Below are 57,671 nucleotides of genomic sequence, written 5' to 3'. Positions count from 1 at the left end.
CTGCTCTGGCCGGCCGCGCCGCTCATCGCATTCGTGGCGGCCAACAAGAACGATCCCTATCTGGTCCCACTGCGCGGCGCAGGAAACCTCGCGCTTGTCGTCGCAAGCATCGTGATCGTCATCGTCCTGCTGCGCAGAGAACGGTGGCGTACCATCGCGGGCAAGTTGCTCGTCGTGCTCTGGTGCCTGCCGCCGGTCCTGATGTCGGCGGCGCATCTGAAGTTCGAGCTGCGCAAGCACGATGTGCTTGCCGCGAGCGCCACCGAGGCCCGTCAGCTCGGACCTCACTTCATGGTGGGCTATTCCTCCTTTCCCGAGGTTGCGCGCCTTGCCGAGCAGGGCTTGATCGGTGGCGTCTATGTGACCCGGCGCAACATCCGCGGCCGGACCGTCGAGACGTTGCGCACCGAGATCGCGGCGCTCCAGGACAAGCGGCGGGTGGCGGCCTGCCGCCGCTGGTGGTTGCGGCAGACCAGGAGGGCGGCATCGTCGGACATCTCGCGCCGCCGCTGACGAAGGTACCGGCGCTGGCGACGCTCAGCGGGCTCGCTCCCGACGAACAGCAGGCCAAGGCCGAAGAGTTCGGCCGCATCCATGGCCGCGAGCTCGCCGGGCTCGGCGTCAACCTCAACCTCGCGCCGGTACTCGACCTCAAGCCGCCGGTTCGGCGCAATCGCCTCGATTTTCACACGCTGATCGGCCAGCGCGCGATTGCGACCGATCCTGCCGTCGTCAGCACGATCGCGAGCGCCTATGTGCGCGGGCTGGAAGAGTCAGGCGTCGGTGCTACGCTGAAGCATTTTCCCGGCATCGGCCGCGTCCGTACCGACACGCATCATTTCAGCGCGAAGCTCGACACGCCGGTTAGGGAATTGGAGGCAACCGACTGGCTGCCGTTCCGCGAGGTGTTGTCGCATTCGCGCAGCGCGCTCATGGTAGGGCACGTGACGCTCACGACCGTCGATCCCGATCGCGCGGCCTCGCATTCGAAACGCGTCATTGACGGCATCATCCGCGACAAGTGGGGTTACCAGGGCATGGTGATGACCGACGACCTCGTGATGGGTGCGATCTACCAGCACGACGTCTGTAAAGCCGTGGTCGAGGCGATCAACGCCGGCGTCGATCTGCTGCTGGTTGCCTATGACGGTGCGCAATTCTACCGGGTGTTCGCCTGCGCGCTGGATGGGGCGCGGCAGGGCAAGCTCGACGCGGCGATGCTGCGCACGAGCGAGGCACGGTTGGCGCGGGGCTTCCCGACGGAGCAGGTGCGGGCCGCCTCAGACGTCGTCCGCGTTGTCGACCGGCATCAGCCCTTCGCGAACTGGCGGTAGTCGGGTTCGCGGTGAAACCAGAACTCGTAGCCGGTGATGGCCTTTTGCATGGCGACGTCGTGGATCGGCTGGTTGAGCGGAACGACGGGAACGTCGCGCATGCAGAGCGCGATGAAATCCTTCACGCACCGGTCGTATTCCGCCGCATCCGCCGTGAAGCGCGCCTTGTCGATCAGCGCGTCCATCGCCTTGTTCTGGTATGACGAGATGTTGAAGATCGAATTGTTGCCGTGGAAATTCCAGTAGAAATAGTACTCGGGATAATCGAGCCAGCCGCTGAATCGATTGAGCGCGAGCGGCAGCTCCTTCTTGTTCAGCGTCGTGCGCCAGTTCGCGCCGGGGATTTTTTCGATTCCCGCCTTGATGCCGATCTTGGCGAGACTTTCCTGGATCAGGATCGCGGCCGGCTCGCCGACGGTCGCAGTGCCTGTGTCGAGCGACAAGGTCGTCTCCAGGCCGGACTCAAAGCCTGCTTCCTTCATCAGCGCCCTGGCCTTGTCGAGATCGGTGACGTAGGGAAACGGCTGCGGCCAGACCGGCTTCGAGACATCGGCGGCGCCGCCATACATGGGAACGGCGCGGCCGAAGAACGCGCTGCTCTGGATCTGCTCATAAGGCATCGCCCACGCGATGGCCTGCCGTAGCTTCACATTGTCGAACGGCGGCTTCGCGGTGTTGAGTGCGACGTACCAGAGCGCGTTCGGGATCGGCACGCCTGATACCTTGACCTTGCCCTCCCGAATGATCTGCTCGAAATCACGCGGCGCAAATCCGCTGGAAATATCCGCATCGCCCCGCTCCAGCATCGCGCGGCGCGTGCCGGCCGAGGGGACGTCGCGCGCGATCACGCGCTTGATCTTCGGCAGCGGTCCGCTCTTCCAGTCGTCGAAGCGGGCCAGCACGGTCTCGCTGCCGGGCTTCCAGCTTTCGATCCTGTAGGCACCGCCGCCGGCCTCGTTGGTCCTGAGCCAGGCCAGCGCCCAGGGGTCTTCCGCCGTCGCGTTCTTCTTGGCGAGTTCGGAATTGATGATGAAGGGCACGACAACGGCGACGTTGAACAGCAGCATCTTGTCCTTGCGGACATAGTCGATGCGGAAGGTGTGGTCGTCGACCAACAAGAACTGCTCGGGCTTCTCCAGCGATCCCGCGGACATCTGGAAGGTCGGGAAGCCGCCGACCTTCACGGCACGGTCGAACGACCATTTGACGTCCTTGGCGGTAACAGGCGTGCCGTCGTGGAATCTCGCGTCCTTGCGAAGCTTGAAGGTGCAGGACATGCCGTCGGCGGCGACCTCCCAGCTCTCGGCGAGTTCGGGCGCGAGCTTCTCGCGATCATAGGACACCGTCCCATCGGGCAGCGTCTTGGAGGCATAGGTCAGCAGGCGATCGTGGCAGTTCCAGGACAGGCCGTTCACGGTCTGGTTGGAGCCGACGCCCTGCATGTCGAGCGAGTTCGGCCCAAGCTCCTGCACCACCAGCAGCGTCTCGGCACGCCCCTGCGCCCTGGCGAAGGAGGGCGTGATCGCCGTCAGCCCGGCCGCGCCAAGGCCGCCGAGCACCAAATCGCGGCGGCTGATGTCGAAAGACGATGCGTTCATCGATGCCTCTTTTGCGGGAGATCTTCAATGTAAGGAGGCAAGGCGCGTGCCATCAGGCGCGCTTCATGGCGTCGCATCCGCGCCTATCTCAACTCCTCCGCCAGGAAGTCGACCAGCGCGCGCACCTTGATCGAGGGGCGCGGACCCGCCGGGAACACGGCATACACCTCCACCGGCGCGAGCTTGTAGCTCTTCAACACCGGCACCAGCGCGCCCGCCTCGATCTCGGGGCCGGCCATCACCGGCGACGTCATCGCGATGCCGAGGCCTGCCAGCACACTCGCGAACACGCCGGGACCGGAATCGGTGGTGATGCGGCCGCGGACATCGACCGAGGTCTCCGCGCCGTTGCGGGTGAACGACCAGGTGGTGCGACCGAACATGCCGGGGCCGAAGATGCAGTCGTGCGAGGCGAGATCGGCAGGCGTCTTCGGGATGCCGCGCTCGGCTAGATAGGATGGCGCCGCGACGAGAAAGCGCGACACGGTCGCAAGCTTGCGTGCGCCGAAGCCGGAATCGTCGAGGGGGCCGAGGCGAATGGCAACGTCGGTGCCCTCCACAACAAGGTTTTGCCGTTCGTCGGCGACGGACAGCTCGACGCGCAAGAGGGGATGAGCCCTGAGGAATTTCGGCAGGCGCGGAATGATGTTTCGCGTGCCGTAGACGATCGGCATCGTGATGCGCAGCGTTCCACGCAAGGAATCGACGCCGCGCGCGGCATCCTCGGCATCCTCGATATCAGCCAGCACTTCGCGCGCACGCGTCAGGAACAGCGCGCCGGCGTCTGTGACCGTGATGCTGCGCGTGGTCCGCAGCAGCAGCTTGACGCCGAGCCGCGTCTCCAAGTCACCGATGATGCGCGACACCGAGGGCTGCGACAGGCCGAGCTCGCGTGCGGCCTTTGAAAAGCTGCCGCTCTCCGCCGCGCGGACGAAGACGGCCAATTCCTGGAGCCGGTCACTCATTTGAAATCCGGATAAAACTTGTCCGTATCGACCGTATATCCCTTCATTCTCAAATGATCCAGATAGAGCGGGCCAACAGCAAAAGATGGAGCTACCACCATGGCCCTGCAAGACAAACTCGACGCCTTCAAAGCGGACTTCGAAGCCGGCCGCTTTCCGCTCAAGCCGAGCAAGGAGGCGCTCGACACCATGCACCGGGCTACCGCCGAGCTGATCGCGAGCGGCCAGGCGCAGCGCGCCAAGAAGGCCGGCGACGCCGCGCCGGAATTCATCCTCAGGGATCCCGACGGCAAGCCTGTGTCCTCGCGCGACCTGCTCGCGAAGGGACCGCTGGTCGTGTCGTTCTATCGCGGCGTCTGGTGCCCGTATTGCAACCTCGAGCTCCAGGCGCTCCAGGAGGCGCTGCCAGAGCTCGCCGCGCGTGGTGCGAGCCTCGTTGCGATCTCGCCGCAGACCGCGCCGAACAGCCGCAAGTCGGAGCGCGAGAACAAGCTGTCGTTCCCGATCCTGAGCGACGTCGCAAGCGGCGTCGCCGACGCCTTCGGCATCCGCTTCGCGCTGCCGGCCGATCTCGTCTCGCTCTACAAGTCCTTCAAGAACGACCTGCCGACGTTCAACGACAATCCGGCCTGGGTGCTGCCGATGCCCGCGCGCTACGTCATCGGCCGCGACGGCATCATCGCCTATGCGGAAGTGAACCCGGACTACACCCAACGCCCCGATCCATCCGAATTGCTGCCGGTGCTCGACCGGTTGCAGGCCGGCAAGGCGGCTTGATCGTTACGGCGTGACCGCTCCGCGTGCGACCGCGCGCGGGGCGGTCAGTTGCTTCCATGTCGAGTTGGCGACGTGCACCGGCGAGAACGCCGGACGCTCGACGTAGTGGCCGTCGCCGGCCTCGGCGCGGAGATCGCCATCCTTCCAGACGATGCGGCCACGCGACAGCGTCGCGGCCGGTCCGCCGGTGCAGGCAAAGCCTTCGAACACGTTGTAATCGATCCGGCTCATCTGCCGCTTCGCGCTGATGGTCTTGCTCGCCCTGGGGTCCCACACCACGACATCGGCATCCGAACCGACGGCGACGGCGCCCTTGCGCGGGTAGATGTTGAGGATGCGGGCGATGTTCGCCGAAGTCACCGCGACGAACTCCTCCTTCGTCAACCGTCCCGTGGCGACGCCCGCGGTCCACAGCAGTGCGAGCCGATCTTCGAGGCCGCCGGTGCCGTTCGGGATCTTCCTGAAATCGCCGAGCCCGAACCGCTTCTGTTCGGTGGTGAAGGCGCAATGGTCGGTGGCGACTACCTGGAGCGAGCCGGCTTGCAGGCCGGCCCAAAGGCTGTCCTGATGCGATCTGTCGCGGAACGGCGGCGACATCACGCGCTGCGCGGAATGGTCCCAGTCCCTGTTCTGGTACTCGCCGGCATCCAGCAGCAGATGCTGGATCAGCGGCTCGCCATAGACGCGTTTCCCAGCGGCCCGTGCGCGGGCAATCGCTTCATGCGCCTCGCGGCAGCTCGTGTGGACGATGTAGACCGGCGTGCCCGTCATATCAGCGATCATGATGGCGCGGTTGGTGGCTTCGCCCTCGACCTCCGGCGGCCGTGAATAGGCGTGACCCTCGGGGCCGGTGACGCCGCGCGCGATCAGCGCTTCCTGCATCAGGGCGACGACGTCGCCGTTTTCCGCATGGACGACAGGCATGGCGCCGAGATGGGCGCAGCGCGCGAACGAGTTGTAGAGCTCGTCATCGTTCACCATCAGCGCGCCCTTGTAGGACATGAAATGCTTGAAGGTGTTGATGCCGTAGGTTTTGACCACGGTCTCCATCTCGTCATGGATCTGCTTCGACCACGACGTCACCGCCATGTGGAAGCCGTAGTCGGTCGCCGCCTTCTCGGATTTGTGCCGCCATTCCTGATAGGCCGCGAGCATCGACTGGCCGGGATCGGGCAGGCAGAAATCCACCACCATGGTGGTGCCACCGGTCAGCGCCGCCTTCGTCCCGGATTCGAAATCGTCGGCGGTCACCGTGCCCATGAACGGCATTTCGAGATGGGTATGCGGATCGATCCCGCCCGGGATGACATAGGCGCCGCCGGCATCGACGATCTCCGCGCCCGTCGGTGCATCGAGCGATGTTCCGATCGCGACGATGGTCTCGCCGTCGATCAGCACGTCCGCACGGCGCGAATGATCATGATTGACGACGGTGCCGCCGCGGATGAGGAGGGGCATGGGAGACTCCGGAGAGAGGACGAGACGCGGCGAAAGCTAAGCGTGCTGCCAGCGATGCGACAGGCGAAATTTTAGTCAGGTGCCGCCGCCAGTTTCGCTGCGCTCTCTCGGCTTCTACGCCGCCCGCGCGATCAAGCCGTCGATCATCGCCCGCACCAGGCCCGCGATTTCCTTCCGCAGCGCCGGCAGCGGCACGGCGACCAGCCTCTGCTCGAGCCCCAGCGCCACCATGCCATGCACGGCCGAGAACAGGCTGCGTGCGGTGATGCCGAGCTCCTCTGCCCCTCTGTCTGGAAACAACGCTGCCAGTGGCGTGTAGATGTGGCGGAACAGCTGCAACTGGTCGTGGACGGACCAGTCGGGGACTTCCTTGCCGGCCTCCATGCGATGCTCGAACATTGCGCGCCAGAGCTCGAGATTTTCTGCGGCGAAATCGCAATAGGCGATCGCGATGCGGACCAGCGTCTCCTGCGGCGATGGATTGTCCGCGCTCACCGCCGCGCTGAGCACCTTGTCGAGTCGGAGTAGCGTGCGTGAGCCGACGCGCAGGACCAACTCGTCCACGTCGGCGACGAGATTGTAGACCGCGCCATTGGCGCAGCCGATCTCGCGGGCGAGATCGCGGGTTTTTAGACCCGCCAACCCTCGCTCAGCAATCATCCGCTCGGCCGCCTGAATCAGGTCGGCCCGCAGTTTCTCTCGACGTTCCAAGGCTTTAGTCATTTGTTAATCAAATTCTTGAGCGACGCTCAAAAATATATTGAACGATGTTCAAGATCTCTGCTACAAACCATCCGTGAGCAACGCTCATAACAGGGAGCAGCAAATGTTCAAGACCGTAGTGACACTTTTCCGCGGCAGCGTGGCCGCCGCGGGCGAGGAACTGGAAGACCGGACGGCCCTTCTGATCCTCGACCAGCAGATGCGCGATGCGGCCGCCGCCGTCGAGCGCAGCAAGCGGACGCTGGCGCTGGCGATCGCCCAGGACCAGCAGGAAGGCCGCAAGCTCGAAGCGACCGTCGCCCGCATCGCCGATCTCGAGACCCGTGCGGTTGCGGCGCTCGACGGTGGCCGCGAGGATCTCGCCAAGGACGCGGCCGAAGCCATCGCGGGCCTGGAGGCCGATCGCGATGCGGCGATGACCGCACGCGCATTGTTCGCGACCGAGATCATCAGGCTGAAGCGCCATGTCGCGAGCGCGCAGGCCCGCATCACCGAGCTCGATCGCGGCCGTCGTGTCGCCCGTGCCTCGGAAGCGGTGCGCTCGCTTCGCCGCAGCGGCATCGAGGCGGCACGTCCTTACGAATCCACGCTGCCGGAGGCGGAGAGCACCTTGAGGCGCCTGCGCGACCGACAGATGGAAGCCCAGGCCGCTGACGACGCGCTGGTCGAGCTCGATGCGGCCTCCGGTCCGCTCGCCACTGCGGAACGGCTCGCCGAGCAGGGCTTTGGCCCCCGGCTCAAGACGACCGCGGACGACGTGCTGGTGCGGTTGAAGTCCAAGCGCATGCCGACTGCCTGATCCCAAACCCCATCATCATTCGAACCGACAGGAGACCATCATGAACCAGAACGGCCAGCCCCACAGCAGCGCCTGGGTGACCTTCACTTACGCGTCCTTCGCAGCCTCCGCGTTCCTCGTCGCCATCGGCATCTTCTTCCTGCCGATCGATCTCTGGATGAAGGGCTATCTCACCATGGGCATCGTGATGCTGATCCAGACCTGCATCACCTTGACCAAGACGGTGCGCGACAATCACGAGAGCAGCCGGCTGGTGAACCGGATCGAGGATGCCAGGGCCGAGCGCCTGCTGATGGAAGTCTCCAAGGCGGCTTGAGGCGAGAGCGCAAAGAGCGGAGGATGCCCCGGCATCCACCGCTCGCGCCGAGAGACCATCCATCATCGAGTAGCGCGGAGCTTTGTATCGCGCCTGCGAAATGCAACCGAGCCATGACGGATCGCGCGGGCGGGCGACCTTGCGCACCAGCGCGGTCAGGGGCACTCTGCGCAAGCGGCGCACAGGAACGCCGCCAATAAGATTGCGCGAGGAAGCTTCATGGCGGTGACGCGGATCGACTGCGATATCCACCCGGCGGTTGGTGGCACGCGCACGACACTGCTTCCCTATCTCAGCGATCACTGGAAAGAGCAGGTCGTGAGCCGCGCTATCGACGGGCTCGATCTCACCTCCTATCCGCCGAGCATGCCGCTCACGGGCCGCGCCGACTGGCGGCCGGCCAATGGCGCCAAGCCCGGCTCCGATCTCGCGATGGTGCAGAAGGGCGCGTTCGAGCAGCTGGGTGCGAGCCACGCGATCCTCAACGTGCTCTATGGCGCACAGGCCGTGTTCGACGCCTACATGGCGGCGGACTTCTGCAGGGCCATCAACGACTGGATCGCGGCCGAATGGCTGTCGTGCGATCCCCGCCTGCGCGCCTCCATCGTGGTGCCGATGCAGGACCCGGATCTCGCGATCGAGGAGATCGAGCGCCGCGCCGGCGACAATCGTTTTGTCTCCATCCTGGTGTTGGCGCAGGGCGAGACGCTGCTGGGACGGCGGCATTTCTGGCCGGTCTACCGGCTCGCCGAGAAGTACAGGCTGCCGCTCGCGATCCATGCCGGCACGCAATATCGGCAAGCGCCTAGCTCGGCCGGCTGGCCGTCGCACCGCTACGAATATTACTTCGTCGAGGCCCAGGCGTTTCAGGCGCAGATCCTGAGCCTCATTTATGAAGGCGTTTTCGGCAAGTTTCCGAACCTGAAGGTCGTGCTGATGGAATCAGGCGTGAGCTGGCTGCCGGCCTTCATGTGGCGCGCCAACAAGACCTGGCGCGGCGTCCGCGTCGAGGTTCCCTGGGTCGAACGCGAGCCGGCCGCGATCATCCGCGACAATTTCCGCGTCACCATGCAGCCCTTCGATGCGCCGACTGATGCAAAAAGCGTCGAGGAGATCATCGACCAGATCGGCTCCGAAAAGATGTTTTTGTTCGCGTCCGACTATCCGCACTGGCAGTTCGATGGCGACGATCCGATCCCGCCGCACCTGCCGAAGAGCATCATCGCGAAGATGTGCGTCGACAATCCGCTGGAGACGTTTCCGCGGTTATCGCTGAATTGACGCATGATCCGGAAAAGTGGGTACCGGTTTTCCGATAAGATCATGCGCAAACAAAAAGTTTGGAGGATCGCATGAGTGACGTCATCGACCGCCCGCTGCTCGACGAAGAAAAGCCCGCCACCTCGCGGTTGCGCATCGTCGATTGCGACGTGCATCCGAGCCTGCGCTCGACCGACGATCTCAACGAGTTCCTGCCGAAACGCTGGCAGCAGCATCTGAAGGAATATGGCAGCCATCTGCGCACGCCGTATCTCTTCACCACGCCCTATCCGCGATCCTCGCCACTGATCGCGCGGCGCGATGCGTGGCCGCCGACCGGCGGGCCGCCCGGCTCCGATCTGGCCTTCATGCAGAAGCAGCATCTCGATCCGCTCGATGTCGAGTTCGGGATTCTGCAGGTGCTTGATCTCTTCATCTTCTCGCAACAGAACCTGGAATTCGGCGCCGCGATCCAGCGCGCCATCAATGACTGGCAGCTGGCGTTCTGGTCGCATCGTGATCCGCGCCTGAAGGCTTCGATCCTGGTCGGGCAGGATGGCGTGGATCTCGCCATCGCCGAGATCGAGCGCTGCGCCAAAATCGGCGAATACATCCAGATCAATGTTTCTCCGCGCGCCAACGAGCCGCTCGGCCGCCGCCGTTACTGGCCGATCTACGAGCGTGCGCAAGAGTTGGACCTGCCGCTCGGCATCCATGTCGGCGGCTATGGCGGGCATCCGCCGACCGGCGGCGGCTGGCCGTCCTATTATGTCGAGGAGCACCAGTCCAACGCGCACACCATCGCGGCGCAGCTTGCGAGCCTCGTCATCGAGGGCGTGCCTGAGCGGTTTCCCAAGCTGAAGATCGTCTTCATCGAGGGCGGGTTCGGCTGGATCCCGTCGGCGGTGTGGCGGATGGACCAGCATTTCGAGCGCTTCCGCAGCGAGGTGCCGCATCTCAGGCGCAAGCCGTCCGAATATGTCCGCGAGCATTTCTGGTTCACGACGCAGCCGATCGACGAGCCCGACGAGGCGCGGCATCTGCGTTCGCTGATCGAATGGGTCGGCATCGACAGGCTGCTGTTCTCGTCGGACTATCCGCACTGGGATTTCGACGATCCGCGCTTCGCCTTCAAGACGCCGCTGACGGAGGCCGAGCGGAAGAAGATCTTCAGCACCAATGCCCGCGCGGTCTACAAGTTCTGAGCAAAGAGGTTCTGAAAGGATATGGCCCGTCACATCGTCGCGCGCACCTCGGAGATCCCGCCCGGCGGTAACAAGGTCGTCGATATCGCGGGCCGCGACATCGTCGTGTTCCACGTCAATGGCGAGTTCTTCGCACTGCTGAACCGATGCCCGCATGAGGGCGCGCCGCTGGAGAAGGCGGCATGCGTGGCGCGGCTGACCTCGCCCGAGCCCGGCGTCTATGAGCGTTCGCGCGTCGGCGAGATGCTGCGCTGTCCCTGGCACGGCTGGGAATTCGACATGCGCAACGGCCAATCCTGGTTCGATCCGAAACGGGTCAAGATCCGGTCCTATCCGGTCGCGGTGGAGCGTGGCGAAGAGTTGCAGAAGGGCCCGTACGTCGCCGAGACGTTTCCGGTGCATGTCGAAGACAGCTATGTGATTGTCGAGGTCTGAGCCGGCATTGCCGATTGAGATTCCAACGCAGGTGCGTTATGGCTCTCGCGCTTTCCAGAGGCGGAGATGAGCTTTGTCGAAACAATCCCTGCGTGAGGAGGCCGAGCGCCTGATCCGCGAATCGATGGAAAAGAAGACCATCGTCGTCAAGCAGGGCTCGACCCGCATCGAGGCCGTCTGCGGCAAGTGCGGCGCGCCGAACCGGGTGCAGGCGGAAAAGGGCCAGAGCCGGGTCAAATTCGCGTGCAAGAATTGCGGGCACCAGCAAGAAACGCTGTAGGGCGTTTGCGCGGTATTGCCGCGCCGCGAGTGCTCTTGCTCCTCATCCCGAGGAGCCCGCTGAAAGCGGGCGTCTCGAAGGATCGAGGCCCGAGCCGCCTCAGCCGGGCCTGCATGGTTCAAGACGCGCGCAAGGGCGCGCTCCTCACCATGAGGGTCTGATAGTTACTCCCCGTCCACAAATCTCTTGAACGCATCCGCATAGTCCGCATGCCAACGTGACAGCGGCGGGCGGTTCTCGACGATGTCTCCCGCCGCCCACAGCATCCGCTTCTCGTCGAGCGCGCGCGGCACGTCGTTGTCCGGGCAGAGGATATAGAAGTCGTCGGCCTCCAGCCGCGCCAGCATGAAATCCACGGTCTGCTCAGCCGTCCAGGCTCCGGCCGGCTTCTCGGTGCGGCCCCTTGCGGTGAGGCCGGTGAAGACGAAGCCGGGAATCAGCAGATGCGCGGTGATGCGGCAGTCCTTCGTGTTGCGCAGCTCGTGCTGCAGCGCTTCCGTAAAAGCCTTCACGCCGGCCTTGGAGACGTTGTAGGCGGGATCGCCGGGCGGCGTGGTGATGCCCTGCTTCGACCCGGTGTTGATGATGAGGCCGCGCCTGCCGCGCGCGATCATGTTGGCTGCGAAGATGCGCGAGCCGTTGATGATGCCCCACATGTTGACGCCGATGATGCGCTGCCAGTTGTCGGGCTCGCCGAACAGCGTGCTGCCCGGCTGGATGCCGGCATTGTTCATGAGGATGTCGGTACCGCCGAAGCGCTCGCGCACGCCCCGTTCGAGTTCCGTCACGCTCTCGGCCTTGCTGACATCGGCGGCGAACGTCATCACATGTGTGGCAGGCGTGACGGATGACAGCTTTGTTGCGGCTTCCGCGAGCCGCGCCTGGTCCACATCTGCGATGCACACCTTCATGCCGGCGCGCGCGAAGGCCAGCGCGGCAGCCAATCCGATACCGGATGCGCCGCCCGTGATCACGGCGACATTGTCTTTGACGATGGCGGAATGTGGCATGGCTGGTCTCCGGGGGAAGGGCACGGTCGAGCTATAACATGGCGCTCGCGCGACCCTGCACAAGTCGGCATGGGAGGTCTTCGTTCTACGCCGCCTTTACGCCTCTCCGCCACCGCTGTATCCTCGTCGACTTAACGATCCCGCCCAGATCGAACCAATCAATCATTTGACAGGGAGTGCAGCCATGGCTGTGTCGCAGGCTATTCCGATCACGCGCCATCCGTTCGCCAACGGGTCCTACAAGCAGATGCTGATCGACGGGAAGTGGGTCGATGCTGCCTCAGGCAAGCGCTTCGAGACCCACAACCCCGCCACCGGCGAATTGCTGGCGACGGTCGCCGAGGGCGACAAGGAAGACATCGACCGTGCCGTCGCCGCCGCTCGCCGTGCCTTCGAAGGCCCCTGGAGCAAAGTAAAACCGTTCGAGCGGCAGAACCTGCTGCTCAAGCTCGCCGACCTCGTCGAGAAGAATTTCGACGAATTATCGCAGCTCGACACGCTCGACATGGGCGCGCCGCTCAGCCGCACCCGCGCCTATCGCCTGCGCGCCGTCGGCATGCTGCGCTATTACGCCGGCCAGACCACCGCAATCCACGGCGAGACCATCGAGAACTCGCTGCCCGGCGAAATCTTCTCCTACACGCTGAAGGAGCCAATCGGCGTCGTCGGCGCCATCATTCCCTGGAACGGCCCGCTCACCGCAACGATCTGGAAGATCGGCCCGGCGATCGCGACCGGCTGCACCGTGGTGCTGAAGCCTGCAGAAGAGGCGCCGCTCACCTCGCTGCGCATCGCCGAGCTGGCGATGGAAGCCGGCATTCCGCCCGGCGTCATCAACGTCGTGCCCGGCTATGGCGAGACCGCGGGCGCTGCTCTCGCCTCGCACCATGACGTCGACAAGGTCGCCTTCACCGGCTCGCACGTCACGGGCCAGTCGATCATCCGCGCCTCCGCCAGCAATCTCAAGCGCGTCTCGCTCGAGCTCGGCGGCAAGTCGCCGGACATCGTGTTCGCCGATGCCGATCTCGATGCCGCAGTCCCCGGCGCCGCGATGGCGGTGTTCGCCAACTCAGGCCAAATCTGCAGCGCCGGCACGCGCCTGTTCGTCGAACAGTCGGTCTACGAAGAGTTCGTCGGCCGCGTCGCCGAGTTCGGCAAGAAGCTGCAGGTCGGCAACGGCCTCGATCCCAATGTGCAGATCGGCCCGCTCGTTTCCGAGGAGCAACTCAAGCGCGTCACCGGCTATCTCGACATCGGTCAGAAGGAAGGCGCGCGTGCGCTTGCCGGCGGTGGCCGCGTCACCGAAGGCGCACTATCAAAGGGCTTCTTCGTCTCGCCGACGGTGTTTGCGGGTGTCCAGGACAACATGCGCATCGCGCAGGAGGAGATTTTTGGTCCCGTCATCTCCGCGATCGCGTTCAAGGACATGGACGAACTGGTCAAGCGCGCCAACAACACCACGTTCGGCCTCGGCTCGGGTCTGTGGACGCGCGACGTCAGCAAGGCCCATGCGGTCGCGAAGAGCCTGCGCGCCGGCTCGGTGTGGGTGAACTGCTACCAGGCGATGGACCCGGCCGTGCCCTTCGGCGGCTACAAGATGAGCGGCTACGGCCGCGAGTCCGGCAAGCAGCACGTCGAGGAATATCTCAACGTGAAGGCCGTCTGGATCAAGACGGCGTAACGTTTATTCCCCTTCCGCTCGTTGCGGGAGATGAATATTTCCTTTTGCAGGGGCGGCTCCTTTTCCGGCGGCCGCCCCTCTTTATATGACCGCCATCCTTCCATAGCCAATTGGGTCCAGCATGAAATTCCCGGCGTTGTTTCAACCCTTGCAGGTCGGTCCGTACAAGCTCGCGCACCGCGTTGCGTTGGCGCCGCTGACGCGCATGCGAGCCGAGCGTGAGAGCTTTTCGCAGCGTCAGCTCAATGCCGACTATTACGGTCAGCGCGCCACACAAGGCGGCTTGATCATCGCTGAAGCGTCCCCCGTGCTCTCCCATGGCCGCGGTAACCCCGCGACGCCCGGCATCTATTCGGAGGCGCAGATCGCCGGCTGGCGCAAGGTGACGGATGCCGTGCACGCCAAGGGCGGCATCATCTTCCTCCAGCTCTGGCATGTCGGCCGCGTCTCGCATTCCTCCTTCCACGGCGGTGAGCTGCCGGTCTCGGCTTCGGCGATTGCGATCAAGGCCGAAGGCATGAAGGCGATGACCGCCGACGGCAAGATTTCTGACTACGAGACCCCGCGCGCGCTGGAGACCGACGAGGTCAAGGGCATCGTCGAGGCCTTCCGGCAGGGTGCCAAGAACGCGCTCGCCGCCGGCTTCGACGGTGTCGAGATCCACGGCGCCAACGGCTATCTGCTCGAGCAGTTCCTGCAGTCGCGCAGCAACCAGCACCGATCAATATGGCGGCGGAATCGAGAACCGCGCGCGGCTTCTGCTCGAAGTCACGCAGGCGGCCATCGACGTCTGGGGCGCGAACCGCGTCGGCGTGCGGCTGTCGCCCCACGGCATCGCCAATGATTCCGGCGAGCCCGATCCGATGCCGCTTTACTCGCACGTCGTGAAGGCGATCGACAAGCTCGACCTTGCCTATCTTCACTTCATCGAGCCGCGCTCCAGCGGCGCCGGCCGTGCCGACGTCCACTGGGAGAACGTGCCCTCCGCAATGGTGCTGTTCCGCCCGCTCTACAGCGGCGTGCTGATGACCGCCGGCGGGTTCACCGGCGAGACCGCGAATGCGGCAATTGCCGACGGCCACGCCGACATCATCGCCTTCGGCAGCATCTTCATCTCCAACCCCGATTTGCCGCGCCGCCTTCGGCACGACTATCCGATCACGCCGTATAACCGCGCGACGTTCTACGGCGGCGAGGAGAAGGGGTATACGGATTACCCGGTGTATGACGAGCTCGCGACGGCGTAGAGACCTTCGTAGCCCGGATGGAGCGCAGCGAAACCCGGGTTTCTCGCCTCGCCGATAGACTTCCCCGGATTGCGCTTCGCTCCATCCGGGCTACAGGTCTATATTCGTAGCTCCGACGAGCCCACAAACTCCGTCATCGCGAGCGCAGCGAAGCAATCCAGAGTCTTTCTGCAGAGGCAGTCTGGATTGCTTCGCTGCGCTCGCAAGGACGACGGAAGGACCTACCATGGCCAAAGCCGCAGTCGCCGCAGGAACCGCCACCGGCCAATGCCTCTGCGGCAAGGTCACCTTCGAGATCGACGTCCCCGCGCGTTGGGCCTGGCATGATCATTCGGCCAGTAGCCGCCGCGCCCACGGCGCGGCCTATGCCACCTATGTCGGAAGCTGGAAGAAGCGCTTTCGCATCGTCTCGGGGAAAGCCGCGCTGGCCCGCTACGAGGACAAGGCGACCAAGACCGCGCGCAGCTTCTGCTCACATTGCGGGACGCCGGTCGCCTATGAGCGTCCGCGTGGGCCGCACATGGTCAACATCCCCCGCGCGCTGTTCAACGAGCGCACCGGCCGCCAGCCGCTCTATCATATCGCGATCGAGGAGCTTCAGGAATGGGCCTATACCGGCGAGCCGCTGGTGCCGCTGAAGGGCTTTCCCGGTGTGGTCTGGCAGCGCTCGAAAAAGAAGAAGCGCACTAGCGGCGAAGACCCTTTCGAACTCGGCCGCGAGGAGGTGCTTTAGCCTTGGCGGCGACCTTGGTCTTCGCCGCAACGGCCTTCCGCGGCGCCGCTTTGCGTCCCGCGGCATTCGCCGCCACGAAGTCGAGCCCGCGCTCGACCCATTTTTTCAGATCGGCATCGCTCTGATAGCCGTCCGGCGCGACGCGCACGAAGCCGGTCATGATGCGCCCGCGCATTTCCATCGGGCTGGCGTGCGGCTCCTGCAGCATGCGTGCATGCGCTTCCGGGCCGACGCGGATCAGCATGCCGCCGCGCCCGCTGACGGTGCAGCACATGGTGTTGTTCACCATGAAGCAGAGGCCGCCCATCATCTTCTTTTCCGCGACGTCTCGCTGACCCGCCAGTAATTTGCGCACCCGCGCCGCGGTGTTCTCGTCATAGGCCATCGCGTCTCCCCATGCAGGCTTACGCCCAAGCATGTTCCCAGCTTGCCCGCGCCGACGCAAGTCTGCCATGACGGCGCTTCCTTGCGTGCCTCGGCCAAGTTCGGCCATCATGTCTCACCTTGCGGCAATACCCGCGGGGCCTGGAGGAAACATGAAGAACAAGATCACCGGCCGCTCCGCTTTTCTCGCGCTGCTCAAGGACGAGGGCGTTACCCATCTGTTCGGCAATCCCGGCACCACCGAGCTGCCGATCATGCATGCGCTGAAGGACCATCCTGATCTCACCTATGTGATGGCAATGCAGGAGAGCCTGGTGGTCGCGATCGCGGATGGCTACAGCCGCGCCTCCGGCAAGCTCGTCGCTTGCAACGTCCATGTCGCGCCGGGGCTCGGCAACGCGATGGGCTCGCTCTACAACGCCCAGTTCACGGGCACGCCGATGATCCTGACCGCCGGCCAGCAGGAGCAGGGCCACGGCCTGATGGAGCCGGTGCTTTATGGCCCGCTGGTGCGGATGGCCGAGCCGCTGGTGAAATGGGCGGTCGAGGTGACGCGGCTGGAAGATCTGCCGCGCATCGTCCGCCGCGCCGCCAAGGTCGCGATGACGCCGCCGACCGGGCCGGTGTTCATCTCGCTGCCGGGCGACATCCTCAACAGCGAGGTCGGCATCGATCTCGGCCGCTCCACCCGGATCGACGCCCGCGTCAAGCCGTCGGACGAGGCGCTGAGGGCGTTTGCAGCGCGGCTGCTCAAGGCCGAACGTCCCGTCATCGTCACCATGGACGAGGTGGTCAAGAGCGATGCACTGAAGGAGGCCGCCGAACTCGCCGAGCTGCTTGGTGCGGCCGCCTATCAGTCCTCGACGCCCTATGGCTCTCATTTCCTCTCGGAAAGCCCGAGCTTCGTCGGCACGCTGGCGCGCGTGCAGAAGGTCGCGCGCGACACGCTTGCGCCGTATGACCTCCTGATCGCACTCGGCGGCGATCCGCTGCGGATGTCGGTCTATAGCGAGGTCGACGCGCTGCCTGACGGACTCGGCATCGTCCAGATCGGCCTCGTCGATTGGGAGATCGCCAAGAACTACGGGGCTGAAATTGCGCTGAAGGCGGATCTGAAGGAAACGCTGCGGGCGCTGATCCCGGTGCTGAAGGAGATGGGCGGCGCTACGCTGGCAAGCCGTGCAAAGCAGCGCCTCGCCGAGCTCGCGCCGAAGAACTGGACCGCGCGGCGTGCTGCGCTGGTCGAGCAGATCGGCAAGACTGCCGGCCGCAGCCCGATCGATCCGGACTTCCTGGTGCTGCAAATGGTCGAGGCCATGCCCGATCATGCGATCCTCGTCGACGAAGGGCTCACCTCGAGCCGCCAGATCACGGCGCTGCGTCCGCACCGCGACCGCTTCGGCTATCATGGGCTTGCGTCCGGCGGCATCGGCTGGGGCCTGCCGGCCTCCGTGGGCGCCAGCCTCGCCAATCCGGATCGCCCGGTGGTTTGCTTCTCCGGCGACGGCAGCGCGATGTATTCGATCCAATCGCTGTGGACGGCGGCGCATCACAAGCTGCCGCTCAACGTCGTCATTGCCAACAATGGCGGCTACCGCATCATCAAGCAGCGCCTGCTCGCCTTCCATGGCGACGACAATTACGTCGGCATGGATTTTGTCGATCCGCCGGTGGATTTTGCAGGGATCGCGAAGGCGCTCGGCTGCGAGGCGATCAAGGTGAGTGATCCCCGCGAGCTGAAGGCGACACTGGCGTCGGCGTTCAACCGCCCCGGAACGAAGCTGATCGAGGTGATGGTGGATGGGAAGGTGTAGGGGGCGCCATCGCACTGGCACTCGCCGCGTTCTCAGCTGTCATCGCCCGACTTGATCGGGCGATCCAGTATTCCAGAGACGGCTGTGATTCCTCGATAGGCCGCGGCGTACTGGATGCCCCGGTCAAGCCGGGGCATGACAGCGTACCTAGCGGCTTCTACCCCTTCTTCCCCACCCGATATCCTGCCGCCGGATGCGGCGCACCGAGCCTTGCGCGGCCGTCGCCGAACAGCTTCTCCCGCAGGGTCCCTTTCGCATATTCCGGCTTGTAGCGTCCGCGCTTGGTCAGCTCCGGCACCAGCATGTCGGCGATATCATCGAAATCGCCGGGCGAGATCGCAAACGCGACGTTGAGGCCGTCGACGTCAGTCTTCTCGAACCAATCCTCGATCTTATCTGCGATGCTCTCCGGCGTGCCGACCACGACCGGGCCGGCGCCACCGATGCCGACATGCTCGATGACGTCGCGGACGGTCCAGACGCGGTCGGGGTCGCCGCGGGTGACGTTGTCGAGTGCACTGCGGCCGGCATCGTTCTGGACGTGACGCACCTGCTGGTCGAGCTCGTAGCCGGAGAAGTCGATGCCGGTCCATCCCGACATCAGGGCCAGCGCGCCTTCCGCACTGATATGCGACCGGTAGTCGGCATATTTCGCCGCCGCTTCGGCTTCCGTATTGCCGAGGATGATCGTCATCATGTTGAACATCAGGATCTCCGCCGGGTTGCGGCCGAGCGCGGCGGCTTCCTGGCGGATCGCGGAGACGCGCGGCCCGATGATCTTGGCCGACGGTCCCGACATGAACACGCATTCGGCGTGCTTCGCCGCGAACTGCCGACCGCGCGGCGAGGTGCCGGCCTGGTACAGCACGGGCGTCCGCTGCGGCGACGGCTCGCTGAGATGGATGGTGTTGTTGATGCGGTAATTCGCGCCCTCATGATTGACGCGATGAACCTTTGTGGGATCGGTGAAGATGCCGCGCGCCCGGTCGCGCAGCACGGCGTCGTCCTCCCAGCTGCCTTCCCAGAGCTTGTAGACCACCTCCATATATTCGTCGGCGATATCGTAGCGGTCGTCGTGCCCGGTCTGCTTGTCCTTGCCGGCGCCGCGTGCGGCGCTGTCGAGATAGCCGGTGACGACGTTCCAGCCGATCCGTCCCTCGGTGAGATGGTCGAGCGTCGACATCCGCCGCGCGAACGGGTAGGGCGGCTCAAAGGACAGATTGCTGGTGACGCCGAAGCCGAGATTTTTCGTCACCGCCGCCATCGCCGAGAGCAGCAGCAGCGGCTCGTTCGACGGCGTCTGCGCTGCATTGCGCAAGGCCGCGTCAGGGCTGCTGCCATAGACGTCATAGACCCCGAGCACGTCGGCCAGGAACAACCCGTCGAAACGCCCGCGTTCCAGCGTCCTGGCGAGATCGATCCAGTAGGGCAGGCGGTTATATTCGGCGGTGCGATCGCGCGGATGGGTCCACAGCCCGGGTGATTGATGCGCGACGCAATTCATCGCAAAGGCGTTGAGCCTGATCTGCTTGGCCATGATGATCCCCCGGCGCCCTGTACCGAGCGCTCTTCGAATGATAAACGTGCGCCCCAACTTGGCGAAGTTCTTGCATATAATTGGCCCTTGGCAAGGGCCAAGAATAGAAAGGCTTGCGCTTGGCAAGGCCAAAATCAGCGGCGCTCCCGCTCTTGGCAAGCCAATCTCAAGAGAGCAAGAACGAAATCGCAAGAGAACTACAAGAGAACTCCAAGAACTGTCCAAGTCCCCGCCACTTTCGAAGGGCTACCTGTCTCGGGTATGGTCCTTCGTCCCAACGCCCCGAAAAACCAGCCATGACCAGAGCCGACGCCATCGCCCGCGCCCGTGACGATTTCAAATCCGGTGCGTTCCTCACCGAGCTCGACCGCCGCGTGGCCTTCAAGACCGAAAGCCAGAACCCGTCGCGCGGCGCCGAGCTGCGCGGCTACCTGGAACAGGAGATGATGCCCTCCTTTGCCGCGCTCGACTTTACCAGCCGCATCGTCGAATCCCCGAGCGGCAAGGCGCCGTTCCTGTTCGCCGAGCATCACGAGAGCGCGTCAGCGCCGACGGTGCTGATCTACGGCCATGGTGACGTCGTCGACGGCATGGAGGGGGAGTGGCGCGACGGCCGCGATCCATGGCGCACGACGGTTGCGGGCACGCGGCTCTACGGCCGTGGCACCGCCGACAACAAGGGCCAGCACAGCATCAACATGGCGGCACTCCGCGCGGTGCGCGAGGCCCGCGGCGGCAAGCTCGGCTTCAACGCAAAATTCATCGTCGAAATGGGCGAGGAAATCGGCTCGCCCGATCTCGGCAAGGTCTGCGACCTCAATCGCGATGCGCTCAAGGCCGATTTGTTCATGGCCTCCGACGGACCGCGCCTGTCGGCCGACCGGCCGACCTTGTTCCTGGGCTGCCGTGGCGGCATCCGCATTCATCTCGACGTCAATCTGCGCGATGGCGGCCATCATTCCGGCAATTGGGGCGGCGTGCTCGCCAACCCCGCGACCATTCTCGTCAACGCGATCTCGACGCTGGTCGACGGCCATGGCCGGCTTCAGCTCGACGCGCTGGAGCCGCCGCGGCTTACCAACCAGATCCGCAGCTATCTTGCCGACGTGCAGGTGGTGCCGACCGAGGACGAGCCGGCGCTCGCGGAGAACTGGGGCGAGGAAGGGCTGTCGGCCGCCGAGCGGCTCTATGCCTGGAACACGCTCGAAGTGCTGGCGATGTCGTCCGGCAATATCGAGAAGCCCGCGAATGCCATCCCCGGCCACGCCAATGCCGTGCTGCAACTGCGTTTCGTGGTCGGCACCAAGGTCGACGGCCTGATCGATGCCGTCCGCGCGCATCTGGTGCAAAAGGGCTTTCCGATGGTCGAGGTGCGGGCCGCCCAGAGCTTTGCGGCGTCGCGCACCGATTTCGACAGCCCCTGGATCACATGGGCGGCGGATTCGGTGAAGGAGACCACCGGGAAAGCGCCGGCCGTTTTGCCGAATTTCGGCGGCTCGCTGCCCAACGACGTGTTTTCCGAGATCCTGGGCCTGCCGACGATCTGGGTCCCGCACTCCTATCCCGGCTGCTCCCAGCATGCGCCCAATGAGCACATCCTGCTGCCATTGACCGAAGAGGCCTTGACGGTGATGGCCGGGCTGTTCTGGGATCTCGGGGAATTGCCCAAGCCATTAAGCTGAGCCATTAACCTGAGCCGCAATCCAGCCGAAAGTCACATTCTAATCCGGCCTGATTTGTGCTTGCATCCGGCCGCATCATCCTGAAAGGGGAACAAAAAAGTGAGACATTTCCGTAGCATCGGCCTCGCGCTCGCCGCGACCTTCGCCGTCAGCCAGGCCGGGGCCCAGGAGCTGACCGGCACGCTGAAGAACATCAAGGACACCGGCGCCATTACGCTCGGCTTCCGCGACTCCTCGATCCCGTTCTCCTATCTCGACGACAACCAGAAGCCGGTCGGGTTCGCGATGGATATCTGCTACAAGATCGTCGACGCCGTGAAGAAGGAGCTCAAGCTCGACAAGCTCGAGGTCAAGCTCAATCCGGTGACTTCGGCGACCCGTATTCCGCTGATGGCCAACGGCACGATCGACCTCGAATGCGGCTCGACCACCAACAATGTCGAGCGCCAGAAGCAGGTCGCCTTTACCAACACCCACTTCCTGACGGCGAGCCGTTACGTCTTCAAGAAGTCGAGCGGCCTGAAGTCGATTGACGACCTCAAGGGCAAGACGGTGGTCTCGACCGCCGGCACCACCAACATCAAGCAGCTCACCGAGGCCAACGTCGAGAAGAAGCTCGGCGCCAACATCATCCCGGCCAAGGACCACGCCGAAGCCTTCCTGATGGTCGAGACCGATCGCGCGGTCGCCTTCGTCATGGACGACATCCTGCTCGCGAGCCTGGTTGCCGGCTCGAAGGCGCCGGACGACTACGTCATCTCCAAGGACGCGTTCTCGAAGCCCGAGCCCTACGGCATCATGCTGCGCAAGGATGACGCCGCCTTCAAGAAGGTGGTCGATGCCGCGACCGCTGCGGTCTACACCTCCGGTGAGGGCCAGAAGATCTACGAAAAGTGGTTCACGCAGAAGATCCCGCCGAAGGGTCTGAACCTCAACACCCCGATCTCGGCCGAGCTGAAGAACGAGTTCGCAAAACCGTCGGACTCGCCGAACCCGGACGATTACAAGTAAGATGCTGTCTACCTCTCCCCGCGTGCGGGGAGAGGTCGGAATTCGCGCAAAGCGCGGATTCCGGGTGAGGGGGACTCTCCACGAGTCGAACTATCACCTCCCTTGCGGAGAGCCCCCCTCACCCCAACCCTCTCCCCGCAAGCGGGGCGAGGGAGCATATTCGGGCCATTCTGGAGGGAGAGTGGCCGGTCATTTGCATAGGCGCCTGCGACTTCCATGATTGGCGCGTTCGCGCGGGGGACACGTGAACTACCACTGGAACTGGGGAATTTTCTTCGAGCCGAACCCGATGGGGACCGGCACCTATCTCGACATGCTGTTGTCGGGTCTGGTGCTGACCCTGAAGACGGGCGTACTCGCCTGGATCATCGCGCTGATCTTCGGCTCGCTCGTCGGCGTCATGCGCACGCTGCCGTCCAAGGGCGCCTACTGGTTCGGCTTCTGCTGGGTCGAGTTCTTCCGCAACATGCCGCTGCTGGTGCAGCTGTTCCTGTGGTTCTTCGTGCTGCCGGAATTGCTGCCGAAGGCCGCCGGCCTCTGGCTGAAGCAACTGCCGAACGCGCCGTTCTGGACGGCTGCGATCGGCATCGGCTTCTTCATGTCGGCGCGCGTCGCCGTGCAATTGCAGGCCGGTATCGGCTCGCTGCCGCGCGGGCAGAAGATGGCGGCGACTGCGCTCGGGCTGACCACCGTGCAGGGCTATCGCTACGTGCTGCTGCCGATGGCGTTCCGCATCATCCTGCCGCCGCTGACCTCCGAGTTCCTGAACACCATCAAGAACACGGCCGTGGCCATCACCATCGGTTTGCTCGAACTCACCGGGCAGGCGCGCTCGATGCAGGAATTCTCGTTCCAGGTGTTCGAGGCCTTCACCGCCGCAACCCTCCTCTATCTCCTCGTCAACGCCGTCGTGGTGACCGCGATGCGCTTCCTCGAGCGCTGGGTCGCGATTCCCGGCTACATCACGGGGAAATAGCGCCATGTTCAGCAATTTCGATTTCGGCGTCATTATCCGCGCGTTGCCCTATCTGTTCTACGAGGGCATGACGTTTACGTTGACGCTGACGGCACTCGCCGCGCTTGGCGGCCTGATCTTCGGCACTGCACTCGCGCTGATGCGGCTCTCGGGCTTCAAGATCCTGGGCCGCATCGCCGGCATCTATGTCGACTTCATGCGCTCGCTGCCGCTGGTGCTGGTCATCTTCTGGTTCTATTTCCTGGTACCCTATATCGGGCAGTGGCTGACCGGCGCGTCGCGCCCGATCAGCGTCGGCGCGTTCGCATCCTCGCTCATCACGTTCATCATGTTCGAGGCCGCGTACTTCTCCGAGATCATGCGTGCCGGCATCCAGTCGATCTCGCGCGGACAGCCGGCCGCGGCCAGCGCGCTTGGGCTCAACTATGCGCAGACGATGCGCTACGTCGTGCTGCCGCAGGCGTTCCGCAACATGCTGCCGGTCCTGATCACGCAGACCATCGTGCTGTTCCAGGACACCTCGCTGGTCTACGTGCTGTCGATCACGGACTTCCTCGGCGCGGCCAGCAAGGTCGCGCAGCGCGACGGACGGCTGGTCGAAATGTATCTGTTTGCGGCCGTCGTCTACTTCACCATTTCCTGCATCGCGTCCTTCGGCGTTCGTCGCCTCCAGGCGCGCATCGCCATCCTTCGATAGAGCGCATCGGTCATGATCGAAATCAGCCACGTCAACAAATGGTACACCCCGACCTTCCAGGTGCTGACCGACTGCACCACCAGCGTGACCAAGGGCGAGGTCGTCGTGGTCTGCGGCCCCTCGGGCTCGGGCAAGTCGACGCTGATCAAATGCGTCAATGCGCTGGAGCCGTTCCAGGAGGGCGACATCAGCGTCGACGGCACTAAGATCAATGACCCCAAGACCAATCTGCCGAAACTGCGTTCGCGCGTCGGCATGGTGTTCCAGCATTTCGAGCTATTCCCGCACCTGAAGATCATCGACAATCTCTGCCTCGCGCAGCAGAAGGTGCTGGGACGGTCGTCCGACGCGGCTGTGGCGAAGGGCATGCAGCTCCTGGACCGCGTCGGCTTGAAGGAGCAGGCGCAGAAATTTCCGGCGCAGCTCTCCGGCGGCCAGCAGCAGCGCGTCGCGATCGCCCGCGCGCTTGCCATGGACCCGATCGTGATGCTGTTCGACGAGCCGACCTCGGCGCTCGACCCTGAGATGGTGAGCGAGGTGCTCGACGTCATGGTCGATCTCGCCCGCGAAGGCATGACCATGATGGTCGTCACCCACGAGATGGGCTTTGCCCGCAAGGTCGCCAACCGCGTCATCTTCATGGACCGCGGCGAGATCGTCGAGGACGCGGCGAAGGAGGACTTCTTCGGCAAGCCGCGCAGCGACCGCGCGCAGAAGTTCCTGTCGAAGATTCTCTCCCACTAACCTCCGCCGTCATTCCGGGACGCGCCTCTTGGCGCGGGCCCGGAATGACGGGTTGAGGGTTTCGTGACCCAAACAAATCCCGTATACGAACTGGCAAAATTCCACTCCCGCCAGGAGACCTGCCTTGGATCCGATCGCCTACGTCAACGGCTCATTCGTCCCGCTCTCGGACGCCAAAATCTCGGTGCTCGATCGCGGCTTCCTGTTCGCCGACGGCATCTACGAGGTCTCGGCCGTGCTCGACGGCAAGCTGATCGACAACGCTTCGCATCTGACGCGCTTGGAGCGCTCGGTCGGCGAGATCAAGCTGAAGCTGCCGGAGACGGTCGAGCGCATCACCGAGCTCCAGAAGGAGCTGATCGCGCGCAACAAGGTCGAGAACGGCCTCGTCTATCTCCAGGTCACGCGCGGCGCCGACAAGGGCCGCGACTTCGCCTTTCCCAAGGGCGACGTCAAGTCGAGCCTAGTGATGTTCACCTCCGAGAAGGACATCATCAACGCGGCCTCGGCCAAGACCGGCATCAACGTGATCACGGTGCCCGACATCCGCTGGGAGCGGCGCGACATCAAGAGCGTGGCGCTGCTCGCGCAGGTTCTGGCGAAGCAGGCCGCGGCCGAAGCCGGCGCCGGCGAGGCCTGGATGCTGGAAGACGGCTACGTCACCGAGGGCGGTTCGTCCTCGGCGTTCATCCTGACCAAGGACGACGTCATCGTGACCCGCAAGAACTCCAACGCGATCCTGCCGGGCTGCACCCGCAAGGCCGTGGTGGCGCTCGCCGAAGAGCGTCAGCTCCGCGTCGAGGAACGTTCCTTCACGGTCGCCGAGGCGCTCGCCGCCAAGGAAGCCTTCGCCACCTCGGCGTCGCTGTTCGTCCAGCCGGTGGTTGCGATCGACGGCAAGAAGGTCGCCGATGGCAAGCCCGGCCCGATGGCCACGCGGCTGCGGGAGATTTATATCGAGTTCGCGAAGGCGACGGCGGTTTAAGCCGACCACGCTGCGAGGGGCGCGGCACTGCATCACCAAGCTTAGGTGTCATCGCCCGGCTTGACCGGGCGATCCAGTACTCCGAGGCGGTCGTGGTTCAATCGATGGGCCCCGGCGTACTGGATGCCGCGCCCCCGTGCGCAATTGCGCACTAGGCGGGGCATGACAGTTGGATGTGTGGAGGCGGCATTGCGTCCATCACGCCGTCACGAACATCGCCCCTACGCCACGGACGCCTTCACCTTCACCGGATGCACCGCGCGGAACGCGATCGCGATTCGGTTCCAGGCATTGATGGCCCCGATCAACATCGTCAGGTTTACCGTCTCCGCGTCGGAGAATTGCGCGCGGACCTGCTCGTAGACGTCGTCCGGCGCGTGGGTCTCGGAGATCAGCGTCACTGATTCCGTCCAGGCCAGCGCGGCACGCTCGCGATCGGTATAGAGCGGGGATTCGCGCCAGGCGTTGAGCAGATAGATGCGCTGTTCGGTCTCGCCGCGCTTGCGGGCGTCCTCGGTGTGCATGTTGATGCAGAAGGCGCAGCCGTTGATCTGCGACGCCCGGATCTTGACGAGCTCGATCAGCGATTTCTCGAGTCCCGTGGACTGGATCTGCTCCTCCAGCGCCATCAGCGCCTTCATCGTGTCGGGGGCGGCCTGGTAGAAGTTCATGCGGGGTTTCATGGTCGTTCTCCTTTGCTTGAGTTAGTCTCTTGGGTTGATCTCAGTGCGCTCCACCGGCCGAGGTCTGGCCGGGTTTCTTCAGGAAGAATACGGCGACGAGCGCCACGATCAGTGCCATGCCGAGCAGATAGAAGGTGTCGCTGAAGGCGAAGATGTAAGCCTGCTTCTGCACGGTATGGCCAATCGCGACATAGGCGCGATGCGCGGCGTCGGCGCGGTCGAGCACGCCGTGATTGATGAAATACTGGGTGAGCTGCTCCAGCCGGGTCCGCGTCGCCTGCTCGAACACCGAGACCGACTGCATCAGCACGTTGGAGTGATATTGCTCGCGCTTGGTCAGCACGGTCTGAAGCAGCGCGATGCCGACGGCGCCGCCGAGATTGCGCATCATGTTGAACAGGCCTGAGGCCGAGCCTGCATTCTCCGCTTCGATGCCGGCAGTCGCCACAGCCGACAACGGGGCCATCACGAGCGCTTGGCCGATCGCACGGACGACATTGGGCCACAACAGCTGGTCCGCAGCGTAATCGTTGGTCATATAGATGTTCATGAAGTTGGAGCCTGCGAACAACACGAAGCCGACGCCGATGATGATCCGCGCGTCGAACTTCCGCATCAGGCGCGGCACCAGCGGGATCAGCAGGAGTTGCGGCAGTCCGGTCCAGGCCAGCACCATGCCGATCTGCTCGGCATTGTAGCCCTGGATGCGCGCCAGATATTGCGGCAGGATGAACACCGAGCCGTAGAGCGCGACACCGAGCAGGAAGTTCGCGAGCATGCCGAAGCCGAAATTACGGCGCACCAGCAGGCGCAAATTGAGCAGCGGCTTCTTCGCCGTCAGTTCGATGATCAGGAAGGCGGTCAGCGCGGTGGCCGCGATGACCGACAGCTTGACGATGAAGGGCGAGCCGAACCAGTCGTCCTTGTTGCCCTCTTCCAGCACGGTCTGAAGCGCCGACAGGCCGATCGCCATGGTGAAGATGCCGGCCCAGTCGCCCTCGCGCAGCAGCGCAAGCTTCATGGGCTTGGCGTCGAGCGCGTACCAGAGCATGCCGACCATGATCGCGCCGGGCACGAGGTTGACGTAGAAGATGTACTGCCAGCCGAAATTCTCGGTGAGATAGCCGCCGATGGTCGGGCCGATCGCCGGTGCGAACGTTGCCGACAGCGCGAACAGCGCAAGGCCGACCGGCTGCTTGGCGCGCGGCAACAGCGTGATGATGAGCGTGAAGGCCATCGGGATCAGCACGCCGCCGGTGAAACCCTGCACCGCGCGCAGCACGATCATTTGCGGCAGGTCCTGCGCCAGCGCGCAGGCCGCGGACAGAACCAGGAACAGGACCGCGTTGGTGAGCAGATAGATCCGGATCGAGAACACCTGCGCGAGCCAGCCGGACAGCGGGATCACCACGATCTCGGCGATCAGATAGGAGGTCGAGATCCAGCCGCCGTCGTCGATGCCGGCGCCGATCGCGCCCTGGATGTCGGCGAGCGAAGCGTTGACGATCTGGATGTTCAGCACCGCCATGAAGGCGCCGAGGGTCGCGCCGATCACCGCGATCCAGGTTTTTGCGGAAACCGCCGGCGTGGCGGGCGCGGCAGGGGCGGGAATGCCGGCAGCGGAGGCGGCGTCGGCGGTCGGTTGGAGCGTGCTCATGGAAGCCTCGTCTCGGTCACGGAGACAGGATGCATTAGGCGGTTGGTTTCGATAATCGAGGAAGCGTGGGAAGGATCGTCCGGCGGGACTTGATAATCCTGCTAGCCTTCCCGGCTTCAGCCGCCGTCCGGGCGGGAGGCGTTGTCGGCGAGCCGCTTGGCCGTCTCGCGCTCGGCCAGCACAGTCGCCTTGGTGTCGATGGTCGGCACCGCCGACATGCCGGGCCTGAGCAGGCCGGTCAGGCTGTGGTCGTCGAGCACGATCTTCACCGGCACGCGTTGCACGATCTTGGTGAAATTTCCGGTGGCGTTATCGGGCGGCAGCAGCGCGAATTCAAGTCCGCTGGCCGGCGACAGGCTGTCGACGTGACCGCGTAGCGTGCGATTGCGAAAACTGTCGACGTGCAGCTCGACCGGCTGGCCCGCACGCACATGCGTGAGCTGCGTCTCCTTGAAGTTCGCGACGACATAGACCGCATCGAGCGGCACCACCGCCATCAATTGCGTGCCAGCCTGCACATACTGGCCGACGCGTAATGAGCGTGCGCCGACCGTGCCGTCCACCGGCGCGGTGATCTCGGTATAGGACAGGTTCAGCTCTGCCTGCTGTGCGACCGCGCGCGCCCGTTCGAGCTGCGCTGTGGCCTGGGCGCGCTGGGTGGTGAGCACATCGACCTTCCGTTGCGCGGCCACCAGGCCTGACTTGGCGTGCTGCAATTGCGCGTTGCTGGCGCGTAGCGCGGCATCGGTCTGCTGCGCGCGCTGGATCGTGCCGGAGCCCGACTTCATCAGATCGTCGTAGCGGGCGCGCTCTTCTTGGGCGAATTTCAGATTGGCGTCGGCCGCGGCCACGTCGGCCGTGCTCTGCTCGATGATGGGCTGCTGCAGCTCGAGCTGGGCGTCGATGTTGCGCACCGAGGCTTCGCCGGCGGCGACATCGGCGCGGGCCTGGTCGAGTGCCGCCTTGAAGTCGCGGTCGTCGATCTTCGCCAGCGTCTGGCCCGCCTTGACCTTCTCGTTGTCGCCAACCAGCACCTTCGCGATGTAGCCGGAAACCTTGGGCGCGACGATGGTGGAATCCGCCTTCACATAGGCGTCGTCGGTGGATTCGAGGTAGCGGCCGGTGCTCAGGTAGTCGTAGCCGAAGTCGCCGGCCGCGGCGATTCCGAGGACCAGTGCCAGGCCGATGGCCGCCCGCTTGATCGCCTGCCGGGACGGGCGAAAGCTGATTTTCTGATTGATTTCAGTAACATAAGAAGTATTCGACATGGCATCCTCGGAATTCCCAACCGCCCCGGTCCGAACGGTGCGGTATTGATGCCAGCAAGATGCGCTGTCTTCCCGCTTGTGATAATCCCGGAAGAAATGGAAGCATTATCCAGCCATAGCGGATAATCCGGAGCCAGACCGATGGACCGCTTCACCAGTCTCACCGCCTTCGTCCGGGTGGTTGAAAATGGCGGCTTCTCCGCCGCCGCCCGCCGGCTCAACATGTCCACGACCATGGTGAGCAACCACGTCCAGGCGCTGGAGGACCGGCTCGGGGTTCGGCTCCTGAACCGCACCACGCGAAAAGTCAGTCTCACCGAAATCGGCAAGGCCTATTACGACCGCTCGACGCAGATCCTCGCCGATCTCGAACAGGCCGATGACATCGCCGGCGCGCTGCAATCGACGCCGCGCGGCACGCTGCGGGTCCATGCCGCCACCCACATGGTGCCCATGGTCGCGTCGGTCGTGGCCAAGCTCCTCTCCACCTATCCCGAGGTTAAGGTCGATCTGCGCATGGGCGAGGTTGATGTCGATCTGATCGAGGAGGGATACGACATAGCCTTGCGCATGATTGCATCGCCGGATTCGAGCCTGATCGTCCGCCGCCTCGCCACGTGGCGGCATGTGTTGTGCTGCTCGCACGACTATCTCGAAAGACATGGCCGGGTGCAGCAGCTCGCCGAGCTCACCGAGCACAATTGCGGCCGTCACCTGAACTATCCTTTTGGCGACGAGTGGCGCTTCCTCGATCGCAAGGGGACACCGGCATCAGTGCGTATTTCCGGCAGGCTCGTCACCAACAGTGGAGAAGCGTTGCGGAACATGGCGCTGGAGGGGGCCGGCATCTGCCTGATGGCCGGATTCCTGGTCAGCGACGATCTCGACGCCGGCCGGCTGGTGCGTCTCCTGCCCGAATATCGGCCGGTCGAGATGTCGATGAACGCGGTCTATCCGCACCGGCATCATCTGTCGGCGAAGGTCAGGACCTTCATCGACATGCTCGTGCATCACAGCGCCGAGCAGCAGAAGCTGATCAATCCGTATTCGTGAATTGGCGGCGGCAGAGCCGTAGGGTGGGCAAAGGCGCGTTAGCGCCGTGCCCACCATCTCTCCATGATTCGAAAAGAGGTGGGCACGCTTCGCTTTGCCCACCCTACGATTTCGTCAACGCGGCGGCGGCAATCGTCCAAACACGGCGTCAAGCGCCATGCCGATTGCAAGCAGGCGGCGATCGCTTCCGGCAGGGCCGTCCAGTTCGAGGCCGACAGGCATTTTGCTTGTCGCGCCAAGCGCGATCGGGATCTGGACGCCGGGAATGCCGGCATTGCTGCCGGAATCGGTGTTCTGGATGATCAGGCCGAAATTCTCGAGACTGCTGGACTCCGGGTTGGAGGCAATTGCAACCCGCGGCGTGGTCGGGAAGGCGACGGCGTCGAGCTTGTTGCTGGCAAACGTATTGCCGTAGAGCGCCTGAAGCGCGGGGCGCGCGGTCCTGATCGCGGCGTCATAGATCGGCCTCGCGTCGAACAGCGCGTTGTCGGGGCCGGGCAGTTTTCGCGGGATCACCATGCCATCATAGATGCCTTTCACGTCGGCGCTGGAGATCTTCTCTGCCAGCGCCTCGATGCTGAGGCCGGTCCCGGTGTGCTTGAGATAGACGACCATGTCGTCATAGGCCTCATACAGCGCGACGGGAAAGCTGGCCTGGCCGTTGAGCTCGGTGAGCTCAGGCATCTCGATCTCGACGACCGTGACACCCTGCGCCTTCATTTTTGCGATCGCCGCGTGGAACGCAGCTTCCGTATCGGCGTCGAGATTGGTCAGCATCGATCTCGCGATGCCGATCCGCACCTGCTTCAGATCAGCCGGCGCAATCGCGTCGCCGCCTGCGATCACGCGGTCGAGCAGCGCGACATCAGCCATCGTCGCGGCCATGGGCCCCGCGGTGTCGCGGGTGTGCGAGATCGGCGCAATACCCTCTTGCGGATAGCGCCCGACCGTCGGGCGCAACGCGGCGCATCCGTTCAGCGCGGCGGGAACCCGGACCGATCCGCCGGTGTCGGTGCCGAGCCCGCCCGCGACGATCCGCGCGCCGAGCGCGGCGCCTGTGCCGGACGAGGAGCCGCCGGCAATCAGCGTGCGGTCATAAGCGTTGCGCACGCCGAACTCCGCGCCGGTCTTGAACGCGGTGTTGTAGCCGGAGACGCCGAAGGCGAGCTCGTGCATGCTGGTCTTGCCGATGATGACGGCGCCTGCAGCTCGCAGCTTCGCGACTACGGGCGCGTCGGCCTTCGGAACGTAGTCCTTCAGTGCCGGTGTGCCGGCGCTACAGGGCAGTCCCACGACTTCGATGTTGTCCTTGATCACGATGGGCACGCCGCCGAGCGGTTTTGTCTTGTCGCCCGATGTGTCGAACGCAGCCGCGGCCTTCAGGGCGCCGACCACGTCCAGCGTGACGAAGGCATTGAGCTCGGCGTGGGCTTTGGCGCGGCTCAGTACTTCTGACGTGAGTGCGGTGCTCGTGACTTTTCCGGCGCGCAGGTCGGCGACGGCCTGACTCAGGGTCAACTGGTCGAAATCCATGATGCGTCATCCGATTGCAGGGGCGCCAACAGGGCGCCACCTAAAGTCCGGAGGCTGAGGCCTCACTGGTGCCGCGTCAACCGCGGGCGTGCATCTTTTGCGTTACCGATGTCGTCAAATTCGTGAGCAGTCGCTCGACCTCGGGCTTCACCTTGGCGATCGCGGTGTCCTTTACTGGTCCGTAGCCGCGGATCTCCATCGGCGCTTTTGCGACGGCAACGAGGTCGGGCAGATGTGCAGCCTCGAGCTGGCCGAGCATGCGTTCGATCAGGCCTTCATACCAGGCGATCAATTCGCGTTCAGTGCGCCGCTCATTCGTGTAGCCGAACGGATCGAACGGTGTTCCGCGCAATCCCTTCAACCGCGCCAGCATCGCGAGCGGCATCTGGATCCACTGGCCGAAAGCGCGCTTGCGCGGACGGCCGCGTGCGTCAGGTTTCGACGGCAGGAACGGCGGCGCGAGGTGATATTGGACGCGAAAACCGTCCTCGAACTCGCGCTTCAGCTCGCCGAGGAAACCGCTCTGCATCTGCAGACGCGCCACCTCGTATTCGTCCTTGTAGGCCATCAACTTGAACAGGGCGCGCGCGACCGCCTCGGTCAGCACCTCACTGCTTAGAGCGGCTTCGGCGCTGCGGACCTTTGCGATGGTCGCCCGATAGCGCATCGCATAGGCGGCGTCCTGATAGGTGGTGAGGAAATCGGCGCGGCGATCGATGATCTGATCGAGAGTCTCGGCTTCGGGCGCCTCGTCCGTCTTCGGCAAAAACTCGGGATCGGCCGCGGCGATCCGGCCCCAGGCAAGGGCCTGCTTGTTGCGTTCGACCGCGACCCCGTTGAGCTCGATCGCGCGCAGCAGCGCCGGCAGCGCGACCGGAATCAGGCCGCGCTGCCAGGCAAAGCCGAGCATGATGATGTTGGCATAGACTGCATCGCCGAGCAGCCGTTCGGCGAGCGCGTTGGCATTGATGGTGTCGAGATTGTCGTTGCCAATGACTTGTCGGATCGCGCGCAGGCGGGCGGGCGAGGCGAGATCGGCGTCGCGGAAGCGGACGACGTCGCCGGTCGGCATCTCCGCGGTGTTGACCGCGGCGCGCATGCCCCGGCGATAGGTGCCGGACGCCTTAGGCGAGGAACTGACGACGAGGTCGCAGCCGATCAGCGCGTCGGCCGCGCCCTGGTCGATGCGGACCTGATGCAGCTCGTCCGGACTTGGTGCAAGGCGGATGAAGCTCAGCACGGGACCAAATTTCTGTGCAAAGCCGGTGAAATCCAGCACGGAGACGCCACGCCACTCCAGATGCGCGGCCATGCCGATCAGGGCGCCGACCGTGATCACGCCGGTGCCGCCGACGCCTGTTACCAGCAGGTCGTAGGGACGGTCGAGCGTGGCGGGAGCAGGCAGGGGAAGCGTAGCCGCGCGGCCGAGCGCATCGATTTGGCTTGCGCTCTTCTTCCGGCGGATCGCGCCTTCGACGGTCACGAAACTGGGACAGAAGCCGTTGAGGCAGGAAAAATCCTTGTTGCAGGTCGAGAGATTGATCTGGCGCTTGCGGCCGAACGGCGTCTCCTTCGGCTCGACGCTGAGGCAGTTGGACTCGACCGAGCAGTCGCCGCAGCCTTCGCAGACGAGATCGTTGATATAGGCGAAGCGCCTGGGATCGGCGGTCTGCCCGCGCTTGCGCCGGCGCCGTTTCTCGGTGGCGCAGGTCTGCTGATAGATCAGCACCGAGACGCCTGATACCTCGCGCAGCTCGCGCTGCACGGCGTCCATCTCCTCGCGCGGATGGATCGTCACGCCGATCGGCAGGTCTGCCGGCAAGAACTGCGCGGGATCATCCGACACCAGCGCGATGCGCCCGACGCCTTCGGCGCGAACGCTATGGGCGATGGCATGCACGCTGATGGGACCGTCGACCGGCTGGCCGCCGGTCATCGCCACCGCATCGTTGAACAGGATCTTGTAGGTGATGTTGGCCCTAGCGGCGATCGCCTGCCGGATCGCCATCGAGCCGGAGTGGTAGTAGGTGCCTTCGCCGAGATTCTGGAACACGTGCTTGTGGCCGGTGAAGCGTGACGACGCCGCCCAGTTGACTCCTTCGCCGCCCATCTGGATCAGCGAGGAGGTCTCGCGGTCCATCCAGCTCGCCATGAAATGGCAGCCGATGCCGGCCAGCGCCTTGGAGCCTTCCGGCACCTTCGTCGACGTGTTGTGCGGACATCCGGAGCAGAAATACGGCGTGCGCGTCGCACCACTGACGTTGATCGTGCGTGCGGCTTCAGGCATCAGCGCGACTGCGCGTGCGGCGAGATTGAGGCCTGGTAACATCGGATCGAGCCGGCGTGCGAGCACTCCAGCGAGCGCACGCGGCGACAATTCGCCGATCCAGGAGATTAGCCGCGCCCCTCGCTCGTCGTGCTTGCCGACCATGCGCTCGGGCTTTGAGCCTGGATAGTCGTAAAAATATTCCTTGAACTGGCTCTCGATGATGCCGCGCTTTTCCTCGACTACGAGGATCTCGCGCTTGCCCTTCACGAAGTCCATCGCGTCATGCAGCGCCAGCGGCCAGACCATGCCGACCTTGTAGACGTCGATCCCGATCTTGCGGCAAGCCGCTTCATCGAGGCCCATCAGCCGCAGGGCCTCCATCAAGTCGAGATGCGCCTTGCCCGTCGTGACGATGCCGTAAGTGGCGTTGGGAATATCGTAGATGTGGCGGTCGATCGGATTGGCTTTTGCAAAGGCGTAAACCGCGTGCTTCTTCGCCTCCAGCCGCTCCTCGATCTGGGGGCCCGGCAGGTCGGGCCAGCGATAGTGCAGGCCACCCGGTGGCGGCGCGAAATCGGGCGTGTTGAAGATGCGTGGCGGGCGCAGCGCGACGGATGCGCCTGACTCCACGATTTCCGAGATCGCCTTGAAGCCGACCCACATGCCGGAGAAGCGGCTCAGCGCGTAGCCATATTCGCCGAACTCCAGATATTCGCTGACGCTTGCCGGGTGCAGCGTCGGCATGAACCAGCTCATGAAGGCGACATCGGACTGGTGCGGCATCGAGGAGGAGACGCAGCCATGGTCGTCGCCGGCAACGACCAGCACGCCGCCACGCGGCGAGGAACCGTATGCATTGCCGTGCTTGAGGGCGTCGCCGGAGCGATCGACGCCTGGGCCCTTGCCGTACCAGAGCCCGAATACGCCATCGACTTCGCGATCTGCCTGCGTTTCGACCTGCTGCGAGCCGAGCACCGCGGTTGCCGCGAGGTCCTCGTTCACCGCGGGGAGAAATTCGATGCGATCCCGCTTCAGCCGCTCCTGGATGCGCCAGAGCTCGAGATCGACGCCGCCGAGCGGCGAGCCGCGATAGCCGGAGATGAAGCCGGCGGTGTTCAGCCCGGCGGCGCGGTCGCGCCGCGCCTGGTCGAGCGCGATGCGGACGATGGCCTGCGTGCCCGTGAGGAAGACGCGGCCCTCTTCGCGGTCGTAGCGGTCTGAGAGCTCGTAGCTGTCGAGTGATGGAACGGCGTCCATGGCGGACCTCGTGCGGCATCCTGCCGAATGAAGAAAGGGTATGCCGGGGAGGCTGGTAGGTCTTGCCTATTCACCCTGTCTTGATCGATAATCCGGTAAAATTTTGCGGAAGATGGCAAAATTCGGTAGAATTTACCGGATTGGGGACTCCATGATCGAAGAGCAGGACGCGCGGATTCTCGCCCATCTCCAGAAGGACGGCCGCGCCACCAACCAGCAGCTCGCCGACGAGGTCGGCATGTCCACCTCGGCGTGCTGGCGCCGGGTGCGTGCGCTGGAGGAGGCCGGCGTCATCCAGGGCTATGCCGCGCTGGTCGCGCGCGAGCAGGCGGGCTTTGCGATGTCGGCCATCCTGCATGTCTCGCTGGAGCGGCACGATGCCAAATTCGTCGACGAGTTCGTCGCGCGGGTGACCACGCGGCGCGAAGTGCTGGAGTGTTTCGCGACCACGGGCGACGCCGACTATCATTTGCGCGTCGTCGTGCAGGACATGGCGGCCTACAACAGGTTCCTCGACGAGTTCATGTTCCGCATTCCCGGCATCCGCTACGTCCGCAGCAACGTGGTGCTGAAGGAGATCAAGACGAGCGTGGCGCTGCCGTTTTGAGACGCGGGAAGTGCCGTGGTGCCGTAGGGTGGGCAGAAGCGCGCTTGCGCCGTGCCCACCATCTCGCCTCCATTACGAATGCGGTGGGCACGCTTCGCTTTGCCCACCCTACGGCACCTCTACTACCGCTGCTCCCGCACAAACCTGTTCCGCAACGTCCCCACGCCGGTGATGTCGATCTCCACCACGTCGCCGTGCCCGATGTCAGGCGAGGCGCCGTCCGTGCCCATCCAGATCACATCGCCGGGCCACAGCGTGAAGTACTTCGTCAGCTCGACCAGGAACGGCACCACACCGAAGATCATGTCGTTGGTGTAGAAGCGGTTGGTCTCCTTGCCGTTGACCCGGACGACGGTTTCCATTTTCGCCAGATTGGCCTCGGTTTCGATCCACGGGCCCATCGGCTTGAACGTGTCGGAGTTCTTCGAGCGCCACAGGCTGCGGTCGGCCTTCTGCCAGCTACGTTCGCTGACGTCGTTGCCGATGGTGTAGCCGAACACGCAATCCATCGCATTTTGCCTGGTGAGATGCTTCACCTTCTTGCCGATCACGACGACGAGCTCGCCTTCATAGTGGATCTTGTCCGTCGCAAAGGACGGGATCACGACGTCCTCGTCATGCGCGATCAGCGCGTTCTGGGCGCGGTAGCCGATCTCGGGTCTATCAGGGACGGCCGGCACCTCACCGCGCTTGTCGGCGGCTTCCTTCAGGTGCTTCAGATAGTTCAAGCCGACGCAATAGAACGTGCGCGGGATCAGCGGCAGCTCGATCCGAACCTGCGCCAGCGGATGCGTGCGCGAGGTGCGCTGCCATTCGCCAAAGGGATCGCCGTCGACCGCGATCACCTGGTCGCCCTCGACAATTCCCCAGGAGGTCTTGTCCGAGGCAGTGAATTTCAGCCAGCGCATGCTCTGTCCTCGTTGTTATTCCGCGGCATCGCGCGGCTGCACCTTCCAGGCGCCGGCCGCGGGCCGCTGCAGCCCGAGATTTTCGCGGAGTGTCTTGCCCCGATACTCCTTCTGGAACAAGCCGCGCCGTTGTAGCTCCGGCACGACGTGTTGCACGAAGTCCGCATAGGAGCCGGGCACATAGGTCGCGGCGATGACGAACCCGTCGCAGCCACGCTCGACGAACATCTCTTCCAGCCTGTCCGCGATCTCCTTGGGACCGCCGACCATGGCGTCGTGCACCTGGCCGCGGCCGGAGAAGGTGACGAAGTCGCGCGCGCTTGGATTGCTCTTGCCGGAATTCTTCAGCACGCCGTCGCGGATGCCCAGAATGCCCTGCATGCTCTTCAGCTCGTCCGTCGTCAACGGCTCGTCGAGGTCCTTGGAGGCGAAATCGTAGTTGAGCGCTTCAGCCAGCAGCGACAGCGCGTCGATCTCGAGCGGCAGCTTGTTGATCAGCGCCATCCTGTCCTCGGCCTCGGCCTTGGTCGCGGCGCAGACCGGCGTCGTCAAATTGCAAAGGCGCATCTGATCGGGATCGCGGCCAGCCTTGGCTGCCTCGTTTCGAACGGCGGCATAACCTTCCTTGGCACCGGCGAGATTGCGCGCGGCCGTGAAGATCACCTCGCCCCAATGGCCGGCAAAGCGCTGGCCGCGGCCGGATGCGCCGGCCTGGATGATGACGGGATGGCCCTGATCCGAGCGCGGCACGGTGAAGGGACCACGGGACTTGAAGGCCGCTCCCTTGTGATCGAGCCGCTTCACCTTGGCCGGATCGGCAAAGCGGCCGCTTGTCTTGTCCATGATGAGCGCGCTGTCTTCCCAGGTGTCCCAATGCCCGAGCACGACCTCCATGAATTCGTCGGCGCGGTCGTAGCGCGAATCATGTTCGGGATGGGAATCGCGGCCCATGTTGAGCGCCTCGCCGTCATTGAGCGAGGTCACAACGTTCCAGCCCGCGCGCCCCCCGGACATCAAATCGAGGGTTGCGAAGCGGCGCGCAACGTCGAACGGCTCGTAATAGGTGGTCGAGCAAGTGGCGCCGAGGCCGAGCTTGTCGGTGACCAGCCCCATCGTGGTCAGCACGATCAGCGGATCCATCTTCACGCAGCGGATGCCGTATTCGACGGTATGGGCATGATCGTTGCCGTAACGATCGGGCATCGCCAGCCGATCGTCGAAGAACGCCATGTGGAACTTGCCGGCTTCGAGGATCTTGGCGATCTCTTGATAATAGTCCGCCGACATCGAATCGTCGCGCGAGTCCGGATGCCGCCACGAGCTCGGCAAATTCGTGCAGTTCTGCGCCTGGAGGAAGCCGACCAGTACCATCTGCCGCGTCATGCTATTCTCCCAAATTCCATCACGCCAGATCGAGGACCGTGTCGAGCCGGTACTCCCCCGCCAGCGCGCGCAGTTTTTCCCAGGTCGCATCCTCGATCTCGATGCCGTCGCGCAGGCGTTGCTGCGCGCGCAATCCCTCGATCTCGCCGGGATAGTACACGCCCTTGCTGCCTTCGGAGGGGGGCGTCGATTTCAGATAGCGCGCGAATTCGGCGACCTCGCGCTTGAAATCCTTCAGCGGACGGAACGCGGCGACGTTGAACACCGCCATGAAGCATCCGTCATTGTGACGTCCGGTCGGTTCGACGCCGAAGCCGAGGCCGGTCAGCAGGCCGCAAAGCACCTCGACCATCGCGGCGAGACCGCTGCCCTTGTAGCCCTCGGTGCCGCCGAGCGGCAGCAGCGCGCCGCCCTTGCGATATTGCGTGGGGTCGGTGGTGTGCCGTCCCTCGGCATCGATGATCCACCCGGTCGGAATCTCCTCGCCGCGGGCGACCGCGAGCTGGATCTTGCCGGCCGCAACCGCCGAGGTCGCCATGTCGAGATAGAACGGCGCATCCAGATCGGACGGCACCGCGATCGAGATCGGGTTGGTGCCAAGCCGCGCCTCCTTGCCGCCGAACGGCGCCACGTGCTTTGGCGAGCGGCCGGAATCCGCCGTCGCAATCCCGATCATGCCTTCGCGCATCGCCATCAACGGATAGGCGGCGAGGCGGCCGACATGGCTTTGCCGGAACACGGTGCAGGCGGCGACGTTCGCCGTCTTCGCCTTCTCGATCGTCAGCGCCATCGCCTTGGCGTTGACATGGAAGCCGAACCCCCATTGGCCGTCGATCACGGTCGTGGTCGGGGATTCCTGGACGATGGTCCATTTGGCGCCGGGCACGATATGGCCGGCCTTGATGCGGTCGATGTAGGTCGGAACCGCGATCACGCCATGAGAGTCGTGGCCGGCGAGGTTGGCGTTGACGCAGCCTGTGGCCACCGCATCGGCCTCCTCCTCGGAAGCTCCGGCTGCCCGGAGCAGCGCGGCGCTGATGAGCGTGAGGCGGTCTGCCTTGACGATGGGCATGGTGTTCCCTCGGCATTGTGCCCTTAACGGGCTGCTTGTTGGGAGCCATCGTCTCAAAGCGTGGGAGCGATATCAATCTCCCGTAAACCAATACAGGGCTGCAAATTCGTAAAGAGAGCGCGCTTTTGGTCGAAGAGTCCTCCCGTGTGGCGGCATTCCCGACAGTTTGGCGCCGGCCGTTCGCAGCTCGTTCACTTTGATCGAGGGTTTGCAGCGCGCAATAACGACCACTTAGGCGGTCGCCGTTCATAACTCACCCGGGAGAAATAGGCAGAAATGCCCGGGAGCTGAGATCGTGCCGACGACCCTCGCGCGCACCTTTGCGGCGTTGAGCGCCATCAACGAGGCGATCCTCTACGCGAAATCGCCGGACGAGCTGTACCAGAAGGTCTGCGACGCCGGGTTTTCGAGCGGGGACTTCTTGGCCGTTGCCGTGTTTCTGGTGCGGCCGGACGGCCAGCGGCTGTGCTTTGCGGCCGGTTGCGGCGATGACGTTGCGCGGCTGCGTTCGCTTGAGATCACCACTGTCTCCGGCACACCCGAGGGAGCGGGTGTCGGCGGCGAGGCCTTTCGCAATCAGAAGCTGAGCATCAGCAACGATTACCTGAATGATCCTCGCTCGCTGGCGTGGCGCGAGGGCGCAGCCAAGGCCCACATCGGCGCGGCTGCGGCGCTGCCGCTGCTCTGCAACGGCAAGAGCGTCGGCGTGCTGTATGTGACCCGCAGCGAGGCCGGCTCGCTGAACGAGCAGATGGTCTCGCTGTTCGAGCGCATGTCGGCCAACATCTCCTATGCGCTGGACAATTTCGCGCGCGAGACCGCGCGGCAGACCAGCGAGCTCGCGACGCGGCGGCTCAACCGCATGTTCGGCGCGCTCAGCGCGACCAACGAAGCCATCCTGCGTGCGAAGACCGAGCGGGAATTGTATCAGCTCGTGTGCGACGCCTCGGTGCACGGCGGCAAGTCGCTGGCGACCTTCGTTCTGCTGAAGGAGCAGGACTCGCATTGGTTGAAGCCTGTCGCCGGCACCGGCGAGAATCTGGAGATCGTGGCGCGGACCCAATACTCCGTCGATCCCGAGAATCCCTATGGCCGCGGCATCTCCGGCGAGGTGTTTCGAACGCAGAAGCCCCATGTCGAACGCGATCTCGCGCGTCGCACCAGGGGAACGCCGTGGGAGCAGGCCTATCTCAGCACGGGTGTTGCCGCCTGCATCGCGGCTCCCCTGATCCGGAACGGCGAGAGCATCGGCGTCATCCTGTCCTTCCTCAGCCAGTCCTGGGCGAAGGACGAGGGCGTCGTCGCACTCATGCTGCGCATCGCCGAGAATGTCTGCTTCGCGATCGACAATTTCGACCGTGAGGCCGAGAAGGCGCGGATCGCCGAGGAGGAAGACCGCCTGGCGCGCATGTACGCGGCGCTGAGCGCGACCAATGAGGCGATCCTGCGCGCACGCTCGCGGGCCGAGCTCTTCGACCTCGTTTGCGAAGCGACGGCGAAAGGCGCCAAGTTCACCTCGGCCAACATCGCGCTCGTCGATCACGATGCCGAGCTGCTCCGCGTCGTCGCCTGCTACGGGCCGAACGCGGAGATGGTCCGCACCTTCAAGTTCTCCACCTCCGACCAGATGCCCGAGGGGCGCGGGCTGACTGGGACTGCCTTCCGGACGCGCCAGCCCTGCCTCAGCAACGACGTGCTGTCCGACGACCGGATCGCGCCCTGGGCGGCCAACGCTCGTCGGAACGGCATCGGATCCTCCGCGGCGCTGCCGCTGTTCAATGGCGACAGAGTCGAAGGCGTCTTCCTCTTCAACTCGCCGGAACGCGGCACGTTCACGCCCGAATTCGTCGAGCTGCTGCAACGGCTCCAGGCCAATGTCGCCTTCGCGCTCGAGAACTTCGATCGCGCGGACGAGAAGGCAAAGGCCGAGATGCAGCGCAACCGTCTTCGAGGCATGTTGGAGGCGCTGAGCGCGACCAACGAAGCGATCATGCGCGTGAAGTCCCGCGCCGAGTTGTTCGAGGCTGTGTGCGAGGCCGCCGTCCTCGGCGGCACGTTCACGTCTGCCACCATCGCCATGGTCGATCCGACGGGACGCCATCTCGATATCGCCGTCACCAAGGGCGAGTGCCGCAGTCACGTCGAGAACTGGCGTTTCGCCACGTCCGCCGATGAGCCCGAAGGACGGGGGCTCGCCGGCACTGCATTTCGCAGCAAGACACCTTGCGTCGCGAACGAACTCCTCACGGACGTTCGTGCGACGTATTGGCGTCGAATCGCACGGGATCAAGGCACGAAATCCGGTGGCTGCTTCCCGCTGCTCAAGAACGGCACCGATGCCGTCGGCATCCTCCTGTTCCTTTCGCCGGACGAAGGCACCTTCACGCCCGACCTCGTCCAGCTGCTCGGGCGCCTTGCGGAGAACGTCTCTTTTGCGCTCGACAATTTCGACCGGGCCGAGGAGCGGTCACGGGCCGAGGCGCAGAAGGAGCGCCTGACGCGCATGTTCGCCGCGCTGAGCGCCACCAATGAAGCGATCGTGCGGGCCAAGTCGCGCACCGAGCTGTTCGAGCTGGTGTGTCAGGCCGCGTCCACCGGCGGCAAGTTCACCTCGACGACCATTGCGCTCGCCAAGGCCGACAGCGACCAGCTCGCGATCGTCGCGGCCGCCGGGCCGTCCGCCGAGACCACGAGGAACGTTCGTCTCTCCATCGACGCCGACCGACCCGAAGGGCGCGGTATGAGCGGCACCGCGTTCCGCACCCGGCAGCCCTGTGTCAGCAACGACTATGTCAACGACAGCCGTGTGAGCGCTTTCCATGCCGTCCTGCAAGGCGACGGCGCGCGCTCCGGCGCGGCGTTCCCGCTGATCACGCACGACAAGGCCGTCGGCGTCATGATCTACATGTCGACCGAGCAGGACACTTTCACCGCCGAGTTCGTCGAGCTGCTGCAGCGTCTCGCCGACAACGTCTCCTTCGCGATGGAGAATTTCGATCGCGCGGACGAGAAGAACGAGGCTGACGAGCGGATCGAATACCTCGCCTCGCATGACAGCCTGACCGACCTGCCGAACCGCGAGACCTTCAACGGGCTGTTGCGGGAGGCGATCGACGAAGCTCAACGCCACGATCACCGTTTCGCGGTGTTGTTCATCGATCTCGACCGCTTCAAGGTCATCAACGATTCGCTCGGCCATGAGGCCGGCGACTTGCTGCTGCTCGAAGTGGGGAGCCGGCTGCGCGGTGCGCTGCGGGAAACCGACGTGGTCGCACGCCTCGGCGGCGACGAGTTCGTGGTGATCCTCGACCAGTGCGGTGAGATCGACGACGTCCAGCGCATCGCGACCGGGCTGCTCGTGGCGCTCGCCGAGCCCATGGAGCTGGCCGGTCACGAATGCCACACCACGGCCTCGATCGGCATCGCGATGTATCCGGCCAACGGCTCCGACGTCCAGACGCTGACCAAGAACGCCGACATGGCGATGTATCTCGCCAAGGAAGACGGCAAGAACGGCTATCGCTTTTTCTCCAATGAGGTGAAGACGCAGTCGATCGAGCGGCTGTCGCTCGAGAGCGCGCTGCGCCGTGGGCTGGAACGCGAGCAGTTCTCGCTGAACTACCAGCCCAAGGTGGACATGGAGACCGGCCAGATCACCGGCGTGGAAGCGCTGCTGCGCTGGACGCACCCGGATCTCGGCAGCATCTCGCCGGCGCAGTTCATTCCGCTTGCGGAAGAGACCGGGCTGATCGTGCCGATCGGCCGCTGGGTGGTCAAAGAGGCCTGCGCGCAGGCCATGGCCTGGCAGCGCCGTGGCCTGTTGCCGGTGTCGATGGCGGTCAACCTGTCGCCGCGGCAGTTTGTCGACGAACATTTGTTGCAGGACGTCGACGAGGCGCTGGCGGCCTCCGGCATGTCGCCGGTGCTGCTCCAGCTCGAGGTCACCGAGAGCATGATGATGCGCAATGTCGGTCGCGCGCTGAAGGTGCTCGACGCCATCCAGAGCCGCGGCATCCGCCTCGCCATCGACGATTTCGGCACCGGCTATTCGTCGATGTCGCTGATGAAGCATTTTCCGATCGACACCATCAAGATCGATCGCTCCTTCGTGCGCGACCTGCCGCAGGATTCGGAGGACCAGGCGATCGCGCAGGCGATCATCAGCATGGGCAAGGCGCTCGGCATGACCGTGGTCGCCGAAGGCGTCGAGAACGCCGAGCAGGAGGCGTTCCTGCGCACCCATGGCTGCGACGAGATGCAGGGCTTCCTCATCTCCAGGCCGGTGCCGGCGCGGCAGATGGCCGAGCTGCTGCGGCCGATGGAGCTGCCTGTCGCACCGCCGCTTCAGCCGGAGCCGGACCTCGCTGCGACCGAGGCCGCGGCGTTACGGTTGAAACGCGCTGTCATCTGACGGCCGCGGGTGCAGCTCGCGGACCTCGTCTTGCTTGATTTCTGGTTTGCGCGGAAAATCATCGGGCCAGGGCTGCGAGGTTTGCTCTGCGAACAGCTCCAGGAGGGCATGCGCACCTTCGGCAAAGCTTGAGCCGTCGCCGAGGCCCAGCTCACGACACCACACCTGTCGCATCGGCTCGTGCGCGTCGACCACCGCCATCGCCGGTCCCCACCACCAGGCGGGTGCGGGCGAGCGTTCGTCCTCCGGCACGGCGTGCCATAGGACGAGTTCGTCCATCACGCGCTCGAATTGCAGGCTTGCGGCCTGATGCATTCGCTCCGTGCTCCCTGGGCCGTGCCTGAAAGCAGGCCGATGCCCGGACTCGATCGTGGCCTTCGCTGTGAAGAACAGGCTCGCGCTATTGGCGGAGCCTCACATGCCGCTTCCATTGGCGGCCATAAGAGCAACATGCGGCGGTCGGGACATGCGCCGCCGCCGGCTGTGATCTCTCTTTAGCCGCTCAGGGGCCCGACCGGCAAGTCGCAATACGGGCGTCTAGCGCGTCCTGAGCGGGTGCGCTGTCTGGTGCCAGGCCCAGGCAGTCCGGATCACCGTCTTTAGATCGGAATGGCGCGGTACGAAGTTCAGCACTTTTCGCGCGGCGGAGGCATCGGCGACCAGATAGGTGGGATCGCCGGCGCGACGCGGCTTCATGGTGTGCGGCACCTCGCGCCCGGTCTCCTGCCTGATGGCGTTCAGGATCTCGCGGACCGAAAAGCCGGAGCCGGTGCCCAGATTGAAGCTGCCGCCGGCGTGTCCCGTTTCCAGGAGCTTCAGTGCTGCGACATGCGCCGCAGCGAGGTCGGTGACGTGGATGTAGTCGCGGATCGCGGTGCCGTCCGGCGTGTCGTAATCGTCGCCGAACACGGCGAAGTCGACATGGCCCTGGAGCGCCATCATGGCGCGCGGAATGAGATGCGTTTCGTTGTCACGCAACTCGCCGATGCCGCCGGCCGGGTCGGCGCCGCTGGCGTTGAAGTAGCGCAGGCAGAACGCGCCGAAGCCATAGGCTGCGCGATAATCGGCGAGCATGCGCTCGATCATCCATTTCGACGCGCCATAGGGATTGATCGGTGCGCAGGGGAAGTCCTCCGGCAGCTCCTTGGAATCGGCGTTGCCGTAGACGGCGCCGGTCGAGGAGAACACGATGCGCTGGCAGCCTGCGTTGCGCATCGCCTGCAGCAGCGACAGCGTGCCCTGGACGTTGTTGATGTAGTATTTTTGCGGGTCGGTCATGGACTCGCCGACGAGGCTTGCCGCCGCGAAATGCATCACCGCCGTGAATTTGTGGTCGGCGAAGGCGCGCGCCAGCGCGGCGCCGTCGAGCAGGTCGCCCGTCACCAGCGGGCCGGCGACGAAGCTGCGATGGCCTGTCGAGAGATTGTCATAAACGACGGGCTGATAGCCGGCGGCAGACAGTGCGCGGCAGGCATGCGAGCCAATATAGCCCGCGCCTCCTGTGACGAGGACGGTCGGTCGGTCGATCATGTCGTCTTCTACTCTTCTCTCAGCGATTGGAAGGCCGTTTGCGGCTGAAGAGAAGATAGAGCGCGCGAGGGTTGGTGGTCAAATAGCGCCAGAGCAGGCGGCGCGGCTCGAGCCATGTGCGCCAGGCCCATTCGAGGCCGATCTTCTGCATCCATTGCGGCGCGCGGGACCGGCTGCCCGATAAAAAGTTGAACAAGCCGCCGGATGTCTTGATAACGCCAACATTGGTCAGCAGTGGCGTGTATTCCTCGACGAATGCCTGCTCATTGGGCACGCCGAGCGCGACCCAGAGATAATCCGGGGCAAGCGCGTTGATCTCCTCGACTTTCGCGCGCAGGGCGTCGCCGCGGAAATATCCGTGGCTGTGCCCCACGATCTTGAGGTTCGGATACAGCCGCTGGACATTCGCGACCGCCGCGGCGTTCTCTTCCTCGCTGGCGCCGAACATGTAGAAGGTGCGGCCGACGGCCTCGGCCTTGCGCGCGACCACGTGGAACAAATCGGTGGTCGCGACGCGCTCCGGCAGCGGAAACCAGGATTGCAGCTTTGACGCCGCCACCAGCGGCTGGCCGTCGGCATTGATCAAATCGGCGGCGCGGAACAGGCGCTCGGTCTGCGGCTCGGTCGAGCAGCGCGCCAGCACCTCGCCATTGGCCGAGGTCAGGTACAGCGGACGGCCGATGCGATGTCTGGGATCGGTTGCCTCGATCATGAAATCGGCGGTGGCTTCCAGGTCGAGCGCGGCCATGCGAAGGCCGCCGACGGTGGTCCGCGGCACGTCGGCGGTTGCGGCCCGGCCGTCCAGATTGACGCGGCGCTCAAGCATATTGTCTGCCTCGCTGGCGCGCTTGAGTTGCGGGGGTGAGCTCGTCGAGCACAACGCCGACGAGCTTGCGCTCGGCGCGGCCGAGCGTGTTCAGGATTTCTTCCAGGCCGTCGTTGATGTCGAGGCTGGTCGGCAGCACCGCTACCAGCGCGTCGGTGTCGTCGAGCAGCTTGCGGGTGGCTGCACCAAGCGGCGTCACGGGGCCGTCGAGGATCACGAGATCGTAGCCGCCGGCGGCGCGAGCCTGCTCGATGGCCTTGCGCATGGCCTCAGTCGCCTTGCCGGCATCGCCGGCGGCGGCCGGCAGCACCGAGATGCCGTTGACCGTCTTGATCTCGCGCGAGGCCTTGCTGCCGATCGAGAGCCAGCCGAGCCGGCTCGGCTCGCTCTTGCCGGGGCGGCTCACCTTGTTCGAGAGCGAGTGTGCCTGATGGTCGGCATCGATCATCAGTACGCGGGCGCCGTCGCGCGCGGCCGCGAGTGCGAAATTCAGCGCGGTCACGCTGCGCCCGGTGGTCTCGCCGGCGCCGACGAGCGCGATGACCGGCATGGCCTTGCCGACGGCGCGCCGGGCCACAGCGATGCGCATGTCGCGCCAGGCGTTGAGCAGCGTCGTCAGCGGAAAGCCGGGGCGCAGCGTCGGCCAGCCCAGCCGGGTCAGATCGACGCCACCGCCGGTGGCGAGGATGGCGCCGAGCGTGTGAATGACGTCGGCCTCCTGGAGGCGCGCGATCAGCGGCTTTCCGATCAGCGTGTTTTCGTCCATCTCAGGCTGCAGCGATGGCGCGGCCAGCTCCGGTAGTGATTGCGCAACCTCCGGAGCTCGCGGAGCCGGCTGCGGCTGGGCTACGTCCGGTGTCTGCGACACCTCCGGCGCTCGCGGAGCCCGCGGTGCCGGCGTGCGCTCACGACGGGCTGGTGTGGGCGCCGCCGGCGCGGTCGCGCCAGTGGACAGCAGCTCGGCCGCGACGAACCAGCTTGCAGCAGCGAGCGCGCCGAAGACGAAGCCGATCATGGCAAACATGCTCATCGCCGGCGGGAACGAGCGCCGCTGCGGCACGGTGGCTTCGCCGATGACGCGGGCCGCCGAGGTGTTCAGGGTCTCCTGCTCCTCGGTCTCGCGCGAACGCTTGAGGAAGGACTGATAGACGTCGCGGCTGGCATCGGCCTCGCGTTCGAGCTCGCGCAGGCGCACGGCGGCCTGGCTGAGCTGGACGCTCTGCCGCTTCTGCGCTTCCAGCGCCCGGTTGAGCGAGGCTTCAAAGTCGCGGGCGCGCGTCAGATCGTTCTTGGCGGACTGTGCGAAGCGATCGATCTCTTCGTTGATGGTGCGCTTGAGATCCTCGACCTGCTTCTCGGTCTGGCGCAGCGCCGGATGCCGCGGGCCGAGCTCGCCGGCCTGCTCCGCATATTTCTTGCGGGCATCGGCATATTGCGCGCGCAAATTCGCGATGGTCGGCGACTGCAGCGCTTCCGAATTCGCACCGGCATCGGCAGCGGTGCGCCGGCTGGCCTCGATCTGGTCGAGCCGCGCCTGTGCGTCCATCGTCGCGGCGCGGGCCGCGGAAAGCCGCTGGTTGCTGGCGGAGAGCTGCTGGTCGCTGATCAGCGCGTCCTGGGTGCCGACGAAATTGTTCTGGGCCTTGTAGGTGGCGAGCGCGGTTTCGGCACTGCGCAGCCGCTCGCGCAGCTCCTTGAGGCGGCCGGAGAGATCGTTGGTGGCGCGTCGCGCGGCCGAAGCCTGCGAGTTGCGGGATTCGGCGAGGTAGGCGCTGGTCAGCGTGTTGGCGAGCATCGCCGCCTTCGCCGGGTCGGTCGACCAGACCTCGATGTCGACGATGAAGCTCTTCTCGGTCTTGCGGACCGTGATGTGCCTATTCAGCGCATCGAGCGCCGCGAGCTGCACTTCCTTCGTCTCCGCGGCAGAGGGCGCGCGGGGCTGAAGGCCGATCAGGCCGAGCAGCGACGACATCAGGCTCCTGGCCTCACCGCCGCCGCCGAATTCCGGATCCTTGTCGAGACCAGCCTGCTGGATCACCTGGAGCAGCACGCTGTTCGAGGTAATCAGGCGCGCCTGGCTCTCCACCACCATGGCCATTCCGGAGACGTCCTGCGCGCGCGGCGTGAGCTCGCGATCGACGAGCTGAAGCTCGCGCGGATCGACATAGAGCTGGGCGGTGGCGGTGTAACGGGGTGTCACGCTCTTGCCCACGGTGACGGCAAGCGTCGCGCCAAGGAGCGCGGCAGCGGCAATCGCGATCTTCCGCCGCCAAAGCAGATTGACGAGCTCCAGCGCGTTGAAACCGGTCTGAGGCCTCTGTTGCGGGGCCTCCGGTCCGGCCCGATCTATCGGCTGGTTGTAGTCAAGCATCGTCCCCAGCTTTCATTCCAACGACCGCGGGCTGAGGGGTTACTCTTCGCTTTACGCCACGCACCCGGGATATAGGTGCCCAATCAACGCAACAGGGAAAATTAACCATACTCATTGAGGGACTATTCACCGAAATGGCAAACAAAGCGTTTAAGCGCATGCCACTCTTCGACGCGTCGCGATGACGCCGAGGTCCCCCAGGGATTAACGGTTCGTTACCGCGCGCAGCGAGGCCGCCAGGCTTCGCTCGTCCTGCGATGGACCGCGCGCGTGCCATGATGGTCAGCTCTTCCGCAGAATGACGTGGTAGTCGCCGCGGCGGACGTCGATCCCGCCCGGTAGCACGGCGTTCATCACGGCGGCGGCGGCATCGACCAGAGCGGCGAACAGCGGCTTGCGCCGGCGCATCTCGGGATAGCGCGGACTCTCGACCTCGCGGCGGTAGATCATCTCGAGGCCGTTGGCCGCGGCGAATGCTTCGAGCCGCGGCAGCGTCACCAGCGGATGGAAGAAGGTCGGGAACGGCGGCTCGCCGGGCAGGCCGGCATCCTTGATGCCGCGGATATTCCGGTAGAACCAGACATGAAACCAGTGCGGCGAGTATTTGGTGACGACGCCAGAGAGCGACCGCGGATTGGGCGCGCCGATCAGGATCATTCCGCCGGGCTTGAGCGCGTCGCGGAAATTCAGGAGCGCGGCATCAACATGAGGCAGATGCTCGATCACGTTGTAGCAGATCACCAGATCGAAGGTCTCGCGCCCGAAGCTGTAGGTCTGCACGTCGCCTAGGATTGCCTCGTCCGCGTAAGTGTTGTTGCGGACCTGGTCTTCGTCGATGTCGACGACGGTGACCTTGCTGCGGTTGAGCAGCTCCGGTGGCAGGACGCTGCACGAGCCGCCGCCGGCCTCGTAGGTGGCGAGCTGGCCCTGCGGCAGCTCGCGGCGCAGCACGTCGTGGACGGCGAGCAGGCTGTCGCGGGCTTCGCCGGGGACCAGATCGTGCAGCGCCTGGGTGCGTGCAGCGGCTGCTGGGATTTGGATCGCCGTGGCTGTCGCGAAATCGATCGAGGCTGGCTTGTTCATTTTTTCTGACCGCGCTTGTTCGACTCAAATTTACAGGAAAAATCTCGCATGCCCGAAGAGCAAATCCGATGCCGCGCCGCTTCACCGGTCGCGGTGCTTACGGTCGGGTTAATGCGGGCAGGCGTTAACTACGGCATTGTCCATGTTGGGCTGTTGTCCGCGTAATGGACTGCGAATTGCACTATCACTTATGCAGGGACTTGCAGGAGAAACGCGCAAAAGCGGTTAAGTGCATGGAGGGCGGGAGATCGGCGGCGTAGCGCCGTCGCGAGCCTCGGGCCCGCCGTTCATTTTGGGACTGATCTGTCCCGCGGAGACGTGCCGTCGCAGGACAGCGCCGATTCCTGCGTGATTGACGCAGGGCTTTTTCAATACATCTCGGACATCTAGGATGCCATGACGCTGATCCCGACAGACCTTTCCGCCAGCCGGATCTCGGATGCCGTGCGCGATCCCAACCGGGAGATCGCGGCGAGCTCCCGCGTCATTGACCTGTCGGTCGGCATCGTCGTCTGTATTCCCTGCTTCCGTCGCCCGCACCATCTGCGGCTGACACTGGACTCGCTCGTGAGCCAGCGCACGCCGCGCTCCTTCGCGGTGGTCATGGTCGAGAACGACGCGGCGGCGCGCGAAAGCGCGCCGGTTGCCGCGGAGTATCTGGCGGACGGCCGGCTCCAGGGCGTTTGCCTGGTCGAGAAGCGGCAGGGCAATTGCCAGGCGATCAACGCCGCCTTCGAGACGGCCCAGGCGCTGTTTCCCGCCGCGACCCGCTTCCTGATGATCGACGACGACGAGATCGCTTCGCCCGACTGGCTCGAGCTGATGGTTCGCACCGCGGAGGCGACCGGCGCCGACGTGGTCGGCGGGCCGGTGCTGCCGGTCTTCGACGACGACAGCAAGCCCTGGCTCGCACGCCATCCCGCCTTCTGCCCCGCCTATGATTACAGCGGCGCGGTGCCGCTGATCTATGGCTGTGGCAACTGCCTGATCACGCGTGCGGCGTTCGAGCGGTTCGATCGTCCGGCCTTCGACCTGCGCTTCAATTTCCTCGGCGGCGGCGATTGCGATTTCTTCGTGCGGTGCCGCGATGCCGGCATGATCTTCCATTGGACGGCAGAGGCGGTCATCACCGAGACCGTGCCGCAAAGCCGCACCAGCCTCGGCTGGATCGCCAAGCGCGGCCTGCGTATTGGCGCCATCAATTATCGCGTGCAGTACAAGGCCGCGCATAGTGCGGGCGCGCGGGCGCGGGTGTTCGCGCAGATGTTCGGACGGTTGCCGCTGTCGCTGGTTCGCACGGCCCGTCTGCTCGCGACATCGAAGGCCGTCGTCGCCATGCATCCCGCGCTGGTCGCGCTTGGCTCCATGCTCGCAGCGTTCGGCTTCGCACCGAAGCCTTATGAAGCGTCGAAAATCGCATCTTGACGCGGGCTAGATGCCCAAGCGGGCGAGGGCGACCCTGACCGCGGCGCGGGGCAGCGATTTGAGCGAGCGCCGGCCGACCATCCCGAGATAAGCAAAGGCGTCGCGATATCGACCGAAGCGGACCGCCTGCATCGCCGAATAGGTGACGAGATGAATCTCGGCGGCCTGGCGCAGCCCGGCCGCCGTGCCCACGGGCAGTCTCGCCAGGATCAGCCCATCGTCGAACACCCGCGTGATCGCGGGGAAGAAGTCCTTCGGCGTCCGCACCGCCGCATTCATCGTGTTGGCCGTGTGCAGGCGATAGTCGAGCAGGAGCTTTGGAGCGAACTCGAACTCGCCGATAGCGGCGAGGCGGCACCAGCAATGCCAGTCCTCGCAATATCTGAGGGACGTGTCGAAGCCGCCGATGGCGCGGAACGCCTCCGCACGTGCGAGCGCGATGCCGCCATTGACGATGAAATTGCCGGCCGCGAGCCGCGCCAGCACGTCGCCGGATGGCTTGCGGCGTCCCTTCAGCAGGCCCCGCCGCCCGATCTGCCGTCCCTCGCTGTCGATCGTGTTGTAGTCGCCGTAGACGAGAACCGCGCGCGGAGCAGCGCGGGCCGCCGCCAGCAGCGCCGCGACCGCGCCGGGGCGCAGGCGGTCGTCGGCATCGAGGAAGAGCAGCCATTCGCCGCTCGCATATCGTGCGCCGAGATTGCGCGCGGCGGATACGCCGGCGGAGTCGTTGGTCATCAGGCGCAGCCGCGGGTCGCGGATGGCGCGGACGATGGCCGCGGTGGTGTCGCTCGAGCCGTCGTCGACGACGATCACTTCGGTGATCTCGCCCTGCGCCAGTGCGCTGGCGAGGGTTTCGCCGATATAGGCTGCAACGTTCTTGGCGGGAATGACGACGGACACCGATGTGGTCGAGCTAGCCGGCAGCGGGAGACGCGGCGCCGGAACGACGCGCGAGGTAGCCGGCAAATCGAGAACATCTTCGGCGGTGATCAGAGCCACGGCTCGCCTTTAAGGGTCTGTTAACCAGGGCGCATCTGCCGATTGGCATTGCGATCAATCGCAACGTTGGCCCGTCGCGAATGATACTCGCATTACGGCCAAATCGTTGTCGCGAAGGAATGCGTGCCGCTGGTTTCGTAGATTAGCGTTAAGTCGCGGGCATTAAGCCTGTCGCAAATTTGGAAGAGTGCGACAGCCGGTCCCATGCGAGAATGCGGACCTGATTGCCGCGGATGGATCTGGTGCCCGCAAAGACGTTCGAACACGACCCCGATGCCATGGTCCTCAACCTCTTCTACGAGGACAAGGACGATCGCTGGTTTCCCGGCGACCGGCATCTGCGGCGCATGGCGCGCCGGATGCTGCTCGGCGAGCCGCGCATGAGCGGGCAGCTTCGCGTGTTCCTCAATCTCTGTGCGGGGCTTGATAGGCTCGGGATCCGCTACCGCGTCAACGACTACGGCTACATCGCGCAGCATCCCGACGAGCTTGCCTGCATCATCGGCCGCACCTTCCTGCTCGACAAGTTCACGTGGAAGAATCCGATCCTGCTCGGCGTCGCCGCCCACAATCATCCGCTCGACGATCCTGATCTGTTCAAGCGGCTGCCGGTGAAGAAGGTCGTGGTGCCCGGCCCTTGGTACGTCGACATGTACCGGCCGTACTGGCCCGACACGGAAGCCTGGCCGATCGGCATCGACACGGATCTCTGGGCGCCGTCGGCGCCGACGCAAAAGACCGTCGACGTGCTGATCTACGACAAGGTCCATTGGGACCGCGAGCGCTATGCACCGGAGCTGATCGAGCCCGTCCGCGCCCGGCTTCTGAAGGAGGGCCGGTCGTTCACGGAATTGCGCTACGGCAGTTACAAGGAAGAGGACTATCAGGCCGCGCTGGCGTGTTCGCGCGCGATGATCTTCCTGTGCCAGAACGAAAGCCAGGGCATCGCCTATCAGCAGGCTCTGTCCTGCGGCGTGCCGGTGTTCGCATGGGATCCCGGCGGGCCGTGGCGGGACCCCGATTATTATCCGCACCGCGTCCAGTTCGCGCCGGTGTCGTCGGTGCCGTATTGGGACGACCGCTGCGGTGCCAAGTTCTTGGACCTCGCGGGGTTCGAGGCGGGCTGGGACAGTTTCTGGGCCGGGTGCACTGCTGATGCGTTCGATCCGCGCGGCTTCGTGCTCGACAATCTCACGCTGGAGCAGCGGGCGCTGCAATATTACGAGATCGCGCGGAGCATCGTGCGCCCGCAGGCGGCAACGCAGGCCGCGGGCCTATTGGTTGACGGATGCTTAACAAGGATGGGCTAGACCCAAAGCTTCCCCGGCTTCACCACCTGCCTTGAGCCATGGATCGAAGCATGGATCGAAGCGCCGCTGACATGACCGACGTCGAGACCCGAACGCTGGGCCACATGCTGCACGATGGGCTCGCGAGGCTGAATGCCGCGCAGGCGGCGCGCTGCCTCGTCGCGGTGGCGGCTCTGCTGCTGGTGCTGATTACGCTCGATCCGTTTCCTGACCTTCGCAACGAGGATGTGACCACGGTCGTCGGCGGGCGCATGGCGCTCACCTATATCTCCTGGGGTCTGCTGGCTGCGGTCGCAATGTTGTTCGTCGCCGCCACCGATGCGCCCGCGCTGAAGAGCCTGGTGACGCCATTGCATCTTTGCCTCGTCGGCTGGCTGTTGATCAACATCGTCTTCTCCGAGAGCCGCGGCGTTTCGATCCAGCGCTTTGCGCTGGCGGTCAGCGTGACGTCGTTCGCCGTGCTGTTGCCATTGCTGCCGCCGACACAGCGGACTTTCAACTTGTGCCTTGGCGGCGCCGCGCTCGTGCTGCTGGTGCTGTGCCATCTCGGCGTCTTCCTCGCGCCGCAATATTCGATGCACACCGCGCTCGACCTCACCGAGCCGCAGCTTGCCGGCGACTGGCGCGGCAGTTTTGGTCACAAGAACATTGCGTCGCCCGTGATGACCATCCTGGTCTATGTCGGAATTTACCTGGCCGCCGTCGGCTCGTTCGTGATGGGACCGGCGATCGCGGCGCTCGCCGGCATCTTCCTGATCTTCACCGGCGGCAAGACGTCGACGGTGCTGTGCCTTGCGATCTACGCGCTCGCCTCGCTGGTCTATGTCACGCCAGGCCTGTGGCTGAAGCGGCTCATCTGCTTCGTGCCGCTGATCGTGATGAACCTGCTGACGGTCGGCAGCGTCTTGAGCCCGGCGCTCGGGGCGCTGACGCGGCTGCTTCCGCTCGATCCCACCTTCACCGGCCGTTCCGCCATCTGGGAATTCGCGCTCGCGGCCGTCGCCGAGAAGCCGATCATCGGTCACGGCTATGCGGCGTTCTGGGACGATGTGACCGCGCGGCAGACGGCCCAGGGGTCCGAATGGGCGACGTCCGCCGCGCACAGCCACAACAGCTATCTCGACCTCGCGGTCACCATCGGCTTGCCGGGGCTGTTGCTGGTGATCCTCGTCTTCGTGCTCGCACCGCTCGGCAATTTCCAGTCGGCCCAGGCTCACAGCCGTAGCCGCGCGCTGGCAAAGCTGTTCCTCACCATATGGCTGTTCGGCTTGTATTACGGTGCCACCGAGACCTTCCTGCTCGAACGGCAGAATCCGATCTGGTTCATGTTCGCGCTTGCCGTGGCGGGCCTGCATTTCCTCGCCAGGTTCCAATGCGTCGAACAGACGGAACCGGAGCGCTGACAGCTTGTCGCAGCCGGCGCGATAGTGATGTTGGCTTAACGATAAGCCGTTACGTCACTTGTGGTCTGCGACAAACATAACCTATCTGGAAACATTCAGTAATCGCATGTCCCGCGGATGACGTTTCTCAGCGTCGAGCAATCAGATGGTCTTGTGTCCAGCACGTCGGGAATCGCTGTCGATTTCGCGCGTGATTGGCGGCAGGCCGCATCGCTCCTGAGCGCCGGGCATCGCACCGCATTCCAGCACGGTTACTGGCTCGGCGCATGGTACGAGGCGTTTCACGACTTTGCGCCGCTGATCGCATTGATCTCCGATGCCGCGACCGGCAAGGACATCGCCGTAGTGCCGATGATCAGCCACATCAGGCGCGGCATCCGCATCGTCGAATTCGCCGACCTCGGCGTCTCCGACAACAACGCGCCAATCCTGGCGCTTGATACCGCGTTGGACGCGGCGGCGACGGATGCGATCGGCAAGGCGCTGGTCGACGCGGTGCGCGCCTTGCCCGAGCGCTTCGATCTGCTGCGGCTGAAGAAGATGCCGACCCATGTCGGTGGCAAGCCGAACCCGCTGGTGTCGCTCGGACGGATCGGATCCTGCTCGCTCAACGGCAATCTCGTGCTGACGGGCGACGACTATGGAGCTTATCGGGCCTCGATCAAGCGCATGCAGATGCCGCGCTGCTGGCGGGTCTTCAGTCGTCATGCCGGCGCGCGGTTCGAGATCGCCACGGATGTCGCGCGTGCGCGCGAGCTTTTGGACGTGATGGATGTCCAGCAGCAGGCCCGCATGCGAAAGCTCGGCTCGCGCTTCGTCCTCGACGACGACGCTCATGCCCGATTCTATCGCGAGGTCGCCCGCCAGGGTATCGCGGAAGGCTATGCCGTCATCTCGGCGCTAGTCTGCGACGAGGCCGTCGTCGCCACCACGTTCGGCGTCAGGTCTGGTGCGAGCTATTTCCTCCTGCGCATCAGCCACGCCGGCGATTCATGGTCGAACTGCTCTCCGGGACTGCTCGTCGCCGAGCGCACTATGGCGGCGCTGCATGCAGAGGGCGTGCGCCGTTTCGATCTCAGCATCGGCAACCAGGACTACAAACGCCGCTTCGGCGCCGAGAAGGTCGCGTTGACCGACGTCAGCATCGCGCTGTCCTGGCGCGGCGCTCCCTATGCATGGCGCGACCATGCCGCGCAGAATCTGCGCCGCTGTCCCAGGCTCGCCGCCTTCGCCAGCCGGGCGGTACGCAAGATGCGGTGACGGAGGCCGTCCGTACCCGCGTCATCGCACTGACACAAACTCGCGATGGCGTTGTGCTTCCGGTTCTCGCGGACGTTGTGCTATCGTCGCCTCCGCTTTCCGGAGGCGACATGGAAGATCGTTCGGCGAAATATCGCGCATTCTATGCGCAGTTGATCTGTGCCGCAGCCAAGACGACGGATCCCCGTATCGAGCAGGCCTTTCGCACGGTCAGGCGCGAACCCTTCGCCGGACCCGGGCCGTGGTCGATCGCCGTCGGGGGCCATCCCTATGTCGTGACGCCCGACGATGACCCCGCCTTCCTCTATCAAAACACGCTGCTGGCGCTGGACCCGGCGCGCGGCCTCAATATCGGGATGCCCGGCGCGCACGCTTTTTGGCTCACCGGCTGCGGTGTGAAGGAAGGCGAGACGGTGATCCAGATTGGTGCCGGGAGCGGCTACTACACGGCCATTCTCGCCGAGCTCACGGGACCTTCGGGCCGTGTCCATGCCTATGAGATCGACGAACGCCTGGCGGCACTCGCGCGCGAAAATCTGAAGGACATCCCGCATGTCGAGCTGGAAGATCGCTCGGGCATCGCGTCCGATCTGCCTGCCGTGGACGTGATCTATGTCTGCGCTGGCGCGGCGCAGCCGGCCACGGAATGGCTCGATGCGCTGCGGCCCGGCGGCCGGCTGGTGTTTCCGTTGGCGCCGGAGGGCATGCTCGGTGGCATGTTGATGATCACGCGCCCGGACGAGGGCGCGGTCTGGCCGGCGAAATTCCTGAGTCGAGCCCAATTCATCGGCTGCGCGGGACTGCAGGACGCGGACGCCGCCCAACGATTAGCCGAGGCGTTCGCGAAAGGATGGGAGAGCGTGCAGTCTCTGCGTAGAGCGGCCGCTCCGGACGAGACGTGCTGGTTTGCCGGTGAGGGCTGGTGGCTCTCGACGGCTGCGGCACCCGTCCCGACGGATTCAATCAAGCCCCACGCCGACCTCACGCAGGCATGACGGACCGCTCGCGGGCGGCATTCCCGAATGAGAATGCCGCCCGCGTCGCATCAGCCATGCAGTCGTTCGTCAAGCTTAGCTGCGAGGTTCAGCCATGTAGCTCAGCCATGAAGTTTCCTGGCGGTCTCCGCGATCTGGCGCCCCTGATAGCGCGCGCCGGCGAGCTCGTTGGCGCTGGGCTGGCGGCTGCCGTCGCCGCCGGTGATCGTGGTGGCGCCGTAGGGGGCGCCGCCGGTGACCTCGTCGAGCTTCATCTGGCCGGCAAAGCCGTAATTCATGCCGACCACGACCATGCCGAAATGCAAGAGGTTCGTGATGATCGAGAACAGCGTCGTCTCCTGGCCGCCATGCTGGGTCGCGCTCGCAGTGAAGGCGCCACCGACCTTGCCGTGCAGCGCGCCCTTGGCCCAGAGCCCGCCGGCCTGGTCCAAAAAGTTCGCCATCTGCGAGGCCATGCGGCCGAAACGGGTGCCGGTGCCGACGATGATTGCGTCGTAATTGGCGAGATCCTCGATCTTGGCGACGGGGGCTGCCTGATCGACCTTGTAATAGGACGCTTTGGCGACCTCGGCCGGCACCAGCTCGGGCACGCGCTTGATGTCGACGGTGGCGCCGGCCTCGCGCGCGCCTTCGGCGACGGCGTTGGCCATCGCTTCGATGTGGCCATAGGCGGAATAATAGAGGACGAGAACTTTGGTCATGGTGGTCTCCGCTGGG

General features: G+C 64.7%; 46 protein-coding genes and 2 pseudogenes (1 of these 48 only partly in view). 26 read left to right on the top strand and 22 right to left on the bottom strand.

Translation table 11 applies throughout. The features are described from left to right. Positions 1–1,334: pseudogene (locus AC5ZFO_RS26235) on the top strand (glycoside hydrolase family 3 N-terminal domain-containing protein); it begins 30 nt to the left of the window's first position. Here AC5ZFO_RS26235 and AC5ZFO_RS26230 read toward each other — a convergent pair. After that, on the bottom strand, positions 1,310–2,932 hold the full coding sequence (locus AC5ZFO_RS26230) for an ABC transporter substrate-binding protein (protein WP_496122800.1): 1,623 nt from the start codon (positions 2,930–2,932) through the stop codon (positions 1,310–1,312). The pseudogene AC5ZFO_RS26235 and the gene AC5ZFO_RS26230 sit on opposite strands and share 25 nt — an antisense overlap. A gap of 83 nt (positions 2,933–3,015) precedes the next feature. Continuing rightward, complete coding sequence (locus AC5ZFO_RS26225) at positions 3,016–3,897, bottom strand: LysR family transcriptional regulator (protein ID WP_282521884.1); 882 nt, start codon at positions 3,895–3,897, stop codon at positions 3,016–3,018. A 99-nt stretch (positions 3,898–3,996) separates the two neighbouring features. Here AC5ZFO_RS26225 and AC5ZFO_RS26220 point away from each other — a divergent pair, with 99 nt between their 5' ends. Further along, on the top strand, positions 3,997–4,674 hold the full coding sequence (locus tag AC5ZFO_RS26220; RefSeq protein WP_282521885.1) for a peroxiredoxin-like family protein: 678 nt from the start codon (positions 3,997–3,999) through the stop codon (positions 4,672–4,674). Positions 4,675–4,677: 3 nt separating this feature from the next. On the opposite strand, the gene hydA is transcribed toward AC5ZFO_RS26220, so the two are convergent. Next, positions 4,678–6,132 carry a dihydropyrimidinase gene (hydA, locus tag AC5ZFO_RS26215; RefSeq protein WP_496122799.1) on the bottom strand — a complete coding sequence of 485 codons (1,455 nt, stop codon included), beginning with the start codon at positions 6,130–6,132 and terminating at the stop codon, positions 4,678–4,680. 114 nt (positions 6,133–6,246) lie between these two features. Then, on the bottom strand, positions 6,247–6,855 hold the full coding sequence (locus tag AC5ZFO_RS26210) for a TetR/AcrR family transcriptional regulator (protein WP_282521887.1): 609 nt from the start codon (positions 6,853–6,855) through the stop codon (positions 6,247–6,249). A gap of 103 nt (positions 6,856–6,958) precedes the next feature. Here AC5ZFO_RS26210 and AC5ZFO_RS26205 point away from each other — a divergent pair, with 103 nt between their 5' ends. The 6 genes from AC5ZFO_RS26205 to AC5ZFO_RS26180 all read left to right on the top strand — a co-directional run bounded on the left by AC5ZFO_RS26205 (position 6,959) and on the right by AC5ZFO_RS26180 (position 11,150). Then, positions 6,959–7,654, top strand: coding sequence for a PspA/IM30 family protein (locus AC5ZFO_RS26205; protein WP_282521888.1), 696 nt, complete (start codon positions 6,959–6,961; stop codon positions 7,652–7,654). A gap of 40 nt (positions 7,655–7,694) precedes the next feature. Next, positions 7,695–7,970, top strand: a complete 276-nt coding sequence (locus AC5ZFO_RS26200) for a YiaA/YiaB family inner membrane protein (protein ID WP_282521889.1) — start codon at positions 7,695–7,697, stop codon at positions 7,968–7,970. A 219-nt stretch (positions 7,971–8,189) separates the two neighbouring features. After that, a complete protein-coding gene (locus AC5ZFO_RS26195; RefSeq protein WP_282521890.1) occupies positions 8,190–9,251 on the top strand; it encodes an amidohydrolase family protein in 1,062 nt (353 codons plus the stop codon). 71 nt (positions 9,252–9,322) lie between these two features. After that, positions 9,323–10,435 carry an amidohydrolase family protein gene (locus tag AC5ZFO_RS26190; RefSeq protein WP_282521891.1) on the top strand — a complete coding sequence of 371 codons (1,113 nt, stop codon included), beginning with the start codon at positions 9,323–9,325 and terminating at the stop codon, positions 10,433–10,435. Between the two features lie 21 nt (positions 10,436–10,456). Next, on the top strand, positions 10,457–10,870 hold the full coding sequence (locus AC5ZFO_RS26185) for a Rieske (2Fe-2S) protein (RefSeq protein ID WP_282521892.1): 414 nt from the start codon (positions 10,457–10,459) through the stop codon (positions 10,868–10,870). 73 nt (positions 10,871–10,943) lie between these two features. Then, positions 10,944–11,150, top strand: a complete 207-nt coding sequence (locus AC5ZFO_RS26180) for a hypothetical protein (RefSeq protein ID WP_014491844.1) — start codon at positions 10,944–10,946, stop codon at positions 11,148–11,150. Positions 11,151–11,314: 164 nt separating this feature from the next. Here AC5ZFO_RS26180 and AC5ZFO_RS26175 read toward each other — a convergent pair whose 3' ends face one another. Next, on the bottom strand, positions 11,315–12,160 hold the full coding sequence (locus tag AC5ZFO_RS26175) for an SDR family NAD(P)-dependent oxidoreductase (protein WP_282521893.1): 846 nt from the start codon (positions 12,158–12,160) through the stop codon (positions 11,315–11,317). 184 nt (positions 12,161–12,344) lie between these two features. On the opposite strand from AC5ZFO_RS26175, the gene AC5ZFO_RS26170 reads away from it, so the two are divergent. The 3 genes and pseudogenes from AC5ZFO_RS26170 to AC5ZFO_RS26160 all read left to right on the top strand — a co-directional run bounded on the left by AC5ZFO_RS26170 (position 12,345) and on the right by AC5ZFO_RS26160 (position 15,821). Continuing rightward, the gene (locus AC5ZFO_RS26170; RefSeq protein WP_282521894.1) at positions 12,345–13,841 is read left to right on the top strand and encodes an aldehyde dehydrogenase family protein; all 1,497 of its coding nucleotides are present in this window, start codon (positions 12,345–12,347) and stop codon (positions 13,839–13,841) included. A gap of 121 nt (positions 13,842–13,962) precedes the next feature. Then, positions 13,963–15,088, top strand: a pseudogene (locus AC5ZFO_RS26165) (alkene reductase). Between the two features lie 226 nt (positions 15,089–15,314). Continuing rightward, on the top strand, positions 15,315–15,821 hold the full coding sequence (locus AC5ZFO_RS26160; RefSeq protein ID WP_496122798.1) for a GFA family protein: 507 nt from the start codon (positions 15,315–15,317) through the stop codon (positions 15,819–15,821). Here AC5ZFO_RS26160 and AC5ZFO_RS26155 read toward each other — a convergent pair. Beyond that, positions 15,775–16,206, bottom strand: coding sequence for a TfoX/Sxy family protein (locus AC5ZFO_RS26155; RefSeq protein WP_282521897.1), 432 nt, complete (start codon positions 16,204–16,206; stop codon positions 15,775–15,777). The two genes, AC5ZFO_RS26160 and AC5ZFO_RS26155, sit on opposite strands and share 47 nt — an antisense overlap. A gap of 151 nt (positions 16,207–16,357) precedes the next feature. Between AC5ZFO_RS26155 and AC5ZFO_RS26150 the strand changes: the two genes are divergently transcribed. Beyond that, on the top strand, positions 16,358–18,019 hold the full coding sequence (locus AC5ZFO_RS26150; RefSeq protein ID WP_282521898.1) for a thiamine pyrophosphate-binding protein: 1,662 nt from the start codon (positions 16,358–16,360) through the stop codon (positions 18,017–18,019). A 157-nt stretch (positions 18,020–18,176) separates the two neighbouring features. On the opposite strand, the gene AC5ZFO_RS26145 is transcribed toward AC5ZFO_RS26150, so the two are convergent. Then, positions 18,177–19,556, bottom strand: a complete 1,380-nt coding sequence (locus tag AC5ZFO_RS26145; RefSeq protein WP_496122797.1) for an LLM class flavin-dependent oxidoreductase — start codon at positions 19,554–19,556, stop codon at positions 18,177–18,179. A 296-nt stretch (positions 19,557–19,852) separates the two neighbouring features. Here AC5ZFO_RS26145 and AC5ZFO_RS26140 point away from each other — a divergent pair, with 296 nt between their 5' ends. The 6 genes from AC5ZFO_RS26140 to AC5ZFO_RS26115 all read left to right on the top strand — a co-directional run bounded on the left by AC5ZFO_RS26140 (position 19,853) and on the right by AC5ZFO_RS26115 (position 25,651). Then, entirely contained in the window at positions 19,853–21,238 is a 1,386-nt protein-coding gene (locus tag AC5ZFO_RS26140) for a M20 family metallopeptidase (protein WP_282521900.1), read from the top strand. Between the two features lie 99 nt (positions 21,239–21,337). Further along, a complete protein-coding gene (locus tag AC5ZFO_RS26135; protein ID WP_282521901.1) occupies positions 21,338–22,249 on the top strand; it encodes an amino acid ABC transporter substrate-binding protein in 912 nt (303 codons plus the stop codon). Between the two features lie 244 nt (positions 22,250–22,493). Next, positions 22,494–23,225 (top strand): amino acid ABC transporter permease, encoded by a 732-nt coding sequence (locus tag AC5ZFO_RS26130; RefSeq protein ID WP_282521902.1) that lies wholly within the window; start codon positions 22,494–22,496, stop codon positions 23,223–23,225. A gap of 4 nt (positions 23,226–23,229) precedes the next feature. Then, the gene (locus AC5ZFO_RS26125; RefSeq protein ID WP_282521903.1) at positions 23,230–23,922 is read left to right on the top strand and encodes an amino acid ABC transporter permease; all 693 of its coding nucleotides are present in this window, start codon (positions 23,230–23,232) and stop codon (positions 23,920–23,922) included. A gap of 12 nt (positions 23,923–23,934) precedes the next feature. Continuing rightward, positions 23,935–24,666, top strand: coding sequence for an amino acid ABC transporter ATP-binding protein (locus AC5ZFO_RS26120; RefSeq protein WP_028147939.1), 732 nt, complete (start codon positions 23,935–23,937; stop codon positions 24,664–24,666). 124 nt (positions 24,667–24,790) lie between these two features. After that, positions 24,791–25,651 (top strand): D-amino-acid transaminase, encoded by an 861-nt coding sequence (locus AC5ZFO_RS26115; protein ID WP_496122796.1) that lies wholly within the window; start codon positions 24,791–24,793, stop codon positions 25,649–25,651. Between the two features lie 221 nt (positions 25,652–25,872). Here the strand turns inward: AC5ZFO_RS26115 and AC5ZFO_RS26110 are convergent, their stop codons facing one another. The 3 genes from AC5ZFO_RS26110 to AC5ZFO_RS26100 all read right to left on the bottom strand — a co-directional run bounded on the left by AC5ZFO_RS26110 (position 25,873) and on the right by AC5ZFO_RS26100 (position 29,259). Then, a complete protein-coding gene (locus AC5ZFO_RS26110; RefSeq protein ID WP_007615070.1) occupies positions 25,873–26,334 on the bottom strand; it encodes a carboxymuconolactone decarboxylase family protein in 462 nt (153 codons plus the stop codon). A 40-nt stretch (positions 26,335–26,374) separates the two neighbouring features. Next, positions 26,375–27,991 carry an MDR family MFS transporter gene (locus AC5ZFO_RS26105; RefSeq protein WP_282521905.1) on the bottom strand — a complete coding sequence of 539 codons (1,617 nt, stop codon included), beginning with the start codon at positions 27,989–27,991 and terminating at the stop codon, positions 26,375–26,377. A gap of 116 nt (positions 27,992–28,107) precedes the next feature. Next, positions 28,108–29,259 carry an HlyD family secretion protein gene (locus AC5ZFO_RS26100; protein WP_282521906.1) on the bottom strand — a complete coding sequence of 384 codons (1,152 nt, stop codon included), beginning with the start codon at positions 29,257–29,259 and terminating at the stop codon, positions 28,108–28,110. A gap of 141 nt (positions 29,260–29,400) precedes the next feature. Between AC5ZFO_RS26100 and AC5ZFO_RS26095 the strand changes: the two genes are divergently transcribed. Next, positions 29,401–30,312: a LysR family transcriptional regulator gene (locus AC5ZFO_RS26095; RefSeq protein WP_282521907.1), complete on the top strand. Its 912-nt coding sequence runs from the start codon at positions 29,401–29,403 to the stop codon at positions 30,310–30,312. 114 nt (positions 30,313–30,426) lie between these two features. Here the strand turns inward: AC5ZFO_RS26095 and iaaH are convergent, their stop codons facing one another. Beyond that, on the bottom strand, positions 30,427–31,845 hold the full coding sequence (gene iaaH / locus AC5ZFO_RS26090) for an indoleacetamide hydrolase (protein ID WP_282521908.1): 1,419 nt from the start codon (positions 31,843–31,845) through the stop codon (positions 30,427–30,429). A 76-nt stretch (positions 31,846–31,921) separates the two neighbouring features. After that, complete coding sequence (locus tag AC5ZFO_RS26085) at positions 31,922–35,371, bottom strand: indolepyruvate ferredoxin oxidoreductase family protein (RefSeq protein ID WP_282521909.1); 3,450 nt, start codon at positions 35,369–35,371, stop codon at positions 31,922–31,924. Between the two features lie 151 nt (positions 35,372–35,522). Between AC5ZFO_RS26085 and AC5ZFO_RS26080 the strand changes: the two genes are divergently transcribed. After that, positions 35,523–35,978 (top strand): Lrp/AsnC family transcriptional regulator, encoded by a 456-nt coding sequence (locus tag AC5ZFO_RS26080; protein ID WP_282521910.1) that lies wholly within the window; start codon positions 35,523–35,525, stop codon positions 35,976–35,978. 122 nt (positions 35,979–36,100) lie between these two features. Here AC5ZFO_RS26080 and AC5ZFO_RS26075 read toward each other — a convergent pair whose 3' ends face one another. From AC5ZFO_RS26075 to AC5ZFO_RS26065, 3 genes are read right to left on the bottom strand one after another with little or no spacing between them, the layout of a single operon-like run. Beyond that, positions 36,101–36,886, bottom strand: coding sequence for a fumarylacetoacetate hydrolase family protein (locus AC5ZFO_RS26075; RefSeq protein WP_282521911.1), 786 nt, complete (start codon positions 36,884–36,886; stop codon positions 36,101–36,103). A gap of 15 nt (positions 36,887–36,901) precedes the next feature. Further along, positions 36,902–38,269, bottom strand: coding sequence for an LLM class flavin-dependent oxidoreductase (locus AC5ZFO_RS26070; protein ID WP_282521912.1), 1,368 nt, complete (start codon positions 38,267–38,269; stop codon positions 36,902–36,904). A gap of 19 nt (positions 38,270–38,288) precedes the next feature. Continuing rightward, positions 38,289–39,341 (bottom strand): Ldh family oxidoreductase, encoded by a 1,053-nt coding sequence (locus AC5ZFO_RS26065; protein WP_282521913.1) that lies wholly within the window; start codon positions 39,339–39,341, stop codon positions 38,289–38,291. A gap of 295 nt (positions 39,342–39,636) precedes the next feature. Here AC5ZFO_RS26065 and AC5ZFO_RS26060 point away from each other — a divergent pair, with 295 nt between their 5' ends. After that, positions 39,637–43,752: a bifunctional diguanylate cyclase/phosphodiesterase gene (locus AC5ZFO_RS26060; RefSeq protein WP_496122794.1), complete on the top strand. Its 4,116-nt coding sequence runs from the start codon at positions 39,637–39,639 to the stop codon at positions 43,750–43,752. On the opposite strand, the gene AC5ZFO_RS26055 is transcribed toward AC5ZFO_RS26060, so the two are convergent. The 5 genes from AC5ZFO_RS26055 to AC5ZFO_RS26035 form a co-directional block, all read right to left on the bottom strand. Then, on the bottom strand, positions 43,726–44,067 hold the full coding sequence (locus AC5ZFO_RS26055) for a hypothetical protein (RefSeq protein ID WP_282521915.1): 342 nt from the start codon (positions 44,065–44,067) through the stop codon (positions 43,726–43,728). The two genes, AC5ZFO_RS26060 and AC5ZFO_RS26055, sit on opposite strands and share 27 nt — an antisense overlap. 222 nt (positions 44,068–44,289) lie before the next feature. Continuing rightward, a complete protein-coding gene (gene galE / locus AC5ZFO_RS26050) occupies positions 44,290–45,282 on the bottom strand; it encodes a UDP-glucose 4-epimerase GalE (RefSeq protein ID WP_282521916.1) in 993 nt (330 codons plus the stop codon). A gap of 19 nt (positions 45,283–45,301) precedes the next feature. Further along, positions 45,302–46,108: a WecB/TagA/CpsF family glycosyltransferase gene (locus AC5ZFO_RS26045; RefSeq protein WP_282521917.1), complete on the bottom strand. Its 807-nt coding sequence runs from the start codon at positions 46,106–46,108 to the stop codon at positions 45,302–45,304. Next, entirely contained in the window at positions 46,101–48,479 is a 2,379-nt protein-coding gene (locus tag AC5ZFO_RS26040; protein ID WP_282521918.1) for an exopolysaccharide transport family protein, read from the bottom strand. Before AC5ZFO_RS26040 ends, AC5ZFO_RS26045 begins: the two co-directional genes overlap by 8 nt. Before the next feature lie 282 nt (positions 48,480–48,761). Beyond that, entirely contained in the window at positions 48,762–49,562 is an 801-nt protein-coding gene (locus AC5ZFO_RS26035) for a class I SAM-dependent methyltransferase (protein WP_282521919.1), read from the bottom strand. Positions 49,563–49,958: 396 nt separating this feature from the next. On the opposite strand from AC5ZFO_RS26035, the gene AC5ZFO_RS26030 reads away from it, so the two are divergent. Continuing rightward, a complete protein-coding gene (locus tag AC5ZFO_RS26030; protein ID WP_282521920.1) occupies positions 49,959–50,987 on the top strand; it encodes a glycosyltransferase family 2 protein in 1,029 nt (342 codons plus the stop codon). 6 nt (positions 50,988–50,993) lie between these two features. Here AC5ZFO_RS26030 and AC5ZFO_RS26025 read toward each other — a convergent pair whose 3' ends face one another. Further along, entirely contained in the window at positions 50,994–51,980 is a 987-nt protein-coding gene (locus AC5ZFO_RS26025; protein WP_282522119.1) for a glycosyltransferase, read from the bottom strand. A 248-nt stretch (positions 51,981–52,228) separates the two neighbouring features. Here AC5ZFO_RS26025 and AC5ZFO_RS26020 point away from each other — a divergent pair, with 248 nt between their 5' ends. The 4 genes from AC5ZFO_RS26020 to AC5ZFO_RS26005 all read left to right on the top strand — a co-directional run bounded on the left by AC5ZFO_RS26020 (position 52,229) and on the right by AC5ZFO_RS26005 (position 56,954). Beyond that, on the top strand, positions 52,229–53,296 hold the full coding sequence (locus AC5ZFO_RS26020; protein WP_496122793.1) for a glycosyltransferase: 1,068 nt from the start codon (positions 52,229–52,231) through the stop codon (positions 53,294–53,296). A gap of 50 nt (positions 53,297–53,346) precedes the next feature. Further along, positions 53,347–54,699: an O-antigen ligase family protein gene (locus AC5ZFO_RS26015; protein ID WP_282521922.1), complete on the top strand. Its 1,353-nt coding sequence runs from the start codon at positions 53,347–53,349 to the stop codon at positions 54,697–54,699. Between the two features lie 117 nt (positions 54,700–54,816). After that, positions 54,817–55,959 carry a GNAT family N-acetyltransferase gene (locus AC5ZFO_RS26010; protein ID WP_496122792.1) on the top strand — a complete coding sequence of 381 codons (1,143 nt, stop codon included), beginning with the start codon at positions 54,817–54,819 and terminating at the stop codon, positions 55,957–55,959. Positions 55,960–56,069: 110 nt separating this feature from the next. Further along, entirely contained in the window at positions 56,070–56,954 is an 885-nt protein-coding gene (locus AC5ZFO_RS26005; protein WP_282521924.1) for a protein-L-isoaspartate O-methyltransferase family protein, read from the top strand. Positions 56,955–57,055: 101 nt separating this feature from the next. Here the strand turns inward: AC5ZFO_RS26005 and wrbA are convergent, their stop codons facing one another. Then, complete coding sequence (wrbA, locus tag AC5ZFO_RS26000) at positions 57,056–57,655, bottom strand: NAD(P)H:quinone oxidoreductase (protein ID WP_282521925.1); 600 nt, start codon at positions 57,653–57,655, stop codon at positions 57,056–57,058. Positions 57,656–57,671: the final 16 nt, after the last annotated feature.

It is taken from the genome of Bradyrhizobium sp. Unk1 (assembly GCF_059512345.1).
This window is presented reverse-complemented; position numbering and strand designations above follow the sequence as displayed.

Bases quoted from the DNA above. Each gene is read 5' to 3' on its own strand.
- AC5ZFO_RS26230 (WP_496122800.1), bottom strand. From the start codon at position 2,932: ATGAACGCATCGTCTTTCGACATCAGCCGCCGCGATTTGGTGCTCGGC.
- AC5ZFO_RS26225 (WP_282521884.1), bottom strand. From the start codon at position 3,897: ATGAGTGACCGGCTCCAGGAATTGGCCGTCTTCGTCCGCGCGGCGGAG.
- AC5ZFO_RS26220 (WP_282521885.1), top strand. From the start codon at position 3,997: ATGGCCCTGCAAGACAAACTCGACGCCTTCAAAGCGGACTTCGAAGCC.
- hydA (WP_496122799.1), bottom strand. From the start codon at position 6,132: ATGCCCCTCCTCATCCGCGGCGGCACCGTCGTCAATCATGATCATTCG.
- AC5ZFO_RS26210 (WP_282521887.1), bottom strand. From the start codon at position 6,855: ATGACTAAAGCCTTGGAACGTCGAGAGAAACTGCGGGCCGACCTGATT.
- AC5ZFO_RS26205 (WP_282521888.1), top strand. From the start codon at position 6,959: ATGTTCAAGACCGTAGTGACACTTTTCCGCGGCAGCGTGGCCGCCGCG.
- AC5ZFO_RS26200 (WP_282521889.1), top strand. From the start codon at position 7,695: ATGAACCAGAACGGCCAGCCCCACAGCAGCGCCTGGGTGACCTTCACT.
- AC5ZFO_RS26195 (WP_282521890.1), top strand. From the start codon at position 8,190: ATGGCGGTGACGCGGATCGACTGCGATATCCACCCGGCGGTTGGTGGC.
- AC5ZFO_RS26190 (WP_282521891.1), top strand. From the start codon at position 9,323: ATGAGTGACGTCATCGACCGCCCGCTGCTCGACGAAGAAAAGCCCGCC.
- AC5ZFO_RS26185 (WP_282521892.1), top strand. From the start codon at position 10,457: ATGGCCCGTCACATCGTCGCGCGCACCTCGGAGATCCCGCCCGGCGGT.
- AC5ZFO_RS26175 (WP_282521893.1), bottom strand. From the start codon at position 12,160: ATGCCACATTCCGCCATCGTCAAAGACAATGTCGCCGTGATCACGGGC.
- AC5ZFO_RS26170 (WP_282521894.1), top strand. From the start codon at position 12,345: ATGGCTGTGTCGCAGGCTATTCCGATCACGCGCCATCCGTTCGCCAAC.
- AC5ZFO_RS26160 (WP_496122798.1), top strand. From the start codon at position 15,315: ATGGCCAAAGCCGCAGTCGCCGCAGGAACCGCCACCGGCCAATGCCTC.
- AC5ZFO_RS26155 (WP_282521897.1), bottom strand. From the start codon at position 16,206: ATGGCCTATGACGAGAACACCGCGGCGCGGGTGCGCAAATTACTGGCG.
- AC5ZFO_RS26150 (WP_282521898.1), top strand. From the start codon at position 16,358: ATGAAGAACAAGATCACCGGCCGCTCCGCTTTTCTCGCGCTGCTCAAG.
- AC5ZFO_RS26145 (WP_496122797.1), bottom strand. From the start codon at position 19,556: ATGGCCAAGCAGATCAGGCTCAACGCCTTTGCGATGAATTGCGTCGCG.
- AC5ZFO_RS26140 (WP_282521900.1), top strand. From the start codon at position 19,853: ATGACCAGAGCCGACGCCATCGCCCGCGCCCGTGACGATTTCAAATCC.
- AC5ZFO_RS26125 (WP_282521903.1), top strand. From the start codon at position 23,230: ATGTTCAGCAATTTCGATTTCGGCGTCATTATCCGCGCGTTGCCCTAT.
- AC5ZFO_RS26120 (WP_028147939.1), top strand. From the start codon at position 23,935: ATGATCGAAATCAGCCACGTCAACAAATGGTACACCCCGACCTTCCAG.
- AC5ZFO_RS26110 (WP_007615070.1), bottom strand. From the start codon at position 26,334: ATGAAACCCCGCATGAACTTCTACCAGGCCGCCCCCGACACGATGAAG.
- AC5ZFO_RS26105 (WP_282521905.1), bottom strand. From the start codon at position 27,991: ATGAGCACGCTCCAACCGACCGCCGACGCCGCCTCCGCTGCCGGCATT.
- AC5ZFO_RS26100 (WP_282521906.1), bottom strand. From the start codon at position 29,259: ATGTCGAATACTTCTTATGTTACTGAAATCAATCAGAAAATCAGCTTT.
- AC5ZFO_RS26095 (WP_282521907.1), top strand. From the start codon at position 29,401: ATGGACCGCTTCACCAGTCTCACCGCCTTCGTCCGGGTGGTTGAAAAT.
- iaaH (WP_282521908.1), bottom strand. From the start codon at position 31,845: ATGGATTTCGACCAGTTGACCCTGAGTCAGGCCGTCGCCGACCTGCGC.
- AC5ZFO_RS26085 (WP_282521909.1), bottom strand. From the start codon at position 35,371: ATGGACGCCGTTCCATCACTCGACAGCTACGAGCTCTCAGACCGCTAC.
- AC5ZFO_RS26080 (WP_282521910.1), top strand. From the start codon at position 35,523: ATGATCGAAGAGCAGGACGCGCGGATTCTCGCCCATCTCCAGAAGGAC.
- AC5ZFO_RS26075 (WP_282521911.1), bottom strand. From the start codon at position 36,886: ATGCGCTGGCTGAAATTCACTGCCTCGGACAAGACCTCCTGGGGAATT.
- AC5ZFO_RS26070 (WP_282521912.1), bottom strand. From the start codon at position 38,269: ATGACGCGGCAGATGGTACTGGTCGGCTTCCTCCAGGCGCAGAACTGC.
- AC5ZFO_RS26065 (WP_282521913.1), bottom strand. From the start codon at position 39,341: ATGCCCATCGTCAAGGCAGACCGCCTCACGCTCATCAGCGCCGCGCTG.
- AC5ZFO_RS26055 (WP_282521915.1), bottom strand. From the start codon at position 44,067: ATGCATCAGGCCGCAAGCCTGCAATTCGAGCGCGTGATGGACGAACTC.
- galE (WP_282521916.1), bottom strand. From the start codon at position 45,282: ATGATCGACCGACCGACCGTCCTCGTCACAGGAGGCGCGGGCTATATT.
- AC5ZFO_RS26045 (WP_282521917.1), bottom strand. From the start codon at position 46,108: ATGCTTGAGCGCCGCGTCAATCTGGACGGCCGGGCCGCAACCGCCGAC.
- AC5ZFO_RS26040 (WP_282521918.1), bottom strand. From the start codon at position 48,479: ATGCTTGACTACAACCAGCCGATAGATCGGGCCGGACCGGAGGCCCCG.
- AC5ZFO_RS26035 (WP_282521919.1), bottom strand. From the start codon at position 49,562: ATGAACAAGCCAGCCTCGATCGATTTCGCGACAGCCACGGCGATCCAA.
- AC5ZFO_RS26030 (WP_282521920.1), top strand. From the start codon at position 49,959: ATGACGCTGATCCCGACAGACCTTTCCGCCAGCCGGATCTCGGATGCC.
- AC5ZFO_RS26015 (WP_282521922.1), top strand. From the start codon at position 53,347: ATGGATCGAAGCGCCGCTGACATGACCGACGTCGAGACCCGAACGCTG.
- AC5ZFO_RS26010 (WP_496122792.1), top strand. From the start codon at position 54,817: ATGACGTTTCTCAGCGTCGAGCAATCAGATGGTCTTGTGTCCAGCACG.
- AC5ZFO_RS26005 (WP_282521924.1), top strand. From the start codon at position 56,070: ATGGAAGATCGTTCGGCGAAATATCGCGCATTCTATGCGCAGTTGATC.
- wrbA (WP_282521925.1), bottom strand. From the start codon at position 57,655: ATGACCAAAGTTCTCGTCCTCTATTATTCCGCCTATGGCCACATCGAA.